The following is a 56,216-nucleotide window of genomic DNA, read 5'->3' as shown; positions in this document are numbered from 1 at the left end:
GAGAAGTCATACTTCTTCTTGCGCTCTTCGGAGATGGTCACCTGGTTGATTACTGCGTCCAGACGTTTGGATTCCAGCGCCGCGAGGATGCCGTCCCATTTGGTCGGTTGCAGTTTGACCTTCACGCCCAGCTCTTTGGCGAGGGCTTCGGAGAACTCCACTTCGAAGCCGGCCAGTTTGCCGTCGGCATCGACGAAACTGAACGGTGGATAAGTGCCTTCCAGACCGACGTTGATCACGCCGGCGTCCTTGATTTTTTGCAGCTGCTCACCGGCCACCGCTTGCCCCAACAGGCCAGCACCGAGTACCAGGCCCAGCGAGCCCACCAGCAGATTTCGACGAAATGCGGAGAAATTCATGACAAGCCCCTGTGTTTTTTATGAAGACGTTTTTTGGAGAAGCAGGCAAAACCGAGAATTGAACGGCTGCAACATCGTGCCCTAAAAGCAGCGTATGCGTCTCGCAGCAATTGCGCCTGCGGCGGGACTATATGATGCGGCTTTTAGATATTAAAAATAATATAAATTCAGTTTGTTATTCTTTTTTAGAATATAAGTCGCTCCCACGCAGAACATTGATCGTTCCCACGCTCCCGCGTGGGAATGCAGCCCGTGACGCTGTGCGTCCCTTGAGGCATTCCCACGCAGAGCGTGGGAACGATGAGTCAGAGTGAGTCTTTATAGGCAAACAACGCCGGCGCACCTCCGGTGTGCAGGAAGATAATCGGGCCGTCATTGAAGCGCTGCCGGCCGATACCATCGAGCAAACCGGCCATGGCCTTACCGGTGTAGACCGGGTCAAGCAACAGCCCTTCCTGGCTGGCCAGCAACTTGACTGCCGCCAGGGTACCGGCGTTCGGCTCGCCGTAACGCGGAGCGAAATACTCGTCCCACAATTGAACCTTGAAACTCGCCGGCAGGTTCACGCCCAGCAGTTCGGCGGTGCGCTCGGCCAGGCCCTGGACCTTCGGCCGCTGGTCTTCGTCGCTGCGCGAAACGGTGACGCCGATTACCGGCAAGTCCGGCAGTACTTCGCTCAGCGCCAACGCCAGACCGCTGTGAGTGCCGGCGCTGCCCGAAGCCAACACCACGGCAGCGAATTGCAGGCCGCTGTCCTCGATTTGCCCGGCCAGTTCCAGTCCGGCACGGACATAGCCCAGCGCGCCCAAGGCGTTGGAGCCGCCAATCGGCACCAGATAAGGTTTTTTGCCGTTGCTGCGCAGACGCTCGGCCAGTGCCTGCAACTGTTGGTCGGCGTTATCGAGGTTCTCTACCAGTTCGACCTTGGCATCGAACAGATCCAGCAATAGCCGATTGCCGTTGCCCAGGTAATTGCTGTCATCAGTGCCGATCGGATTTTCCAGCAAGGCGACGCAGCCCAGGCCCAGTTTGGCGGCAAGCGCTGCTGTCTGACGCACATGGTTGGACTGGATGGCGCCAGCGGTGATCAGCGTATCGGCACCTTGCGCGAGCGCGTCGGCGGCGAGGTACTCGAGTTTGCGCAGCTTATTGCCGCCCATGGCCAACGGTGTCAGGTCGTCACGTTTGACGTAGACATCGCGCCCGAGCCAGGCCGACAAGCGTTCGAGTTTTTCCAGCGCGGTAGCATTGGCAAGAAGGTCCAGACGATTAAAACGAGCCAGCTGTTGTTTGATCATGGGGCCGCACGGGTTGTGGGAGATGACTGGACTATAGGCAGGCCGATTTGCTCGGGCAACCGACAATGTCGCTTATGCCAAAAAGTGCTGAGAACAGCACAATTAGTTCTTAATTCCGTTTTGAGCGCATACCGTAAAGTGAACGCCGTTCAGGCGGCCTTACTGTTCGGCCGCAGCACGTGAGGAGTTTTACCGTGAGCCAGCGTTCCAGCCATTGGCAATTACAGACCATCGTCAGCCAACTGCGCACCGCCCGCGACCAGTGGCGTGCGCAGAACGGTCGTATCAGCGGCGAGCAGGGCGGGCGTGAGCTGCCATCGCGCGCGGCGATGGCGGAGATTCTCGAAGCACTGTGTGGTGCGTTGTTCCCGATGCGCCTGGGCCCGGTGGATCTGCGCGAGGAGAGTGAAGACTTCTACGTCGGGCATACGCTGGATGTGGCGCTGAACGCGCTGCTGGCCCAGGCGCGGCTGGAGCTGCGCTATGTCGCACGGCAAAGCGCTCAGGTCGATACCGAAGTCGAGGCGCGGGCGATCAGCCTGATCCAGGATTTCGCCCTGGCCTTGCCGGGGCTGCGCAGCCTGCTGGATTCCGATGTGCTGGCGGCGTATCACGGCGACCCGGCAGCACGCAGTGTCGATGAAGTGCTGCTGTGCTATCCGGGGATTCTGGCGGTGATTCACCATCGCCTGGCCCACCATTTGTACCGCGCCGGGCTGCCGCTGCTGGCGCGGATCAGTGCGGAAATTGCCCACTCGGCCACGGGGATCGACATTCACCCGGGCGCGCAGATCGGCCGCAGTTTCTTCATCGACCACGGCACAGGCGTGGTGATCGGCGAAACCGCGATCATCGGCGAGCGGGTACGCATCTACCAGGCCGTGACCCTCGGCGCCAAACGCTTCCCGGCCGATGAAGACGGCCAGTTGCAGAAGGGCCATCCGCGCCACCCGATCGTTGAAGACGATGTGGTGATCTATGCCGGCGCGACCATCCTCGGACGGATCACCATCGGCAAGGGCTCGACCATCGGCGGCAACGTCTGGCTGACCCGCAGCGTACCGGCCGGCTGCAACCTGACCCAGGCCAATCTGCAGCATGATGACGGGACGCAGAAGTAAGCCCTGAGGCTTTCACCGGCAGGTCTTGCGCTATCGCGAGCAAGCTCGCTCCCACACTGGATCTCCAGTGGACATAGTGTTGATGAACGACACGAACCCTGTGGGAGCGAGCTTGCTCGCGATTGGATTTCCAGCCGAACCGAGATACTGGCATTCAGCCAATTTCCCACTGAGCGAATCCTCCAAACCCCGCGTCATACCCTTCCTTGAGCTAGCGTACGAAACGTACCGCCGAGCCTTGCGATTAGTCCTCACAGCCTATCCATGTTTAACTTGAACGTTCATTCAAGTTAAACCGGTGGTTCGCTGCCCGCTCACAACAGGAGGCTAGCCTTTGCTGAGTCTGTTTTTTACAGCCATGTTTTACCCCCTCGAGGTGCACGCTTCATGAGTGCATCGTTCACCCCTCCAAGCGGTCAGATCCGCATGAATCCGCCGGTGTTCTACTTCGCGGCGACCTTCATTTTACTGTTCGGCCTGGTGGTCATGGCCTTCCCGCAACAGTCCGGCGCTTGGCTGCTGGCGGCGCAAAACTGGGCGGCCAACACAGTCGGCTGGTACTACATGCTGGCGATGACCCTGTATCTGGTCTTCGTGGTGGTCACCGCCTTGTCTGGCTACGGCAAGATCAAGCTCGGTGCCGACCACGACGAGCCCGAATTCAGTTACCTGTCCTGGGCCGGCATGCTGTTTGCCGCCGGGATCAGCATCACGCTGTTTTTCTTCTGCGTCTCTGAACCGCTGACGCACATGCTGCAACCGCCGCAGGGCGAGGCCGGCACGGCGGATGCGGCACGTCAGGCGATGCAGGTCCTGTTTCTGCATTGGGGCCTGCACGGCTGGGGCGTGTTCGCGTTTGTCGGCATGGCGCTGGCCTATTTCGCCTATCGGCATAACCTGCCGCTGGCCCTGCGTTCGGCGCTTTATCCGCTGATCGGCAAACGCATCAACGGCCCGATCGGATATGCGGTGGATGGCTTCGGCATCATTGCCACGGTGTTCGGTCTGGGCGCTGACATGGGCTTTGGCGTGTTGCACCTCAACTCGGGCCTCGACTACTTGTTCGGCATTGCCCACACCCAGTGGATTCAGGTCGGCCTGATCACGCTGATGATGGGTGCGGCGATCATCGTTGCCGTCGCCGGCGTCGATAAAGGCGTGCGGGTAATGTCCGACATCAACATGCTGCTGGCCTGTGCGTTGTTGCTGTTCGTGTTGTTCGCCGGCCCTACCCAGCACCTGCTCAACACCCTGATCCAGAACCTTGGCGACTATCTCGGCGCCTTGCCGATGAAAAGTTTCGACCTTTACGCTTACGACAAACCCAGCGACTGGCTGGGCGGCTGGACGGTGTTCTACTGGGCCTGGTGGATCGCATGGTCGCCGTTCGTGGGCCTGTTCATCGCACGTATTTCCCGCGGCCGGACCATCCGCGAATTCGTCTTCGGCGTGCTGTTGATTCCACTCGGTTTCACCCTGGCGTGGATGTCGATCTTCGGTAACAGCGCCATCGACCAAGTGCTCAACCACGGCATGAGCGCCCTTGGCTTGTCGGCCATCGAGAACCCGTCGATGACCCTTTACCTGCTGCTGGAAACCTACCCGTGGAGCAAAACGGTGATCGCCGTCACGGTGTTCATCAGCTTCGTGTTCTTCGTCACTTCGGCCGACTCGGGCACCGTGGTGCTCTCGACGCTGTCGGCCAAGGGCGGTAACGCCGATGAAGACGGGCCGAAATGGCTGCGGGTGTTCTGGGGCGCGATGACCGCGTTGGTCACCAGTGCATTGTTGTTTGCCGGCAGCATCGATTCGTTGAAGTCGGCGGTAGTACTGACCTCGTTGCCGTTTTCGTTGATTCTGTTGCTGATGATGTGGGGGCTGCACAAGGCGTTCTACCTCGAATCGCAGAAGCAGATTGCCCAGTTGCATTCGTTGGCGCCGGTCTCGGCGTCGTCACGGCGCGGTAAGGGTGGCTGGCGTCAGCGCTTGAGCCAGGCTGTACACTTCCCGTCGCGTGACGAGGTGTATCGTTTCCTCGACACGACGGTGCGTCCGGCGATTGAAGAAGTGACGGCGGTGTTCGCTGAAAAGGGCTTGAGCGTGGTCACCCAACCGGACCCGGCCAGTGACAACGTCAGCCTGGAAATCGGTCACGGCGATCAGCCTCCGTTCATCTACCAGGCGCAAATGCGTGGTTACTTCACGCCGTCCTTTGCCCGTGGCGGAATGGGTTCCAAAGAACTCAACAACCGTCGCTACTACCGGGCTGAAGTGCACCTGAGCGAAGGCAGTCAGGATTACGATCTGGTGGGTTACACCAAGGAGCAAATCATCAACGACATCCTCGACCAGTACGAGCGGCACATGCAGTTCCTGCATCTGGTGCGTTGACCGAGACCGGTGGTGCTCAGGCGATGTTCAAGGTCATGAACAGCACCAGAGCGGCCACCGGTACGCTGAACACCATGAAGCCCACCATCAATTCGGAGATCAGCGGTTGCCCGGCGGTGATCATACCGATGGCGCCGTTGATCACCGTCAGCGCCAGCCACAGGACGACGAAACTGTAGGTCAGGGTCTGGCGGCTGAAGCCGAGCTTCTCACCGATGAACAGCATCAGCGCCAGCAAGACCAGGCCGAAAGTGATGATGATCGTGGTGTGCATGATGGTGTGCTCCCGAGTTGAAGGATCGTTCCCATGCTCTGCGTGGGAATGCAGCCCGTGACGCTCCGCGTCACTGGACGCAGAGCGTCCCTAGAGGCATTCCTTTGCTGCGCGTGGGAACGATCGGCGTCTGTATCGAGCATAGGCGTCGTTCAGCACAATGGCGCTTAAACCAACCCCTGAGGTGTTTGCTCAGGCAGTTTGACTGTGATCGTTCCCATGCAGAGCGTGTGAACGATCAGCGGCAATTGTCGGCTTGAACACCGCAGTCCAGGATTTTGTGAAACGTTTCAGCATTTAGTCGAACACCCCGTTTTGAATGCGTTGCCTGAGCGTATGCTGGGCAACGCTGACGACCTCGTCGCTCACAACAAGAGAGGGTTCGATGACTTACACCGCTGCTGCTGATCGTTACGACTCCATTCCTTACCGCCGCGTCGGTCGCAGCGGGCTGGTGCTGCCGGCACTGTCGCTGGGCTTGTGGCACAACTTCGGCGACAGCACGCCGATCGACACCCAGCGATCCTTGCTGCGTACCGCCTTCGACCTGGGCATCAACCACTTCGACCTGGCCAACAATTACGGCCCGCCGTACGGCAGTGCCGAGATCAATTTCGGTCGTTTGCTGCGTGAAGATTTCAAGCAGTACCGCGATGAACTGATCATCTCCAGCAAGGCCGGTTGGGACATGTGGCCGGGTCCTTACGGCCAGGGCGGCGGCTCGCGTAAATACGTGCTGGCCAGCCTCGACCAGAGCCTGCAACGCCTGGGTGTCGACTATGTGGACATCTTTTATTCCCACCGCTTCGACCCGGATACTCCGCTGGAAGAAACCGCTGGCGCATTGGCGACTGCCGTGCAGCAGGGCAAGGCGCTGTACATCGGTATCTCGTCGTATTCCGGGGCGAAAACCCGCGAAATGGCTGCACTGCTGAAAGAGTGGAAAGTCCCGCTGCTGATCCACCAGCCGGCTTATAACCTGCTCAACCGCTGGGTGGAAAAAGACCTGCTGGACGCCACCGATGAACTCGGCGCGGGCGTGATTGCGTTCACGCCATTGGCTCAGGGGTTGTTGACCGACAAGTACCTCAACGGCGTACCAAAAGATGCACGGGTCAATCGTCCGGGCGGTGACTCGTTGCAAGCCTCGCACCTGTCCGATGCCAACATTGCCCTGGTGCGTGCCCTCAACGAAATCGCCAAACGCCGCGGTCAAAGCCTGGCGCAAATGGCCCTGGCCTGGACACTGCGCGACCCGCGAGTGACCTCGGCGCTGATCGGCGCCAGCCGCCCGGAGCAGATTATCGAGAATGTCGGGGCGTTGAAGAATTTGAGCTTCAGCGTTGAAGAACTGGCAGAGATTGACCGGTTTGCCCAGGAGGGCGGGATCAATTTGTGGGAGAAGCCTTCGACGGCGGAGTAAGTGTCCGGCGCTGGATCTTCTGGCGCCTGTCAGATTGCTTTCGCGAGCAAGCTCGCTCCCACATTGGATTGGGGTTGACCACAAATCTGTGGCCAACCGAAACCCTGTGGGAGCGAGCTTGCTCGCGATGGGGCCATAAAAAGCAGTAAAGCAGCCAGTGGCTCAGCGGAAAAACGGCACATCCCCCAACACCGTCGCCCGGTGCATCACCCGCCGTGCCGGTCGGTAATCATCCACGGCAAAATGCTGGGTCACGCGGTTATCCCAGAACGCTACGTCGTTCTCCTGCCAACGCCAGCGAATGGTAAATTCCGGCCGCGTAGCATGGGCGAACAGCAGCTTCAGAATCGCTTCGCTTTCGGTTTCCGAGAGTTCATTGATCTTCGTCGTGAAGCCTTCATTGACGAACAACGACCTGCGCCCGCTCACCGGATGGGTACGGATCACCGGATGCGACAGTGGAGGGTTTTTCTTGCGCGCTTCTTCCCACTGAGCCAGTGCTTCAGGCGTGTTTCCAAAGCGTTCCAGCGGGAAGGATTTGACGAAATCGTGGGTCGCGGTCAGGCCTTGCAGCAAGTTTTGCAGAGGCACTGAAAGGGCCTCGTACGCCGCGATGCCGCTGGCCCACAAGGTGTCGCCTCCAAACTCCGGCAACAGTTTGGCGCTGAGCACTGCGCCGAGGGCCGGGGTCGGCAGGAAGGTCACGTCGGTATGCCACACGGCGTTGTCACGCACGTCGGTTTCAGCAGTGTCTAGGATCAGCACTTCCGGTTGTTCCGGCACATTCGGGTAGATCGGGTGAATGTGCAGGTCGCCGAAATTCGCCGCGAAGCGTGCCTGCTGTTGCGGGTTGATCGGCTGCTCGCGGAAGAACAGCACTTGGTGCTTGAGCAGTGCCTGCTCGATCGCATCGCGCTGTTCGAGGTTCAGCGGCTGGGAGATATCGACGCCGCTGATCTGTGCGCCGAGGGCGGTGCTGAGTGGGGTGACGGTCAGGCTGCTCATGGCTTTCTCTTCAATTCGGGGTGCCGACTGTGGGAGCGAGCTTGCTCGCGAAAGCGGTTCATCAGTCAAAGCAAATTTGTCTGACACACTGCCTTCGCGAGCAGGCTGGCTCCCACATGAATAATCAGTGCGCCTGGCCATGCCACGGCACCAGTTTGCGTTGCAGCGCCCGCAGGCCCATTTCCATGGCGAAGGCGATCAGCGCGATCACCAGAATCCCCAGCACCACCACATCGGTGACCAGAAATTGCGCGGCCGACTGCACCATGAAGCCCAGGCCGCTGGTGGCGGCGATCAGCTCGGCAGCCACCAGCGTCGACCAACCCACGCCCAAGCCAATGCGCACACCGGTCAGAATGTCCGGCAAGGCACTCGGCAAAATCACATGGCGAATCAGCTGGGCCCGGGTCGCGCCCAACGACTGCGCGGCGCGCAACTTGGCGGGGTCGACGGTACGTACGCCAGTCGCGGTGGCGATGGCGATCGGGGCGAAGATCGCCAGATAGATCAGCAATACCTTGGACAACTCACCGATGCCGCACCAGATCACGATCAGCGGCAGGTAGGCCAACGGCGGGATAGGCCGGTAGAACTCGATCAGCGGATCGAGAACGCCACGTGCGATGCGGTTGTGACCGATGGCGATACCGACCGGCACGGCGGTCAAAACCGCGAAGCCCAGACCCAGGCCGATACGGCTGAGGCTCGCGCCTAAATGCTGCCAGAGGGTCGAGTCCATATAACCCGTCGTCGCCAGCAACCAGCCTTTTTGCAGGACGGCCGCCGGCGGTGGCAGGAACAACGGCTCGATCAGACCACTGGCCGTAACAGCCCACCAAACAGCGAGCAAAGCGATCAGCGTCAGTACGCTGATCCAGCGTGTGCCGAGGCTGCGTCGCAGCGGAATCAGCGTCGATGGGCTGACGGGGCTGGCCGGGATTTCATAACTGCTCATGCGCGCTCCTGCCGCTGGGCGGCGCTGCGTTGGGAGAACACACGGGCGAGTACGTGTTCGCGGGTTTCGATAAAGCGAGGGTCGGATTTGATCGCCCGAGCCGATTCGCCAGCGGCGTAACGCTGACCGAAATCCAGCTGCAAGCGTTCGACGATTTGCCCAGGGTTTGGCGCCAACAGAATCAGATCCGTGGCTAGGAACACTGCTTCTTCAATGTCGTGGGTGATCAGGAACACCGGTTTGGCGGTGCGTCGCCAGACTTGCAGCAACAGTTCCTGCATCTGTTCGCGGGTGAACGCGTCGAGGGCGCCGAAGGGTTCGTCCATCAACAACACGCGCGGGTCGGCAGCGAGGGCTCGGGCCAGGCCGACACGCTGCTTCTGACCGCCTGAAAGCTGCCAGATGCGGCGAGCGTCAAAGCCTGCGAGGTCGACCAGCGCGAGCATTTCCCGGGCGCGGATTTCGCGTTTATCACGCGGTACGCCAGCCAGTTCCAGACCGAAACCGACATTGGCCAACACGTCCTGCCAGGGCAGCAGCGCGTCATCCTGGAACACCACGCCACGTTCGGCGCTCGGACCTTTGACCGGCACGCCGTCAAGGGTGATGCGCCCGGCGCTGGGTTCGACAAACCCGGCAATCAGGTTCAACAGCGAGGTCTTGCCACTGCCGGACGGGCCGAGGGCGACCAGCAATTGCTGGGGCCCAAGGCTTAAGGAAATATCCGCCAGCACCGGTTCCGGGCTACCGGGGTACTGTGCGCTGATGCGCTCCAGCTGAAGCAAGGCCATCGCGGTCAACTCCCGATCAGTTAGTGATGTACTTGGCGCTGACGTAAGGGGCGTAGTCCGGCAGCACAGCCTCGACCTTGCCTTGTTCCTTGAGGAACGCCGCGGTGTCGGTGATGGCTTTGGTGGTCGGCGCGCCGAGGGTGATCACCTGATCAGCCGCCAGCGGGTAGACGTTGCCTTGCAGCAGCAACGGAATGTCGCTGGTCTTGGCGCCGGAGAGTTTTACCAGCTTGTCGACGTTGCCCTTATCGGCCAGCCAGGCTTGCGGGTCCTTGCGGTAGTGGGCGTAGGCGTCGAGGGTGACTTTGGCGAAGGCACTGACGATTTCCGGGTGCTTCTCGGCGAAATCCTTGCGCACGATCCAGGCATCGAAGGTCGGCGCGCCGAACTTGGCCAGTTCGCCGGAAGTGATCAGCACCTTGCCGTTTTCCTTGGCAACGCCCAGCGCCGGGTCCCACACGTAGGTCGCGTCGATGTCGCCGCGCTTCCATGCGGCAATGATTGCCGGCGGCGCGAGGTTGAGGATCTGCACCTTCGACGGGTTGATGTTCCAGTGCTTGAGCGCGGCCAGCAGGCTGTAGTGGCCGGTGGAAACGAATGGCACGGCGATTTTCTTGCCGATCAGGTCCTGCGGGGTCTTGATCCCGGAACCGTCGCGGGCTACCAGTGCTTCGGCGGCGCCGATCTGGGTGGCGATGAGGAAGGTTTCGACCGGAACCTTGCGGGTGATCGCAGCGGTCAGTGGGCTGGAACCGAGGTAGCCGATCTGTACGTCACCCGAGGCGATGGCGGCGATGATGTCGGCACCGTTGTCGAACTTGCGCCAGTCGATTTTGGCGTGGGTGGCGGTTTCGTAAGTGCCGTCAGCCTGGGCGACTTTGGCCGGGTCGACGGTGGTCTGATAGGCGACAGTGACGTCTGCCGCCTGGGCGAAAAAGCTCGCTGCAGCCAGGGACGCGGCCGCCAGGAGGCGAAGGGGGAAGTGCAGTTTCATCATGAAAGTCCTCATCAGGCGGCCGGGGCTTCGGCGTGTGATGAGACTAAATGATCTAAGAATTCGAAAATAAATAACTTTTTAGAATGAGCTTATGAGCGGAAACCGTTAACAGCGACCGCTGTGCGGTCATCGCGAGCAAGCTCGCTCCCACATTGGATTCTTGGTGTGACGACTATTGTGTGAACACCATTGAACCCTGTGGGAGCGAGCTTGCTCGCGATAAGGTCCGAAGGACCTTCCGGAATCAGTTACTGATCGCCAGAATACTCGCCTGATACGACCCGACAAACACGTCGAAATCGCCGACTTCGTTCTGCTCCAGCTCGGTTTGCTGGGCCAGCGACGAGCGTGCCAGTTCTTCAAAGCGCGCCTGCTCTTCGGCCGCCAGCGGCTCGCTGCGGAAGAGCTCGGCATGAGCCTGGCTCTGGCGCAGGGAGAACTGGGCGAAGCTTTCCTTGTGCTCGGTCATCGCTGCCAGCACCTGCGCAGAAGGGGTCAGAGACGGGTCGCGGACTTTTGCTCGTTGCGCGTCGAGGGCTTTGCTGTGGGCGTCGCCACCGTGGCTCTGGTCGAGCAGTGCAGCCAGTGGGGCGATTTTTTCCAGCAGCTCCAAGGCCCACGCTTTCATGTCTACTGGATGACCGTCCCGTTGCAGTTGCAGGCCCGGACGGCGACCTTCCTTGACCACGCTGAGGAAGTTCGAGGTGGCGTTGCCGCAGGTGGTGGTGGTCAGCAGCGGGCTGTCGTTCAGCGCGCAATACAGCAGGAACGCGTCGAGGAAACGTGCCTCCGGCAGGTCGATGCCCATCGGCATGAACGGGTTGATGTCCAACAGGCGCACTTCAACGTACTGAATGCCACGGGCCATCAGCGCCTGGATCGGTCGCTCGCCGGTGTAGGTCACGCGTTTCGGGCGGATGTTGGAGTAGTACTCGTTTTCGATCTGCAGGATGTTGGTGTTGAGCTGAACCCACTCACCGTCCTGGTGCGTGCCGATTTCGACGTACGGCGGGTACGGCGTGGCCACCGCTTTGCGCAGGCTGTCGGTGTAGCTGTTCAGGTCGTTGTAGCACGGCGTCAGTCCGGCTTGCGCGTTGCTCTGGTAACCCAGATCGCTCATGCGCAGGCTGGTGGCGTACGGCAGGTACAGGGTTTCGGCGTCGAATTGCTCCAGCTGATGGGAGCGACCGCGCAGGAAGCCGGCGTCCAGTGCTGGCGAAGAACCGAACAGGTACATCAACAGCCAGCTGTAGCGGCGGAAGTTGCGGATCAGCGCGATGTAGGCCGACGACTGATAGTCGCGGTCGGTGCCGACAAAGCCTTCAGCCTCCTTGAGCAGTGGCCAGAGTTTTTCCGGCAGGGAAAAGTTGTAGTGAATCCCGGCGATGCACTGCATGGTCTTGCCGTAGCGCAGGGCCAGGCCCTTGCGGTAGACGTACTTGAGCTGACCGATGTTGGAGGTGCCGTAGTAGGCGATCGGGATATCTTCCTCGGCCGGCAACGGGCACGGCATCGACGGACTCCACAGATACTCGTTGCCGAGCTTGCTGTAGGCGAAGCGGTGAATCTTGTCCAGGCTCGCCAGCGTGTCCGCCGGGTCCGCCAGGGCTGGCGTGATGAACTCCAGCAGCGACTCGGAATAGTCGGTGGTGATCTGTTCGTTGGTCAGCGCGGAACCCAGGCTTTCAGGGTGCGGCGTTTGCGCCAGGCGACCTTCGCCCGTCACGCGCAGGCATTCACGTTCGATACCGTGAAGACACTGTTCGAGCAGAGAGAGGTTAGCGCGCTCGCCGAGCAGAGCCAGGCGGCGGTTGAGAAGTTCGCTCAAGTTGGATTCCTTCACGCGTCAGTCGCCCCAATATGGGGGTGGGCAGGACGGTCTACAAGGGTGAAGTTAAAACTGGCGTTTTCGCCTGGTTTTTGAGCCGCACAGGCCTAATGCCGGTCATTCAGAAACTGCGCAACCCCTGTGGGAGCGAGCTTGCTCGCGATGAGGGGGTATCAGTCAACAATAAGTCTCTGACATACCGCCATCGCGAGCAAGCTCGCTCCCACAGGATTCGCAGCGCCGAAATTAACTCAATTTGATGATGCGCATCTACAGGACAGCGAACGTGCCTTGTGCTTTTGCGACCAGTTTGTCGCCTTGCATCACATCGGCTTCGACCACCAGCGTGCGCCGGCCCGGGTGAATCACCCGCGCCGTGCACATCACCTCGCCTTCAGCCACGGCGCGGATATAGTTGATCTTGCACTCGATGGTCGCGCTCTGCTGGTCAAAACCATGGGAACTGGAACAGGCCAGCCCCATGGCAATGTCCACCAGACTGAACAGCGCCCCGCCGTGCAGCTTGCCGCCGCGATTGCGCAGCTGCGGCTCAAGGGCCAGGGCGACTTGCGCCACCCCGACCTCAAGGTTGTGCAAACGGCAACCCAGCAGCTTGAAAAAAGCGCTTTCGGTCAACCCCGCAGGGATTTCCATCAGCGTTTCTTCAACTGCTTGGCATTGGCGAACAGCGACGCCATGGCGTTGTTGCTTGGAGCGGCTGCCGTGGTTTCTTTACGCGGTGCAGTGTTTTGCGACTGACGCGGCGCCGAACCTGGACGCGCGCCACGGGCACCGTCGATTTTCTCGCCCGGGGTGTCGCTCATGCGCATCGACAGGCCAACGCGTTTGCGCGGGATGTCGACTTCCATGACCTTGACCTTGACCACGTCACCGGCTTTCACCGCTTCACGCGGGTCCTTGATGAACTTCTCGGAAAGCGCGGAGATATGCACCAAACCGTCCTGATGCACGCCGATATCGACGAAAGCACCGAAGTTGGTCACGTTGGTCACCACGCCTTCGAGGATCATCCCCAACTGCAAGTCCTTCAGGTCTTCGACGCCTTCCTGGAACTCGGCAGTCTTGAACTCTGGACGCGGGTCGCGGCCCGGCTTTTCCAGTTCTTGCAGGATGTCGGTGACCGTTGGCAGACCGAAGGTTTCGTCAGTGTACTTCTTCGGGTCCAGACGCTTGAGGAACGCGGCGTCGCCGATCAGCGAACGGATGTCGCGGTCGGTTTCAGCGGCGATGCGCTGCACCAGCGGATAGGCTTCCGGGTGAACCGCGGAGGAGTCCAGCGGGTTGTCGCCGTTCATCACACGCAGGAAGCCGGCGGCCTGTTCGAAGGTCTTTTCGCCGAGACGGGCGACTTTCTTCAATGCAGCGCGGGTCTTGAACGCACCGTTTTCATCGCGGTGGGTCACGATGTTTTGTGCCAGGGTCGCGTTGAGGCCGGAGATACGGGCCAGCAGCGCAACGGAGGCGGTGTTCACGTCGACGCCAACGGCGTTCACGCAGTCCTCGACCACCGCGTCCAGGCCACGCGCCAGTTTCAACTGCGACACGTCGTGCTGGTACTGGCCGACACCGATGGATTTCGGATCGATTTTCACCAGCTCGGCCAGCGGGTCTTGCAAGCGACGGGCAATCGACACCGCGCCACGGATCGACACGTCGAGGTCCGGGAATTCCTTGGAGGCCAGTTCCGAGGCCGAGTACACCGAAGCGCCGGCTTCGGAGACCATGACCTTGGTCATTTTCATCGCTGGGTATTTTTTGATCAGGTCCGCGGCTAGCTTGTCGGTTTCACGGCTGGCAGTGCCGTTGCCGATGGCGATCAGGTCCACCGAGTGCTTGGCGCACAGGGCCGCGAGCACGGCGATGGTCTGGTCCCACTTGTTGTGCGGCACGTGCGGGTAAACCGTGGCGTGGTCCAGCAACTTGCCGGTGGCGTCGACCACCGCCACCTTGCAACCGGTGCGCAGGCCCGGGTCCAGGCCCAGCGTGGCGCGTGGGCCGGCAGGCGCGGCCAGCAGCAAGTCGTGCAGGTTGTGTGCGAAAACGTTGATCGCCTCGGTCTCGGCGCCGTCACGCAGCTCACCGAGCAGGTCTGTTTCCAGGTGGGTGTAGAGCTTGACCTTCCAGGTCCAGCGCACCACTTCACCGAGCCATTTGTCGGCCGGGCGGTTCTGGTTGGCGATGCCGAATTGCTGACCGATCATGCCTTCGCACGGGTGCATGGTGCCCGGCAGCTCGTCACCGACTTTCAGTGCGGAGCTGAGGATGCCTTCGTTGCGGCCACGGAAAATCGCCAGGGCGCGGTGCGACGGCATGCTTTTCAGCGGTTCGTCGTGTTCGAAGTAATCGCGGAACTTGGCGCCTTCCTCTTCCTTGCCGGCGATCACGCGGGCACTGAGGGTGGCTTCCTGCTTCAGGTAACTGCGCAACTTGTCGAGCAGGTTGGCGTCCTCGGCGAAGCGTTCCATGAGGATGTACTTGGCGCCTTCGAGGGCCGCTTTCACGTCTGCCACGCCTTTTTCGGCGTTGACGAAGCGTGCGGCTTCGGTGTCTGGCGTCAGGTTCGGGTCGTTGAACAGGCCGTCGGCCAGTTCGCCAAGGCCGGCTTCCAGGGCGATCTGGCCCTTGGTGCGGCGTTTTTGCTTGTACGGCAGGTACAAGTCTTCGAGGCGGGTCTTGGTGTCGGCGAGTTTGATATCGCGCTCGAGTTGCGGGGTCAGCTTGCCTTGCTCTTCGATGCTGGCAAGGATGCTGATGCGCCGTTCGTCGAGTTCTCGCAGGTAGCGCAGACGCTCTTCCAGATGACGCAATTGCGTGTCATCGAGGCTGCCGGTCACTTCTTTCCGGTAGCGGGCGATGAAGGGCACCGTGGAGCCTTCATCGAGTAGCGCGACGGCCGCTTCGACCTGTTGTGGGCGTACACCGAGTTCCTCGGCGATGCGGCTGTTGATGCTGTCCATAAAACCACCTGACAAATTGTGAAAGCAGGCTCGCGGGCGCAGGGAATAAGGCCCGGCGAGTCTGGTTGAGCGGCCTGGCCAGCGCCGCTACCTGGATCAAAAGGCATCCCCATTGACCCGTGAAATCGAAAAATTACTGCCAGGCGTAAAAATAAAAAGCCGCCACCGGCAGTAACGATCAGACGTTGCCCGACACAAAAGGCCGCGCATTATAACCGCCGTTCTGCCCGATGGGGGCATCGCGGGCTGTAGGCATAAAGGCCATGTCGCTGGCGACATAGGAAAAATCTGCTAACAATGCACACGGTGCGTATAACGGCAGCTACGCCATAATGCGCACCGAGATCAAAGGAGCATCCAATGAGCAGCACTGCACAAACTGCTGAAGGCGAAAAAATTCTTATCGTTGACGACGATCCAGGGCTCAGCAGCCTGCTGGAACGTTTTTTCGTCAGCAAGGGCTATCGTGCTCGCGCCGTACCGAACACCGAACAGATGGATCGCCTGCTGGCACGTGAAGTGTTCAACCTGGTCGTCCTCGACTTGATGTTGCCCGGCGAAGACGGCCTGACTGCCTGCCGCCGCCTGCGCGGCGCGAACAATCAGATCCCGATCATCATGCTCACCGCCAAGGGCGATGAGTTGAGCCGTATCAAAGGCCTGGAACTGGGTGCCGACGATTACCTGGCCAAGCCGTTCAACCCGGACGAACTGATGGCGCGTGTCAAAGCGGTCCTGCGTCGCCAGTCGGCTCCCGTGCCGGGTGCACCGGGCAGCGAAGACGAAAGTGTGACCTTCGGTGATTACGAATTGTCGTTGGCGACTCGCGAACTCAAGCGCGGCGACGAAGTACACATGCTCACCACCGGTGAATTCGCGGTGCTCAAGGCGTTGGTGATGAACGCGCGTCAACCGCTGACCCGCGACAAGCTGATGAACCTGGCCCGTGGCCGCGAATGGGATGCCCTGGAGCGTTCCATCGACGTACAGATCTCCCGCCTGCGCCGGATGATCGAGCCTGATCCGTCGAAACCACGCTACATTCAAACGGTCTGGGGCGTGGGTTACGTGTTCGTTCCGGACGGCACCGCGACCAAGTGATCGGTGATTTGTAGGAGCGGGTCAGCCGGGTAACGTGTCACCCGGTTGATTCGCGATCCGCAATTCTGCGAGCTTCGCTCGCTCCTGCAAAGTATGTAGCGGTTGTCTATGAAAACCCCCGTGTGGTTCCCCCAAAGTTTCTTCTCCCGCACCCTCTGGCTGGTGCTGATCGTCGTGCTGTTTTCCAAGGCGCTGACCCTGGTTTATCTGTTGATGAACGAGGACGTGCTGGTGGACCGCCAATACAGCCACGGTGTCGCGCTGACCTTGCGTGCCTACTGGGCAGCGGATGAAGAAAACCGGGCGAAGATTGCCGAGGCCGCGACACTGATTCGTGTGGTGGGCACCGGTGTTCCCGAGGGTGAGCAGCATTGGCCGTACAGCGAAATCTACCAACGCCAGATGCAGGCTGAACTGGGTGCCGACACCGAAGTGCGATTGCGCATGCACGCACCGCCGGCGCTCTGGGTCCGGGCCCCGAGCCTGGGTGACGGCTGGCTGAAAGTACCGCTGTACCCGCATCCGTTGCGTGGCCAGAAAATCTGGAACGTACTCGGCTGGTTTCTCGCCATTGGCTTGTTATCCACCGCGTCGGCGTGGATTTTCGTCAGCCAGCTCAACCAGCCGCTCAAACGGCTGGTCGATGCCGCCCGGCAACTGGGCCAGGGGCGCAGCGTGCGCCTGCCGATCAGCGACACGCCGAGTGAAATGACCGAGGTCTATCGGGCGTTCAACCAGATGGCGGAAGATGTCGAACAGGCCGGTCGCGAGCGTGAATTGATGCTCGCCGGGGTTTCACACGACCTGCGCACGCCGTTGACCCGCTTGCGTCTGTCGCTGGAACTGATGGGCAACCACAGCGACCTGAGCGACGACATGGTGCGTGACATCGAAGACATGGACGCGATTCTCGACCAGTTCCTGGCGTTCATTCGCGATGGTCGGGACGAGTCGGTCGAAGAGGTCGACCTGAGTGATCTGGTGCGCGAAGTGGCGGCGCCTTACAACCAGAACGAGGAGCGGGTGCGCTTGCGTCTGGAGCCGATTCAGCCGTTTCCGTTGCGTCGGGTGTCGATGAAACGCCTTTTGAACAACCTGATCGGCAACGCCTTGCATCATGCTGGAAGCGGCGTTGAGGTGGCGGCGCATGTCTCGGGAGATGTCAGCGCGCCGTACGTGGTGCTGAGCGTCATGGACCGTGGCGCCGGGATAGATCCGTCAGAGCTGGAAGCGATCTTCAACCCCTTCACCCGTGGCGACCGCGCGCGGGGTGGCAAGGGCACAGGGTTGGGGTTGGCCATCGTCAAGCGGATTGCTTCGATGCATGGCGGCAATGTCGAACTGCGCAACCGCTCCGGTGGTGGCCTGGAAGCTCGGGTGCGGTTGCCGCTTGGGTTGATGTTGCCGAGGGATGCTGTTTAAGAAGCCAGCATTGTTGTTGGGACTTAGGGCCCCTTCGCGAGCAAGCTCGCTCCCACAGGGATCTCGGTCGTACACAATTGTGTGTTCGCTGAAGATCAAAATGTGGGAGCGAGCTTGCTCGCGATGGCGGCGTCCCTGCCACCGAAAAGGTTTGGGTTAACCCTTACCCTTGGTCCGCGTCATATTCGGCCCGCCGTTCTTCTCGATGTGCTCAATGATGATCCCCGCCACGTCCTTGCTGGTGGTGGTTTCGATCCCTTCCAGACCCGGCGACGAGTTCACTTCCATCACCAGCGGCCCGTGATTGGAGCGCAGGATATCCACGCCCGCCACGCTCAGGCCCATGACCTTGGCTGCACGCAACGCGGTCATGCGCTCTTCCGGGGTGATCTTGATCAGGCTGGCGCTGCCGCCACGGTGCAGGTTGGAGCGGAACTCGCCGGGCTTGGCCTGACGCTTCATCGCGGCGATCACCTTGTCGCCGACCACGAAGCAGCGAATATCCGCGCCGCCGGCTTCCTTGATGTATTCCTGAACCATGATGTTCTGTTTGAGGCCCATGAACGCCTCGATCACCGACTCCGCCGCCGTCGCCGTTTCACACATCACCACGCCGATGCCCTGAGTGCCTTCCAGCACCTTGATCACCAGCGGTGCGCCGTTGACCATTTCGATCAGGTCGGGAATGTCGTCCGGCGAGTGAGCAAAACCGGTGACCGGCAAGCCGATACCACGGCGTGAAAGCAATTGCAGTGAGCGCAATTTGTCCCGCGAGCGGGCGATGGCCACCGACTCGTTGAGCGGGAACACGCCCATCATTTCGAACTGGCGCAACACCGCGCAGCCATAAAAAGTCACCGAGGCGCCGATCCGCGGGATCACAGCGTCAAAACCTTCCAGCGGCTTGCCGCGATAGTGGATCTGCGGCTTATGACTGGCAATGTTCATATAGGCGCGCAGGGTATCGACTACCACCATCTCATGGCCGCGTTCGGTGCCGGCCTCAACCAAACGACGAGTGGAATACAGACGCGGGTTCCGCGACAGCACAGCGATCTTCATGCAACACCTGTGGAAGAGGTAGTGGACACCGGGAACACCGGCTTGTCTTGAACGTATTTAATGCCTGGATTGACCACCAACTGGCCGTCGATCAGGGCTTTGGAACCGAGTAACAGGCGATAACGCATGGACTTGCGGCAGGCGAGGGTGAACTCCACTCGCCAAACCCGATCGCCGAGCGCCAGGGTGGTGCTGATCACGTAACGCACCTGCGCTTGGCCGTTGGAGCTTTTAATGGTTTTCATCGTCACCAGCGGCGCTTCGCAGCGGCGGTGACGCAATTGCACCACCGTGCCCAGGTGCGCGTTGAAACGCACCCACGTTTGCCCGTCGCGCTCGAACGGCTCGATTTCGGTGGCATGCAGGCTGGAGGTGCTGGCACCGGTGTCGATCTTCGCCCGCAGGCCCGCGACTCCCAAATCAGGGAGCGCCACCCACTCGCGCAGACCCACAACGGTCAAATGGTCAAATGTCTTCAAATGTGCTCAACCGGTGAGGAACCGTTCGCACCGCAAAGCGGCCGAATTTGCGGTATTCACGCAGAATAAAGGTTAAAAGGCGACAGATATCTACGGCCCGGATTCTCGGCTGCCGAGCGAGGCCCGAAAGCGTCGCGCATTGTATGCTGAACCGGTGAAATTCATGGCACGACAGAAACGGTAGTACAGTTCAGAAATATTTCAGAATGAGGAAAACCCATGGCACAAAAAAACGAAGAGGACGACAAAGTCCGTCTCGATAAGTGGTTGTGGGCGGCGCGCTTCTACAAAACCCGTGCGCTGGCCAAGGCAGCCATTGAGAGTGGCAAGGTGCATTGCCGGGGCGAGCGCTGCAAGCCGGGCAAGGAACCGAGAATTGGTGACGAGTTTCAGATCCGCGCCGGTTTCGATGAGCGCACCGTGGTGGTCCAGGCACTCTCGATCGTCCGTCGTGGTGCCCCTGAGGCCCAGACGTTGTACGTTGAGACCGAAGCCAGCATCGCCAAACGCGAAAACGCCGCAGCCCAGCGCAAGGCCGGCGCCCTGGGCGTCAGCACCGACGGCAAACCGAGCAAGAAACAGCGCCGGGACCTGTTCAAGTTTCATGGCGGGAACGCTGGCGAGTAAGTTGTCGTTCTATGATCGTTCCCACGCTCCGCGTGGGAATGCATCCCGTGACGCTCTGCGTCACATCCCGAAGCGGACGCAGAGCGTCCATGGCGGCATTCCCACGCAGAGCGTGGGAACGATCAACGCAGGAGCGTAGGAACGATCAAGAGTAAGCTGTCGTTCTGATCGGACTAAACTACCGAGCGTCACTATGCCGCGGTTCGACCTTGCTTGGAACAAACCCGGATTGTTCATAAAATGCCTGTCATGACCAACATTAATGCACCGAAACGGTGCGCAAGGCGCGACTCTACAGCCCTTGTCATCCTTTAGTTTTCACTTCAGATACCCAGACCTATGACTGATCTACCGGATACCGACTTCACCCAACGCTTTATCTTCGATGACAGCGACACCCGCGGCGAGCTGGTTGCGTTGGAGCGTAGCTATGCCGAAGTCCTCGCCAAACATCCCTATCCGGAACCGGTCGCGCAACTGCTCGGCGAGCTGATGGCGGCTGCGGCGCTGCTGGTCGGCACCTTGAAGTTCGATGGCTTGCTGATCCTGCAGGCGCGTTCCGAAGGCCCGGTGTCGCTGTTGATGATCGAGTGCTCCAGCGAGCGTGAAATCCGTGGTCTGGCCCGTTACGACGCAGACCTGATCGCCGCTGACGCGACCTTGGCCGACATGATGCCCGACGGCGTGCTGGCGCTCACCGTCGACCCGATCCAGGGCCAGCGTTACCAGGGCATCGTCGACCTCGACGGCACGACCCTGGCAGACTGCTTCACCAACTATTTCGTCATGTCGCAGCAAGTCGGCACCCGCTTCTGGCTGCACGCCGACGGCCGTCGCGCCCGTGGTCTGCTGCTGCAACAACTGCCGGCCGACCGCCTGAAAGACGAAGAAGAACGCGCCGACAGCTGGCGGCACATCACCGCGCTGGGTAGCACCCTGACCGCCGATGAATTGCTGAGCCTGGACAACGAAACCATCTTGCATCGTCTCTACCACGAAGAGCAGGTGCGCCTGTTTGATGTGCAGAAACTACGCTTCCATTGCAGTTGCTCGCGTGAGCGTTCGGCTAATGCGCTGTCCAGCCTGGGTCAGGAAGATGCTCAGGCACTGGTCGTCGAACACGGTGGCAACATCGAGATCGACTGCCAGTTCTGCAACCAGCGCTACCTGTTCGATGCGGCCGATATCACCCAATTGTTCGCCGGAGCAGGTGTCGATACGCCGTCAGATACCCGTCACTAAAACGCTTCAGCGCAGGTAAATTCACTGGTAAACGCCGGAATAACGCCGTCCTGACGGGAGGGCCCTACTATTTTTGGGCTTTTCTGGCATAATCCGGCCCACTTTTTTCGCGGTAGTAGTGCACAACTTTCTACTACAAAACGTTTGGAGCACTCGGCCACTGGCCGACGGGGAACCTCATGACGCAAGCCAATAACGCCGTGTACACCGATCTGAGTGTTGATGATCTGGTTAAAGAAGCCCTGAAGCGCGGTGAAGGCGAGCTTGCCGACACTGGCGCACTGGTGGTTCGCACCGGTCACCGTACTGGTCGTTCGCCAGTCGACCGTTTCATCGTTGAAGAGCCAACCACTCAGGCCGCTATCGCCTGGGGCCCGATCAACCGCAAGTTCCCGGCCGACAAGTTCGATGCCCTGTGGGACCGCGTTGAGGCGTTCAACAACGCGCAAGAGCATTTCGTTTCCCACGTGCACGTAGGTTCTGCTGAAGAGCATTACCTGGCCGTGAAAATGACCACCCAGACTGCCTGGCAGAACCTGTTCGGTCGTTGCCTGTTCATCAACCCGGCCCAGTACAACCCGGCTGGTCGTGAAGAGTGGCAAGTTCTGAACGTCGCCAACTTCGAGTGCGTGCCAGAGCGTGACGGCACCAACTCCGACGGCTGCGTGATCATCAACTTCGCGCAGAAGAAAGTGCTGCTGGCCGGCATGCGTTACGCCGGTGAAATGAAGAAAGCCATGTTCTCGGTGCAGAACTTCCTGCTGCCGGCCGCCGACGTGCTGCCAATGCACTGCGCCGCCAACATCGGCGAAGAGGGCGACGTGACCCTGTTCTTCGGTCTGTCCGGCACCGGCAAGACCACCCTGTCCGCCGACGAAAGCCGTTACCTGATCGGTGACGACGAACACGGCTGGGGCGAGGGCGTGGTGTTCAACATCGAAGGCGGTTGCTATGCCAAGTGCATCGACCTGTCCGAGAAGAACGAGCCGGTCATCTGGAAAGCCATCAAGCACGGCGCCGTCCTGGAAAACGTTGTTATCGACGACGCCAAGCACGCCGACTACACCGATGTCAGCCTGACCCAGAACAGCCGCGCCGCCTACCCGCTGGAGCACGTTGCCAAGCGTTCCGAGAGGAACCTGGGCGGCGAGCCAAACGCAGTAATCTTCCTGACCTGCGACCTGACCGGCGTGCTGCCGCCAGTGTCGATCCTCAATGAAGAACAAGCGGCTTACCACTTCCTGTCCGGCTACACCGCACTGGTGGGCTCGACCGAAATGGGTTCGGGCAGCGGCATCAAGTCGACCTTCTCCACCTGCTTCGGCGCACCATTCTTCCCGCGTCCGGCTGGCGAATACGCAGAGCTGCTGATCAAGCGCATCCGCGGCTTCGGCTCCAAGGTCTACCTGGTCAACACCGGCTGGACCGGCGGCGGCTACGGCGTCGGCAAACGCTTCAACATCCCGACCACCCGCGCAGTGATCGCAGCGATCCAGAGTGGCGCGTTGATCGGTGCAGCCACCGAACACCTCGACACCATCAACCTCGACGTGCCGTTGGCTGTGCCAGGCGTTGAGACCGGCCTGTTGAACCCACGTAACACCTGGGCTGACAAGGCTGCTTACGATGAGGCTGCTAAAGCGCTGGCCGGTCTGTTTGTTGAGAACTTCAAGAAGTTTGAAGTGAGCGACGCGATCAAGGCTGCTGGGCCGAAGTTGTAATTATTCGGTAGTGGTTTGAGGTAAGAGAAAGCCGCCCTTAGGGGCGGCTTTTTTGTGGGCGCGACATTTACAACGCAAGACTGCTTAAAGCTCTTGGAGCGCTTGTGTATTCCACTTTTGAGCCTTGATGGCCTGGTAGAGCATGCCGATGGTCAGCGGGACTTTATCGCCACGCCCCTTGGCCCTGCGTTTGAGAAACACGTCGAAGCCTTCGGGCTGAAAGTAGCGATAGGCGTCGTAGTCGACGAAGTCGATGGCGAACTGTTCTTCCAGGGCTTCCATCAGGTGCCGGGCGTCTGAGCCGTCGCAACCGAGGTCAAAATTGATCGAGGTGCTGAGGCTGATAGTTTTGCGTTCGGGTAGGCCGAGTTCTTCGTGCAGCAGCTGCATGAGTAACTGCATGGCATGGTCGTCGGGGAAGTTGGGGGCGAGGTTCATGGTTAACAGTCCGGTTGAGGCATGCGGGAATGTTATTGGGCACGGGGCTTGGGTGGAAGGCTCTGGATACGCGGTTGATCGTTCCCACGCTTACGAGTTTCTTTGGCTTGCAACGCGTCAACATGGAATTCGCGGGAAGGCAGGTGTTCACCCCGTACGATCTCGTCCATCTGTTGCACGCTCCCCATCAGCTCATCAAAAAACTTGCTCATGGTTATCTCCAGTATTCGATGACTGCTTTCAACGCTTTGCGTTCGATCGTTCTCACGCAGAACGTGAGAACGATCTGTTCACTCGGACTTCAGGATGGCGCTTTCCAGTTCAGCATGCGTTGCTGGGCGACTTGGAGCAGGTCGCGGCCGTCTTGAGTCAGCAGGTAGAGGGCGTGGGTGATGTGCGGAATGTCTTTGACGTCGCCGTGTTTGAAGCATTGGCAGTGCAAGGTTTCGAGCAGGTCGCTGGAGGCGCGGATGCGTTGTAGCGCGGCTTCGAGGATGTCTTGCGGGTCGGCCTCTGTGTCGATGATCAGGGGCGAGGTGTCAGTGAGGTTGGTTTGAAGTGGGCGGTAGCGATCTGCAAACGGATTTAATGTGGTCATTGAGGAGCGCCTCTATTTAAGGGGAATGTGTGCCTCTCGTCCGGGTGACCAAGCCCGGTCGCTGATTTTGCAGCGACGCTAACGACTATAGGTGTGGTGTGCAGGCTAGCGATAGCCGACAAGGAGCACGAGGTTGTAGGACGGGGACGAAGATTGGTAAGGCCGTGTCTATCGGTCTGTCTGCCGACGTAGGACGTCTCGTTTTTCAGCCATAAAGCGCTTGGCTTCACCATCTTCAATGCTGGGCCGAAGATCGTTGATGCTGGCTTGTACTTGCTCCCTGAACCATACATCGTAGGCAGCATGGTCGATGGTGTTTTGTGTCTCTATGGGCTTGCTGGGGTTGGCCATGTTTTTCACCTCGTCATCCGCTGCCGAGCCACCTCAAGCAATTCACTCCCATCCTGAGTCAGCAGATACAGCGCATTGACGATATTCGGAATGTCTTTCACATCCGCTTGCTTGAAGCACACGCAATACAGTGTTTCGAGCAGGTCGCTGGAGGCGCGGATGCGTTGTCGGGCGGCGTCCAGGATGGCGTGGGAATTGGCCACGGTGTCGATGACCAGCACCGGGGTTTCGCTGTAGCTGGTTTTGAGTGGGCGATAGCGGTTGTTAGACGGATCGAGTGGGTTCATTGAACGTGTCCTGTAGGAAGTCGCGGCGTCGCTCCTGCAGGCCGACACACGGGGTTTAGCCGCGCCGCAAACTATAGAACCCGATCCCGAAGTCTCGCAAGACAGCCCGAGTGGACAGGTTTTGTAGGGGGTTTACTTGCCCGCAAGGCTTGGGACTACGCACTACCCGAGGTTTTTTTCAGCGATTCCCCTAGAGGTCAAATTTCCTACGCGATTGTCAGGCGAAACGCGGCAAATTTCGGTATGGTGCGCGCCAGAATCCGTAGGACGTTTCTAGGCGTCTGTTTAAACACTTAAAGGGAATTAGGTATGCGATTGCTTCGTATGGCTTCGATTTTGTCGCTGTGGGCCGCTTTTGGCTCGGCGCAGGCTGAACAACTGCCCATCGAGGTGTTGAGTGCGGTGGTCAAGGATCAGAAGATCGCCGACGCTGAAGTGCTGTTGCAGCGCAACGGCGCACAGAACGTGGTGGGGCGCACCAATGCGCAGGGTCAGGTCAGCCTGACCGCCGATTTTGCCGATGACGCCAGCAACCTGCTGATCATCAAGAAACCGGGTTACTCCAACCTGGTGGTCAAGTGCCCGTGCAAGGGCATGACCTATGCCGTCAGCCCGGTGATGACCAACCTCGACGGCCTGCGTGTGGTGCTGACCTGGGGCGCAACCCCGTCCGACCTCGACTCGCACATGATCTTCCCCGGCAACAACATCTACTTCGGCAGCCAGCATGGCGACGATGCCAACCTGGATGTGGACGACACCACCAGCTACGGCCCGGAAACCATCACCCTGGAGAAGAAGCACTACGGCGAAAGCTACGTCTACGCCGTGCATGACTTCAGTAACAGCAGCAACCCGAACTCGCGTGCACTCTCCAACAGCCAGGCCAAAGTGTTCGTGTACATGGGCCAGTCGCTGGTGCGCACTTACTACGTGCCGCAAAACCGCAGCGGCAACCTGTGGACCGTGTTCCGCATGACCGGCAGTGGCGACTTCCAGGACATCAACAACTTCACGGGCTCGCAGGTCGATGCCAAGAACGTATTGAACGAAGTCTCGCCGTTGCTCGATGACAGCGTGGCCGTCACTGCCGTGGCAGTCAGTTCGTCGGCGCTGTCGGATGCGAAAAACCTGAACCAGAAAGGCGAAGCGGCCTACCACGCGGGCGACCTGCCGCAGGCGATCGACTTCTATCGTCAGGCTATCGAACTGAACAACGGTTTCGGTCAGGCCTACAGCAACCTGGGTCTGGCGTATCAGAAGGCCGGCAACACTGCCGAGTCGATCTGGGCCAACCGCAAGGCTATCGCACTGGCCAGCGGCAATTCGGCTGCCACTGTTCGCGCCAGTTCCTACTACAACATCGCCCGTATCTATGAAGCGGCGAATCAGTTCCCTGACGCATTGCGTCATTACCAGTTGGCCAAGCAGCAAAAAGCCAACCCGGTGTATGACAAGGCGATCGAGCGCGTGCAAAACCGCTGATCGGTTTGCGTTGAGTTGACCCCACAACGCGCCGCTATCGGCGCGTTGTGCATTTAAGGAGCTGAATATGCGGTTGCGGGCTTTTACTTTTTTACTGCTCGGTTGCCTGTGGGCAAACACTGCGCACGCGGTGGGTGCGGCGGTGTTCGCGACGATTGATCGTGGCGGCTGGCCAGGTTCGCTGGCCACTGAGGCGGGTTTTGATACGGCCTCGCGCGCCGAGATGCTGATGTTCGGCAAGGCGTTGCTGGCCAGTGAAGCACTGGACGAAAACGCCCTCAAGCAGCGTTTGGGTGTGAAGCAAGTCGAGTTCAAATCCGTGGAGCAGGTGCGCCAGCGTTTCTGGGACCGGTTGCTGAGCAACTACCGCAGCGCCAGCCAGAACTGCGAGGCCGAGCTGTTTTGTCCACAGGTGCGTGGCCTCGACGATTTGCGTCAGCAGGCGGCAGGATTCACCGGTCAAGTCGGCCCGGCCTATGCCGCATGGGCTGCGGGCAGTCGGGTGTTTCACGAGCAGTATTTGAACGAGCAACTGCGCCTGGCCGCATTGTTCCCGACGATCAGCAGCGAGATCGAGCGCTTCGACAGTGCCGAACTGACGGGTGATGAGTTGCCTGACCGGCAGTTTCTGCTGACGTTCGACGATGGCCCGAGTGGCATCGACAAGCACACCGATGCGGTGGCCAATGTGTTGCGGGCCAACAATCTGCACGGCGTATTCTTTGTGCTTGGCGAGCCCTTTCAGGCACGCTTGCGTAAATCTTCGCCAGACAAAATGCGCGAGTTGTACCAAGGCCAGTGCGTCGCCCTGCATGGCTGGGAGCACAAATCCCACAGCGCCTGGAGCGAGTGGCAGTCGTCGATCAACCGTTCGGTGACGCTGGTGCGCGGTACGGTTCCGGATGACTATCAGTCGTTGTTTCGCCCGCCTTATGGCCAGCGTCGCAGTGATAGCGCGGGGTTCTTCAAGGCTCAGGGGCTGAAAGTAATGCTCTGGGGCATCGACTCCCAGGACTGGAGCAAACAGATCAACGCAGACGCCGCGACCCAGCGCGTGCAGACCCTGATGCTGCTGTGGCGCCGCGGAATCATCCTGTTCCATGACATCCATGACAAAGCACCGAAAGCGGTTCCTGCGCTGATTGCGGCGAACCAGCGCAACGGCGTGAAGTGGGTCGACTGTCGGGCCCAGATGTAGGCTCGACTCATTCGTTTACGATCGTTCCACGCCCGGCGCGGAACGATCAGTGCGCCTGTAACATTCCCTCCCTGTATCATTCCGTATCTCTTTTGCGCCCGACCTTTTCTCGACTCGCTGCTTTGGCCGGCTAGGCTTTCGGCATGGCAGCAGTCAACGGAGTGACAGCTTATGCACAACACCCTCGAACAGGTCTTTGGTTATCCACAGTTTCGGCCCGGCCAGGAGGCGGCGGTCAGTGCGGTGTTGGCCGGGCGCTCGGCGGCAGCGATTTTCCCGACCGGCTCCGGCAAATCCTTGTGCTATCAGTTGCCGGCCTTGTTGCTGCCGCACCTGACACTGGTGGTGTCGCCGTTGCTGGCGCTGATGCAGGACCAATTGGCGTTCTTGCAGCGCCACGGCATTGTGGCGGCGAGTATCGATTCGGTGCAGAGCCGTGACGATGCCAATGAGGTGATGGCGCGGGCACGTTCCGGCGAATTGAAGATCCTGATGATTTCCGTGGAGCGCTTGAAGAACGAGCGCTTTCGCAACTTTTTGCAGCAAGTGCCGATCTCGTTGCTGGTGGTGGACGAGGCGCACTGTATCTCCGAGTGGGGACACAACTTCCGCCCGGACTACCTGAAGCTGCCGGACTACCAGCACCAGTTCAACATCCCGCAAACCTTGCTGCTGACCGCCACTGCCACACCCAAGGTGATCGCCGACATGCAGGCGAAATTCGCCATCGCGGCGGACGATGTGGTGACCACCGGTTTCTATCGGCCCAACCTGAATTTGCTGGTTGAGCCGGTGCGTGGCCAGGACAAGCGTCGGCGTCTGGTGGAGTGGATGGGCCAGCGTGCCGGGCAGCCGAGCATCGTCTACGTGACTTTGCAGAAAACCGCCGAGCAGATTGCCCAGCACCTGAGCCAAAACGGTCTTCAGGCCGAGGCCTATCATGCCGGTTTGCCCCATGAACAGCGGGAAGCGATCCAGCGTCGGTTCATGGGTGGGCAGTCCAATTGCATCGTCGCCACCATCGCGTTCGGCATGGGCATCGACAAGAGCGACATCCGCAACGTGGTGCATTTCGACTTGCCGAAATCCATCGAAAACTACAGTCAGGAAATCGGCCGTGCCGGGCGAGACGGGCAGCCTTCCGACTGCCTGGTGCTGGCCAACCGCGACAGCCTCAACGTGTTGGAAAACTTCGTGTACGGCGACACGCCGGAGCTGGATGGCATCCGCTGTGTGCTTGACGAACTGCAAGCGGCCGCACCGGATGGGCAGTGGGAGTTTTTGCTGGGACCGTTGGCCGACCAGAGCAATATTCGCCAACTGCCGCTCAAGACCTTGCTGGTTCAGCTTGAACTCAAAGGCTTGATCGCACCGCGTTACGCCTACTTTGCCGAATACCGTTTCAAGTTCCTGCTGGAGCCTGAGGCCTTGTTGGCACGTTTCGAAGGCGAGCGGCGGGACTTCGTCGAGGCGATCATCCAAACCTCCAGCCGTGCGCGAACCTGGGCCACGGTGAATTTCGATGCGCTGTACCAGCAGCATCAGGCCGAGCGCAGCCGGGTGGTCAAGGCGCTGGATTACTTTCAGGAGAAGGGCTGGGTCGAGCTGGAAAGCAAGCAGATGACCGAGGTCTACAGCCTGCTGATGGCGGACTTTGATGCTCTGGCATTGAGTGCCGAGTTGCATGGCTACTTCACGCAACATGAACGTACCGAAATCGCCCGGATTCACGCGATGCTCGATCTGTTCGCCACCGAGCACTGCCTCGGCTATCGATTGGCGCAGTATTTCGGCGACGAAAACGCGCCGCAGCAGTGCGGACATTGCTCGGTGTGCCATGGGCAGGTTGCCCGTCTGCCGGAGCCGCCTGAGCTGCCGACGCTTGTGGATAAAAACTTCGAGGCGCTGTGTGGCGACTTTATCCACAGGCACGAAGCGTACAACGGCCATGTGCCGAGTGCGGAACGGCTGACCCGGTTCTTGTGCGGTATCAGCGTGCCGCTGTTTACCAAGCTCAAGGCGCGAACGATTCCGGGGTTTGCGGCGCTGGAGGATTATCCGTATGCCGAGGTGCGCGACTGGGCGCAAACCCACCTGCCAAGCTGACGTACAGTCGTGATGCCAATACGGTCTGTGGGAGCGAGCTTGCTCGCGAAGAACGATAACGCGGTTTTCACCTTTCAATTCCAGGAACCGACACTGATGTCCAATCCGATGCCTCAACGCTCCGACTACCGTCACTTCCAGCCGATCATCACTCGTTGGCACGACAACGATGTCTACGGCCATGTGAACAACGTGACCTATTACAGCTTCTTCGACACAGCGGTGAATACCTACCTGATCGAAGTCGGTGGTCTGGATATTCATGACGGTGAAGTGGTGGGGTTTGTGGTGAGTTCGGCGTGCGATTACTTCGCCTCGATCGCTTTTCCCGAGCGTATTGAAATTGGTTTGCGGGTGGGCAAGTTGGGCAGCAGTTCGGTGCAATACGAATTGGCGGTGTTCAAGGCCGGGGAAGCGGACGCCTGCGCGGCAGGACGCTTTGTGCATGTGTTTGTGGATCGGGCCTCGAATCAGCCAGTGGCGATTCCTGCCGGGTTACGCAGGGCATTGGAGCAGTTGCTGGTGTGAAACGAAAAATCGCAGCCCGAGGGCTGCGACTTCTTGGAATCCGTTGCGTGACACTACTCGAGTATCAGTCGCGATAGTACCGGTGGTGATGCTTGCGATGGCCGTAAGCATGGCCACGACCGCGGTGGTCGTCGTCATAATCGCGGTAGTAACGGCGGCCACCACGGTCACGGCCACGGTCTTCGTCATAGCTGGTGTTGCCCATATGGTTACCCAGCGCACCACCCACGCCACCGCCGGCGGCTGCGCCGATCAGGCTGCCTGTGGTGCCGCCCATGCTGCGGCCGACCACGTTACCGCCGGCTGCGCCGAGCGCACCACCGATAGCGGCTTCGCCACGGCTGTGTCTGTTGGCACCTACCGCACTACCACCGGCGCCGCCCAAGGCTGCACCAATGGTCGAGCCGGTGCTGCCCCCCAGCGATTGACCAACCACTGAGCCAAGTACCCCGCCCAATGCGCCGCCAACACCTGCCTCGGCGGTGCCACCAGCAGACGCGGCGCCACTGATCAGGCCAAGGGACAACAAGAGAATCGAGGAGAACTTCATGAGAGGAGCCTCAAAGGGATGACGGCGCGATCCTGAGGCTGTGTCGTGATAGTTACAATCGAAATCCGACGAGTAACACGACTTGTGCACAATTTGCTAAGTTATTGTTTTATAGACGGAACTTTATGGATTTTCGCGGGTCTTTTGCTACTTGCGAGAGGCCGCTTTAATACAAAAGCGGCCTTTTTTGTGGGCGTTTGAAAAGCACGGAACAGTGTTTGCCTGCGGACGCCATCGCGAGCAAGCTCGCTCCCACCATTGAAACTCAATGAACGCAGATGTTGCGTCCGACGAAGGTTCATTGTGGGAGCGAGCTTGCTCGCGATGGCGGTGTGTCAGGCAGACTTCGCCATGATCAACCCGGTCTCGCTTGCCGCTTCCAAACGGATTGCAACGAACTTCGAGGTCGGTGTGTGGCTGCCATCACCTATGCTTTCCAGCGGCACCAGCGGGTTCACTTCCGGGTAATACGCGGCAGCTTGTCCGGCGGGAATATCGAACGCCAGCAAGGTGAAGCCTTTGACGCGACGCTCACGACCGTCATCCCAGATCGACACGATATCGGCTTTCTGTCCCGGTTTGAAACCCAGGCGAATGATGTCGGCTTCGTTGACGAACAGCACGTCACGCTGACCCTTGACCCCACGATAGCGGTCGTCGAGACCGTAAATGGTGGTGTTGTACTGATCGTGAGAGCGCATCGATTGCATGATCAGGTCCGGTAATTGCCCGGTGGCGCGGGTGCGCTCGTGTACCAGATCGGCCGGCAGGATATTCGGCCGGAAATTGGCGCGACCCGACGAAGTGTTCCAGCGCCGGGCACGTGCGCTGTTGCCCAGATAGAAGCCGCCCGGGTTCTCGATCTTCTGGTTGAAGTCCTTGAAACCCGGAATAGTGTCGGCAATCAGTTCGCGGATACGGCGGTAATCGGCTACCAGCCAATGCCAGTCGACAGGCGTGGCACCCAAGGTCGCGGCGGCGATACCGGCGATGATCGACGGCTCCGAACGCATCTGTTTCGACAGCGGCTGCAGCTGGCCGTTGGAGGCGTGAACCATGCTGAACGAATCTTCGACCGTTACTGCTTGCGCCCCTTCGGTCTGCAAGTCGATGTCGGTGCGGCCCAGGCACGGCAGGATCAGCGCTTCTTTACCGTGCGCCAGATGGCTGCGGTTGAGCTTGGTGCTGATCTGCACGGTGAGGTCGCAATTGCTCAGGGCCTGGAAGGTCCGTGGGCTGTCCGGCGTGGCTTGGGCAAAGTTGCCGCCCAGACCGATGAAGACTTTCGAGCGACCGTCGAGCATCGCGTGGATGGCCTCGACCACGTTGTGACCATTCGCTCGTGGCACCTTGAACTGGAAGCGCCGCTCCAATGCATCGAGGAAGAACGCCGGTGGACGTTCGTTGATGCCCATGGTCCGGTCGCCTTGCACGTTGCTGTGCCCGCGCACCGGGCACAGGCCTGCGCCCGGCCGGCCAATGTTGCCGCGCAGCAGCATCAGGTTGGCGATTTCCTGGATGGTTGCCACCGAGTGCCGGTGCTGGGTAATGCCCATGGCCCAGCACATGATCACATTCTTGCCTTTGGCGTACATGCGCGCCGCTTGCTCGATCTCTTCCAGAGTCAGCCCGGACTGCTCGACGATCTGCTCCCACGAGGTGTCGTCGATCTCGCCCAGGTAGTCGAGCACGCTGGCGGTGTGTTCGTTGAGGAAGTCGTGGTCGAACACCGATGGCGCGTCGGTTTGTTGCGCCTCGCGTTCCCATTGCAGCAGGAACTTGGCCATGCCGCGCAGCAGCGCCATGTCGCCGCCCAACGCTGGACGGAAGTACGCGGTGTTGGTCGGCTTGTCACCGTTGGTGAGCATTTCGATCGGGTGCTGCGGGTGCTGGAAGCGTTCCAGGCCACGCTCTTTGAGCGGGTTGATGCACACCACCTGGGCACCGCGTTTCACCGCTTCGCGCAGCGGTTCGAGCATCCGTGGATGGTTGGTGCCGGGGTTCTGGCCCCAGACGAAAATCGCGTCCGCGTGTTCGAAGTCGTCGAAGGTCACGGTGCCTTTGCCGACACCGACACTCTGCGCCAGGGCCACACCGCTGGCCTCGTGGCACATGTTCGAGCAGTCAGGGAAGTTGTTGGTGCCGAACGCACGGACGAACAGCTGATAGAGATACGCCGCTTCGTTGCTGGCGCGGCCCGAAGTATAGAACTCGGCCTGATTCGGACTCGACAGGTTCTGCAGGTGTTTACCGATCAGTGCGAAGGCGGCTTCCCAACTGATGGGGGTGTAACGGTCGGTTTCGGCGTCGTAGCTCATCGGCTCGGTCAGCCGGCCTTGATACTCGAGCCAGTAGTCGCTCTGCTCCAGCAACGAGCTGACGCTGTGCTTGGCGAAGAATGCGGCATCGACCCGGCGCTTGGTGGCTTCCCAGTTGACCGCTTTGGCGCCGTTCTCACAGAACATCACCATGCCCTTTTCCGGAGAGTCGCCCCAGGCGCAACCGGGGCAGTCGAAGCCGCCGTTCTGGTTGGTCTTGAGCATTATGCGGAGGTTTTTCAGCGCGTTATCGCTGGTCAACCAGGCCTGGGCGACGCTGATCAGAGCGCCCCAGCCACCGGCTGGGCCTTTGTAGGGCTTGTATCGAGGGACGGGTTTCTGGTCGGCTTGACGATGTTGACTCACGCTTGGTTCTCCGTCGCAGGGCTATAGACCCGCGGCGCACTTTTTTGCGGCAGGTGGATAAGATTGAGGTTGTGCCGGCGTGCCCATTGTACGGCCAGGCCGGTGGGCGACGACAGGCTGACCAGGGTCTGAATGCCGGCGCGCAGCACTTTCTGGATCAGTTCGAGGCTGCAACGGCTGGTGACAATCACCAGTCCGCCCGCCATCGGGATGTTCTGGCGGATCAGCGCGCCAATCAGCTTGTCGAGCGCGTTGTGCCGGCCGATGTCTTCACGGCCCAGCAGCAACTCTCCCTGGTTGTTCATGAACACAGCGGCGTGCACTGCGCCGCTGTATTGGCCCAATGGCTGGAATGCACCGATGCGCTGGCGCAGGCCTTCAAGCCATTGTGCGGGGGGCAAAGGTGCGCCGGGCAATACGTCGAGTTGTGGCAAGGCTTGCTCCACCGCTTCGACGCCACAGAGTCCACAACCGCTGGTACCGGCCAGTTGTCGGCGCTGCTGCTTGAGGTTCCAGAACGCGCGGCTGGAAATGCTGACCTGCGCGTACTGTGCCGAACCGGACCCGCTGAGTTGCAGGTCATAGAGGTCGGACACGTCACTGATGATCCCGCTGCCCAGGCTGAAGCCGACGATGAAGTCTTCCAGATCGGTCGGGGTGACCAGCATTACCGCCTGGCTGATGCCGTTGTAGGCGATCGCCAACGCCACTTCCTCAGCGAGTGCGGTGCTGGCTGATTCGCTGTGGTCGAGGTTGCAATACTGATAGTTCTGACTGGCGGCGGGCGTAGGCATTTCGAGGGCGGGCGCCCCGCAGACCGGACGCTTGGCTTTCATGGGGCAATACCGGCGGTTTATCCAGCCTTAAGCCTAGGCGCGTCAATGTGTCACGTCTAATCGCTATTACTGATCTACCGATAGATGGCGTCGATCAAGAGCTCGTCAGTGATTTCTGATAGTGCGTGAAACACGCTTCAGCCAATGCCGAGCGCGGTGCACCGCGGCGCATGATCAGCCCCAGTCGGCCAAGGGTTTGCGCATTTTCAATCGGTTGCAGGCGCAAATGCTCGGTCAATGTTTCGAGTCCACCTTCCAGTGGCATCACTGCGCAGCACAGGCCGCCGTGCACAGCTTGCAACAATTGATGGACCGCATCGGTCTGCAACAACGGCTGCGGGTTGAGGCCACGGCTGTGGAAGTTGTGGTCGATGGACTGGCGAAAGTGCATGCCGCTTGTGAGCATGCCCAAGGGCAGTTCGATCAGTGCCTCCCAGCTCAAGGGCTTTTCACCGAAGCTGAAAAAGCGCTGGTCGTAGAGCAGGCCCATGCGGGTTTCGCTGAAGGCCAGTGAGTCGAAACGCTCGCTGTCGAGGCGTTCGAGATACGACACGCCGAGGTCCAGGCGATTGTTCCCCAAGTGTTCGAGGATCTGCTCGGAACTCAAGGCCGAGAGTTCGAAGCGCAGGTTCGGGTGTTCGGCGTGCAGTTGTTGCATCAGTGGCAGCGGATCAAAACTCGATAGCGGCACCACGCCCAGGCGCAAGGTGCCGACCAGGTTGCCGCGACAGGCTGCGGCCTCGGCCTGCAAACCGTCGCAGGCGGCCAGTACGGTACGCGCCCAGGCCAGCACCCGCTCGCCCGGCGCGGTGAAACCTTCGAAGCGCTGGCCACGATTGACCAACGGCAGATCGAGTTCTTCTTCAAGGCTGCGCAAGCGCATCGACAGGGTGGGCTGAGTGATGTGGCAGCGCGCAGCGGCTTGGCCGAAGTGTCGGGTTTCGTCGAGGGCGATGAGGAATTTCAGCTGTTTGATGTCCATCGTCGCTCCGTGGCGCAGGCAAAGGGCGCGATTCTAGCGCTTGTGTCGAACTTGAGTCATTGGTCGGTTGAGGCCGCTATCGCGAGCAAGCTCGCTCCCACACTGGGTCTCACTGATTCACACATTTGTGCAAACAACGGATATCTAATGTGGGAGCGAGCTTGCTCGCGATGCAGGCGACTCGATCTCAGAGCCCTGCCATGAGCTCGCGATAGTCTCTAACCGCTGCAAATTCCGCGGTGTCTTTCGGCTCTTTGCGGCTGTCCGGCTGGCTCACGGCCAACAGATGTGCCACGCCAAAGTCCCGTGCACTGCGCAGGATCGGCAAGGTGTCGTCGATAAACAGGCTGCGGCCTGGGTCGAAGTCGATGTCTGCGCGCAAGGCGTCCCAGAATTGCGGGTTTTCCTTGGCGAAACCGTAATCGTGGGAGCTGATCAGCCGCTCGAAATAAGGCGCCAGTTCGACTCTTTCCAGCTTCAGCGACAACGAGTCTCGGTGGGCGTTGGTGATCAATATCACGCGCTTTCCAGCCCGCTTGATCGCTGCCAGAAAGGTATCGGCATCCGGGCGCAACGCGATCAGATGGGCTGTCTCGAGTTTCAACTCGCGTACCGGCAGCTTCAGCTCGGCGCTCCAGAAGTCCAGGCAATACCACTGCAACTGACCGGCGTTACGCTCGAACAACGGCTGCAATTCAAGCTCGGCCATGGCCCGACTGACACCATGCAGCTCGGCATAACGCTTGGGCAGGTGTTCCATCCAGAAGTGATTGTCGTAGTGCAGGTCCAGCAGCGTGCCGTCCATATCCAGCAGAACGGTATCAATGTCGCGCCAGGGCAGTGATGGCATTGAAAACTTCTCCAGCGGTAAAAAGATATCCGACATAAACAATCAAGAAAGCCGCGTTATAGTACCGCGTTCACGCCAAGGAGCCGTCATGCGCCAGAAACCCGAAGTATTAGCCCGCGAGATCGTCGCCACCAGCCGCTTGTTCTGCGTTGAAGAGGTGCAGCTGCGCTTTTCCAACGGCGTCGAGCGCACCTATGAGCGATTGGTCGGCAAGGGCGCCGGGTATGGCGCAGTGATGATCGTGGCGATGCTCGATTCCGACCATGCGGTGCTGGTTGAAGAATACTGCGGCGGAACCGATGCCTATGAACTGTCGCTGCCCAAGGGCTTGATCGAACCTGGCGAGGATGTATTGGCAGCGGCCGAGCGTGAGCTCAAGGAAGAGGCCGGTTTTGGCGCACGGCAACTGGAGCATCTGACCGAGCTGTCGCTGTCGCCCGGTTACATGAGCCAGAAGATTCAGGTGGTGTTGGCGACTGACTTGTACGAAGAAAGCCTTGAAGGCGACGAGCCGGAGCCGATGCGCGTGGATCGGGTCAATCTGCGAGAACTCGCGGCGCTGGCGCAGAACCCGCAGTTCACCGAAGGCCGTGCCTTGGCGGCGTTGTACCTGGCCCGTGATCTATTGACCCAGCGTGGAGTGTTTCAACCGTGAGTGATTTCCCCCAGGTTCATCCTTTGCTGGCCCCCGTGGTCGAGTTGGCGTTGAAGGCCGGCGAGGTCATCCTGCCGTTCTGGCGCACGGGCACGGACGTAACCACCAAGGCTGACGATTCGCCGGTCACCGCCGCCGATCTCGCCGCTCATCATCTGATTCTGGCAGGGCTGACAGCGCTTGACCCGAGCATCCCGGTGCTCTCGGAAGAAGACGCTGACATCCCGCAAGCCGTGCGCGCCGAGTGGCGACGCTGGTGGTTGGTCGATCCGCTGGATGGCACCAAGGAGTTCATCTCCGGCAGTGAAGAATTCACCGTCAACATCGCGCTGATCGAACAGGGACGTGTGGTGTTTGGCGTAGTGTCGATGCCCACCAACAGCCGCTGCTACTTCGGCGGCGCCGGGCTCGGGGCCTGGCGCGCTGACAAGGATGCCGCGCCGCTGCCGATTCAGGTCCGTGACGTGCCGCCTGCCGGCGAAGCGTTCACCGTGGTTGCCAGTCGTCGACATTCAAGCCCTGAGCAGGAGCGTTTGCTGGCCGGGTTGAGTGGCAGTCTGGGCGAACTGCAACTGGCCAATATCGGCAGTTCGCTGAAGTTTTGCCTGCTGGCGGAAGGCGCGGCGGATTGTTATCCACGGCTGGCACCGACCTCTCAGTGGGACACGGCTGCCGCGCAAGGCGTGCTGGAAGGCGCGGGTGGCGAGGTGCTTGAATTGAGCGGTGAGCCGTTCAGTTATCCGGCGCGAGAGTCGTTGCGGAATTCGTTTTTCCTGGCGCTGCCGGCCAAAGCTGCGTGGCGCGAGAAGCTGCTGGAACTGGCCCGTTCCTGAGAGCTGATCGTTCCCACGCTCTGCGTGGTAACGCCTCTAGGGACGCTCCGCGTCCAGTGACGCGGAGCGTCACGGGCTGCATTCCCACGCAGAGCGTGGGAACGATCTACCGATGCAACACGTACTGCCCGGTAAACGTCACCGCATCCTCATCGCTATCGACGTTGACGACCCGCGTATGCAACGTCAACCGTGCCCGGCCATAACGTTGATACATCGCCAAAAACTTCTTCCACACCGCCGCACTTGGCGCAGCGCAGATTGCAATGCCGTCACGGGTGACCGGCAGCGGATAGCTGATCCGGCCTTCCTGAATCACGATGTGCCCGCCCTCGACGCCTTCTTCGCGCAGGCGCAAATGCAGCCAGCCCCAACCTGCCAGCACCGCGCCGCAATACAGGCTGCCGCCGAACATGGTGCTTTTGTGATTGAAATTGGCCGCCAGCGGTAACTGCAAGCGCAGTTGTTGTGATTGCCAGTCGAGTACCTTGAGGCCCATATCCCGCGTGAGGGGAATGTCGCGATGGAGGACGGATTCCAGGTGACGACTGTCGCGGTTCATGCGCGGGCCTCGCAGTGTGGGACGTTTGGGTGAAGGTTAGTCGGCGTGGCTCAATCAAGCTCGTCGGCATTGCTGTTGGCGCCAGCGCCATCGGCGAAGTTCAAGCCGTGTTTGCGCAGTTTGTCATGCAGGGTTTTGCGTGGAATACCCAGCGCTTCGGCGACACTGCGCAGTGAGCTGTGAGAGCGCGCCAGTTCGGCGGCGATCAGGTTCTTTTCGAAGCTTTCCACCTGCTCGCTCAGATTACCGCTGAGCACAGCGCTGTGCGGCGCAGCACTGCCATCCGGAACGCTGTTGTCCAGCGCCAGTTCCAGACCCAGGGCGAATCGCTCGGCGGCGTTTTGCAGTTCACGGACGTTGCCGGGCCAGGAATGGCGCAACAGCAGGGCCCGTTGCCCGGGTTGCAGTTCGTGGGGTGGCAAGCCATGGCGCTCACTGGCTTCGTTGGCGAAATGCTGGAACAGCATCAGCGCGTCTTCGCCGCGTTCGCGCAGCGGTGGAATGCGCAGTGGTGCAACGTTCAGACGGTAGTACAAGTCCGCACGAAAACGCCCTTGATCCGCCGATTGGCGCAGGTCTTCCTTGGTCGCGGCGATGATCCGGATGTCCAGCGGGATCAGCTGATTGCCCCCCAAACGCTCGACCACCCGCTCTTGCAGCAAACGCAGCAGTTTCACCTGCACATCCAGGCTCATACTTTCGATTTCATCGAGGAACAGCGTGCCGCCGTTGGCGAATTCGAATTTGCCGATCCGGCGCTTTTGCGCGCCGGTGAAGGCACCGGGTTCGTGGCCGAACAACTCGCTTTCGACCACCGATTCGGCTAGCGCCCCGGCGTTGATTGCTACGAACGGGCCATTGCGTCGGCTCGACAGGTCATGCAGGGCACGGGCCACCACCTCCTTGCCGGCACCGGTTTCACCGAGGATCAGCACGTCGGCCTTGGTCGGTGCCAATGCGCCGATTTGTTCGCGCAGGCGCTGCATCGGCGCCGATTGCCCGACCAGTCGGGTGCTCAGTTCATTGCGATCGCTCAAGGCCAGCCGCAGGCTGCGGTTATCCAGCACCAGTTGGCGCAGGGCCAGGGCACGGCGCACGCTGTCGAGCAATGCGTCACTGGCGAACGGCTTTTCGAGAAAGTCATAGGCGCCGGTACGCATCGCCTGTACCGCCAGCGGCACATCGCCGTGGCCGGTGATCAGTAATACCGGCAGCTCCGGGTCCTGGACGTGCAATTCATTCAACAGTTCAAGACCGTCCATGCCCGGCATGCGAATGTCACTGACCACCACGCCCGGCCAGTCGCGCTCAAGGCGCGAAGCGAGGCCCTTGGCTTCGGCCAACGGGAGGATTTTCAGGCCGGCGAGATCCAGCGTCTGGCTCAGGGCCTGGCGCAGATGCGGATCATCGTCGATCAGCACGACCTGGATACGGTTGTCTATGAGGTTGCTCATTCACTGCGGTCCTCGGACGGTTGCAGACTTACACCGGGTGCGCCCGCGCGCAGCCGCAGGGTGATCAGGGCGCCGCCCTCCTTGTGGTTGGCGAACGACAGTTCACCGCCGAAGGCGCGCATCAACGTGTCGCAAATGGCCAACCCCAGCCCAAGGCCCTGAGTGCGGGTCTTGGTGGTGTAGAACGGTTCACCGGCGCGACCGAGGGCCTCCATGCAGAACCCCGGGCCGTTATCGCGAATGTACAGGTTGACGCCATCGGCGGTGGATTCGGCACTCAACCAGAGTTTACGGGGTGGGCCTTTTTCGGTCAGGGCGTCGAGGGCGTTGGCCAGTAGATTACCAAGCACCTGGCGCAGACGGGTTTCGCCGGCCTCGACCCACAGCGTGGCCGCCGGAAGGTCACGGATCAGTTCGACTTCCATGCTTCGCCGCCGTTTGGCCAGCAACGCCAGGGCATCGTCCAGCGCCGGTTGCAGCGCAACGCTTTCCGGGGCGTGACGGTCGCGACGGGCGAAGGCGCGCAGGTGGGCGATGATCGAAGCCATGCGCCCGGTCAGCTCGCTGATCAGTTTCAGGTTGCCGCGGGCGTCGACGGTGCGCTGGTGGTCGAGCAGCACTTCGGCGTTTTCCGCGTAGCTGCGAATGGCTGCCAGCGGTTGATTGAGCTCATGGCTGATGCTTGCCGACATGGTGCCGAGCGCCGAAAGTTTGCCGGCCTGGACCAGATCGTCCTGGGCGCGCACCAGCTCCTGTTGCGCCTGTTCGCGCTCCAGCACTTCCTGTTTGAGACGGCGGTTGAGCCCTTCGAGGTCGCTGGTTCTTTCGGCGACGCGCGCTTCCAGTTCGCGGCGGGTCTTGGCCTCGAACGCGATGCGCTGCAAGTAGTGGCGACGGCGTTGCATCATCAGCCCCAGCAGCAACATCAAGACCAGCAGTGTCGCCCCGCCGATGGCCACCACCGTGCGCACCGGGCGGTCGATCAGGGTTCTGGGCGCGAGGATACTGACGCTCCAGCCGGTCTCTTCGATTTGCTGGGTCTGGATCAGCCAAGCGTCCGGGTTGAGGTTCAGAGGTTGCGGATCACGGGTCGGATAGGGCTGGATGGCGGTGATCGCCGTGCGTTCCTCGTCAGTCAGCGGACGGGTCGCCCTGAAGCGCCATTCCGGGCGTGAGGTGATGATGACCACCCCGTTGTGATCGGTCAGCAGCAGTTGCTCCGGGGTTTTGCCCCAAAGGCTTTCGGTGTGGTCGAGGTCGACCTTGACCACCAGCACGCCGATGATCTGCTCGCCATCGCGCACGGCGCCGGCAAAGAAATAACCGCGTTTGGCCGACGTCGTGCCCAGGCCGAAAAAGCGCCCGAGACGACCTTGCATGGCTTCGCTGAAGTACGGCCGGAAGGCAAAGTTACGCCCGACAAAACTGTCGTGTTTGTCCCAGTTGGAGGCTGCCAGGGTCTTGCCGTGAGTGTCCATCAGGTACATGACTTCGGCGCCAGTCTGGGCGCGGATGTCCTTGAGCAGGCGATTGGCGTTGTCGGTGGCCAGCGGCTCATGTGGCGCGGCAAGAACGGCACGCAAGGCCGGCAGATCACCGAGGATCTGCGGCAAGACTTCATAACGGTGCAGCGTCCCCAGCAGGTTGGCGACGTAGAGGTCCAGCGTCTGGCGGTTTTGCCCGACCAGCTCGCTGCGGTAATAACGTTCGGCCAGGTGCTGCAGTGGCCACAACAACGGCGCCAGGCACAGAGCGAGCAGCGCCAGGCTACGCCAGCGGGGTCTGCGGGGGAGTGGTGGAGTCATAAGCATCGGGCGCCTGAAGGTACAGGCGCATTATGCCTAGGCTTGTTCGGCAAGACACTCGCGCAACGCGTCGCGCCAGTCGGGCTGACTGACCTGCCATTGTTGTTGCAGAAGGCAGCAATCCAGACGCGAGTTCAGTGGGCGAGCGGCAGGCGTCGGGTAGTCGCGGCTGGGGATCGCTTCCAGGCTGGCGCAGGTCTTGTGTTGCGCCTGCAAATGTTCGGCAATGGCCTGGGTGAACCCGAACCAGGACGTTTCGCCTTGGGCGGTCAGGTGGTAAGTGCCCCAGTCACCGGCTTGCCCCGACTGCCAGCGCTCTATCAAGGCGCGCGTGCTGGTGGCGATGGTGCCGGCCCAGGTCGGTGCGCCGATCTGGTCGGCAACGATGCGCAAATGCGGTTTCTCTTGCAGCAGCCGTTGCATGGTCAGCAGGAAATTGCGCCCGTGGGTCGAGTAGACCCAACTGGTGCGCAGAATCAGGTGCTGACCGTTGACGGCGCGGATGGCCTGCTCACCAGCCAGTTTGCTGGCGCCGTAGACGCCCAGTGGGTGGGGTTCGTCGGTCTCGGTATAAGGCGAGGCTTTGCGGCCGTCGAACACGTAGTCGGTTGAGTAGTGAATCAGCGGGATACCCAGTTCCAGAGCCAGCTCGGCGAGCACGCCTGGCGCTGTGGCATTTATGGCAAACGCCAGCTCGGGTTCACTTTCCGCTTGATCGACTGCTGTATGTGCGGCGGCATTGATGATCAGATTCGGACACACGTGGCGAACCTGCTGACGGATCTGCTCTGGATGTGCCAGGTCGAGCTGATCGCGCCCCAGCACGATCAATTCGCCGAGCCCTTTGAGGCGACGTTGCAGCTCGATGGAAACCTGACCGTGCTGGCCGTTGATGAGGATTTTCAGGGGCGCGCTCATGGGAATAGATCGGCTTCTTGCAGGGATTTTCCGACTTGATCCTTCGCCGATAGTTGCGGTACTTCGCCGTCGAGCTGCCAGTCTATGGCCAGTGTCGGGTCATTCCAGGCGATGCAGCGTTCGGCGCTGGGAACGTAGTAATCGGTCGTTTTATAAAGGAACTCGGCGTAATCACTCAGCACCCGAAAACCGTGGGCAAACCCTTCGGGGATCCACAGTTGACGGTTGTTCTGATCCGACAGGCGGACGCTGGCCCAGCGCCCGAAATTTGGCGAGCTGCGGCGGATATCCACCGCCACATCGAGTACCTCGCCAGCAGTCACTCGCACGAGTTTTCCCTGGGTGTGCTCCAGTTGATAGTGCATACCACGCAGAACACCTTTTTGTGAGCGTGAATGGTTGTCTTGAACGAACTCGCGCTTGAGCCCGGTCGCTTCCTCGAAAGCACGCGCATTGAAGCTTTCGTAAAAAAAACCGCGCTCGTCGCCAAAGACCTTCGGTTCAATAATCAGAACACCGGTCAGGTCGGTAGGTACCACTTTCATTGCTTTTCTCCAGCAACGGTAAACAGGTATTGGCCATAGCCGGTTTTGCCAAAATATCGGGCCCGCTCAAGCAAGTGCTCGCGACTTATCCAGCCGTTCTGATAGGCGATCTCTTCGAGACAGGCGACTTTCAGACCTTGGCGATGCTCAATGGTCTGTACATATTGCGAAGCTTCCAACAGGCTGTCATGGGTGCCGGTATCGAGCCAGGCAAAGCCTCGACCGAAACGTTCCACCTGCAGATCGCCGCGTTGAAGATAAGCGTTGTTGACGTCGGTGATTTCCAGCTCGCCGCGGGCGGAGGGTTTCACAGCCTTGGCGATCTTGATGACGTCGTTGTCGTAGAAGTAGAGTCCGGTAACGGCGTAACTGGACTTGGGTTCTTGCGGTTTTTCTTCGATCGACAGCGCACGCCCTTCGCTATCGAAGTCAATCACCCCGAACCGTTGAGGATCCTTGACCCAGTAGCCGAAAACCGTGGCACCTTTTGTCTTGCGAGCGGTGCTGAGCAGTTGTCCGCCGAAGTGCTGACCATGGAAAATATTGTCGCCAAGGATCAGGCACACCGAATCGTCACCGATAAACTCCTCGCCAATCAGGAATGCCTGGGCAAGGCCGTCCGGAGACGGTTGTTCGGCGTAACTGAAATGCACCCCGAACTGGCTGCCGTCACCCAGCAGATTGCGGTATTGCGGCAGGTCCTGAGGGGTGGAGATCAGCAGGATGTCTTTGATGCCTGCGAGCATCAGCACCGAGATCGGGTAATAGATCATCGGTTTGTCGTAGACCGGCAACAGTTGTTTGGATACTCCGAGTGTGATCGGGTGCAGACGGGTACCAGAGCCACCTGCCAGAACAATTCCCTTCATCATGCGATCAAGTCCTTGAAGTCAGTGAAACCCAGGCGTTGGCCTTGATAGCTCCCATCCTGGACCCGTTGGCACCAGTCTAGGTTATCTAGGTACCACTGCACGGTTTTACGCAGACCACTGGCGAAAGTTTCTTCGGGTACCCAACCCAGCTCGCGTTCGATTTTGCTGGCGTCGATGGCGTAACGCTGGTCGTGGCCGGGGCGATCCTGGACAAAAGTGATCAGGTCGGCGAAGTGCTCGACGCCTTCAGGTTTTTGCGGCGCCAATTCTTCCAGCAGGTTGCAGATGCTGCGTACCACGTCGATGTTTTTCTGTTCGTTGTGGCCGCCGATGTTGTAGGTCTCACCGACTACACCGTTGGTCACCACGGTGAGCAGTGCGCGAGCATGATCCTCGACGAACAGCCAGTCACGCACTTGCAGGCCGTTGCCGTATACCGGCAGTGGCTTACCGGCGAGGGCATTGAGGATCACCAGTGGAATGAGTTTCTCGGGGAAGTGGAACGGCCCGTAATTGTTCGAGCAGTTGGTCAGCAGCACCGGCAAACCGTAGGTACGCTGCCAGGCGCGGACCAGATGGTCGGACGCTGCCTTGCTGGCGGAGTACGGCGAGCTCGGCGCATAGGGCGTGGTTTCGGTGAACAGGTCGTCGACACCATGCAGGTCGCCATACACCTCGTCGGTTGAAATGTGGTGAAAGCGAAAGCTGCTTTTCTCGGGCTCCGCCAAGCTGTTCCAGTAGGCACGAGTGGCCTCCAGCAGACTGTAGGTACCGACGATGTTGGTCTGGATGAAGTCCGATGGGCCGTCGATGGAGCGGTCGACATGGGACTCGGCCGCCAGGTGCATGATCGCGTGCGGCTGGAACCGAGCCAGTACCGCGCTGACGGTGGCCTGATCGACGATATCGGCCTGCACGAATTCATAGCGGGTGTTGGTGGCGATACTGCTCAGTGACTCTAGATTGCCGGCGTAGGTCAGCTTGTCCAGGTTGAGCACTTCATGTTCAGTGTGGCGGATCAGGTGGCGAACCAGCGCCGAGCCGATGAAGCCGGCACCGCCGGTGATGAGAATGCGCATGAGGAGTTGCCTTTTCCGTCGAACGATTAAGCGTATGGATCATAGCTTGTCGGCAGGAGGGGGCGCGTACAAGAGGGGTGTTAGTCGGATTTTGGTTTTTATGAGGTTTTGTTGAGCTGCGGGAGGTGGGATTGCGGGCAAACCATGTTCCTGCGATCGCTGTAGGAGCAAGGCTTGCCCGCGATGGCGGCCTGGCATTCGCCTAAAAATGAAATGTCCTAGCCGAAAAGTTCAGGGTTTTCAGCGCGGAAGGATTTAAAGGTTTTGTATCTCCAGCTCTCTTTCTCGGAGCCATCATCCGCTTCATCGACTTCGCCGAAGTACCAGTGCTCGGATTCAAACTTTTGTCCGTCTTCGTTCTCGTGAACAAAGTGGAAACCCACTTCATTCATTCCCGCAGGGACGGTTAAACCCCATTCGGTGGCGAGGCTTTTGTCAGTGATGCGGGTTTGGCAGAAATGTTCGTAGTCGAATGGAAGTACATGACCGCGATAACGGCTCATGTCGGTGAAAATGCAAATTTCGCTGGAAAACATGTCAGGTGTGATGATTGACGCGACTATCCGGCAGTTGATGGTGTCTTCGGGTCTGGCTTGAAGCAGGTGATGGGCGGCATAGATGAGTTGTTGAGCGCATTCCTTTTGAATGGCGAAGGTGGTTTGTTTCCCTTCAACCAAGGTTTCCAGGACCGGAATTTTTCGGTTTGCATAGCCATGTTCCACGGGGAGTTCGTCCGGGAAGTAACCTTCGTAGCTGGCTGCCCAGGCAGCAAGAGCGCGGAGGCGGCGTGGGATGTTGCGGACTTTTTTGTCTGAAAATGCAATTCGGCGCATGAGTAGTAATTACCAAGCGTAGCGTTTATTAGGTGCAAAGCGTTTCAACCAAAGCCCGGTAAGCGGGCTTTACGCGTCACAAGAAAGATAGAGCTCAACATTCCTTGGCAGAGATTGTGAGATAAGCCTCTCAATGCCGCTTATTTGTTGAGCAGTGAGTTTGTAGTCATACAGGTAGTCGTTCTCATTTTCCCAACCCATAACGGGCTGGAGCTCAGCTACGGTCACGTTGAGTTCGATCTCTGCCGAAATTGAGTCGCTACCGTGCGGTACCACTAGAATTAAATGTTTCATGGTTCTATCCATCTTTTTGGATCGGCGTCTTTGGTGCGTTCCCCGGTAATCGGGTCGAACTCGCCAAGATGTTTTCCACGTTTGGTGTATTTCTCTACTTTGCCCCGTTCGAAGTCCCACTCGTAGATATAGCTATGAGGCTCCTTCCAGCGTGGTCGAAGTCCGCCGCCCCCTCGAATGGGGGTTTTCGGTGGGGCACGAACAGCGTCAGGAAAGGCAGGCAGAAATGTAGGTTTCTGATGGTACTGATGATCTCCAGGCCGAACACTCACCACCACATAAAGCGGTCTAACCCCGGAATCCTCAGGAAACACCAGGATGAAATCCTGATACTCCGGCGGGTAGATCGGGTTGACCAATATGTCGTTGCTGGCCTTGGTTGGAGGATAGACCCAGATGTTCGGCGCTTGCGGTGCGGCCTCCAGTGCGGGGATGCCGAGGGTGTCGGCGGGGTCGATTGCCGGGGTCCAGATCAGTTCCAGACCTTCGCCGAATACGGCGACCTGTCGGGCTTCTCGTGTCTGGAACTGAATGACCGGAATCCGTTGCCATTCGGCGTTGTTGCCGGTGTAGAAGCCGTAGCCCTTGAGGGTGCCGTCTGCCTGTTGCTCGATGCGTAGGCGCACCCGTGAGTTGGCTTGTTCAAGCGAGCGCAGTTGCTCTTCGCTGTAGAGGGCGCTGTCGCCCAGCTCGGAGGGCCAGAGCAGGGCGACCAGGCCGGTTAGCAAGCCGGCGGCAACAGTGCCGCCGACTGCTGTGACACCGCTGACCGATGACCCTGCCAGAGCAAGGCCACCAAGGCCGATTGGCAATGCACTGCCGCTGATTTTCTTCAGCGGCACGGCGCCAGAGCTGTCGGTCTCTCGTCCGCCCAGCAGGGCGAAGTTTCCGTAATCCTTCAACGCATCCAGCGGCACGAAACCGGAGGGATTGGCGTAATTGATGATGCCGTCCGGCAACTTGCAGGATTTGGCGAAAACGCAGCCCAGCGGTTTGTTGGGGGCGGGATCAGCGGGTTGATTCGCCGGTAAATCGGCAATCGGCGGATACAGGTTGGGTGATGGCGGCGGCTGCAAAATACGGCGGCGCAGCTGTTCTTTGTACGTCAGCGGGTATGAGCGTTCTGGCATGTGCGGCGGGCTTCCCTGTGCATGGAAGGCAGCCTAGGGGCGCACGAAAGCGCCGAACATTCCTCGGGTTCGACACACTCCGTGGGAAAGTTCACCGCTGTGTGGCATGGCGTGAAAGCCCCCGCCGTTATCGATCACGGACCGGTATAAGGGGGTTGCGTATCGCGGTCAGCAGTGGCGATATAGACGCCTTATAAAAATTCCAGGGGTCGTTGTATGTTGCTCGCCACGTTGATTCATCGTGCCAGTCTGCCCAGCCCGCAAGTCACCGCGCAGCAAGCGCTGGAGCTGCTGCGCGAGCACTACGGCCTGAGCGGGACGTTGCAGTCGCTGGGCAGCCAGCAGGATCTCAACTATCGGCTCGACAACGACCAGGGCCGTTTCGTCCTGAAAATCTGCCGGGGTGACTACGCGGCGCTGGAACTCCACGCCCAGCACGCGGCCCTCAAACACCTGGGCTCGCAGCCGGGGTTGCATGTGCCGCGGGTGATTCCGGCGAAAAACGGCGAGGACCTGCTGACCCTGGAACTTGCCGGGCAAGCACTGCATGTGCGTTTGCTCGATTACATCGAAGGTCAATCGCTGACCCACCTCAAGCACCTTGGCCATGATCTGGTTGCCGGCCTCGGCCAACTCTGTGGCGAAATGGATCTGGCGTTGGCCAGGTTCGAGCATCCGGGACTTGAGCGCACCTTGCAGTGGGACGCCCGACACGCCAATGCGTTGATCAACCACCTGCTGCCGGTGATCCGCGATGAGCGACAGAGAGCATTGATCGCCGAGGCTGCGCAACAGGCCGAGCGGCATTTGCAGCCGCTGATGGCGAAGTTGCCGGTGCAGGCGATTCACATGGACATCACCGATGACAACGTAGTCTGGAAACGGGACCGGCAACGTCACTGGCAGTTGCAGGGCGTCATCGATTTTGGCGATCTGATTCGTACCTGGCGCATTACTGATCTGTCGGTGACCTGCGCTGCGCTGTTGCATCATGCCGACGGCGATCCGCTGTGCATTTTGCCGGCGGTGCAGGCTTACCACGCGGTCAATCCACTGACGTATGAAGAGTTGCAGGCGCTGTGGCCGCTGATCGTCGCGCGGGCGGCGGTGCTGGTGCTCAGCGGTGAGCAACAGGTCAGCATTGATCCGCAGAATCATTACAGCCGCGACAATCTGAACCACGAGTGGGAGATTTTCCGTGTCGCGACCTCGGTGCCGTTTGAACTGATGGAAGCGGCGATTCTGGTTGCGGTCGGCCAGTCGTTGCCGGCGATTGCCAGCCAGGGGTTTGCGCCGTTGCTGCCGAGCCTGGTGGGTCGCGAGTTTGCCTTGATCGACCTCGGTGTCTTGAGCCCGCATTTCGAAGCGGGCAATTGGGAGCAGGACGGCATCGATCAACATCTGCTGGTCGAAGCGGCGGCAGCCCATGGCCTGGCGGCCAGTCGTTACGGGCAATACCGTTTATCGCAGACGCGTCCGGACAGCGCCGTCGAGCCGGATACGTGCCCGCTGCACGTTGACTTGCAGGTACCGCAGGGCACAACGGTTGAAGCGCCCTTTGCCGGCGTCGTGCACCTGAGCACCGACGGCCGCGTGCAACTGGACAGCGCACAATTGAGCGTGCGCCTGTGGGGCGTCAAACCCTCACTGCACACCGGTGCGGCAGTGCTCAAAGGGCAGGTGCTGGGCGAGGTCGGCGGCGCGTTGCGGGTTCAGCTCTGCCGTGGCGCCGAACTGAATCCACCGCTGTTTTGCTCACCGTCCCGCGCACCTGCCTGGCAGGCGTTGTGCCCATCGCCCGCGGCATTGTTGGGACTGGCTTGCGACGCTGAGGTCGAACTCGATCCGCACACTTTGCTGGCGCGTCGCGATGCAAGTTTTGCCCGTTCGCAAAAACACTATTACGTCGATCCACCGCGCATCGAGCGTGGCTGGCGCAATCACCTGATCGACATGCAGGGCCGCTCCTACCTGGACATGCTCAACAACGTTGCGGTGCTCGGTCACGGTCATCCACGCATGGCGGCCGAAGCCAGCCGTCAGTGGTCATTACTCAACACCAACTCGCGTTTTCACTATGCGGCCATCGCCGAGTTCTCCGAGCGATTGCTGGCGCTTGCACCCGACTCGATGGATCGGGTGTTTCTGGTCAACAGCGGCACCGAGGCCAATGACCTGGCGATTCGTTTGGCGTGGGCCTACAGCGGCGGTCGCGACATGCTCAGCGTGCTTGAGGCGTATCACGGCTGGTCGGTAGCCGCCGATGCGGTGTCGACGTCGATCGCCGATAACCCCAAAGCTCTCAGCAGTCGTCCGGACTGGGTGCATCCAGTGACGGCACCGAATACCTATCGTGGCGAGTTCCGTGGCCTCGACAGCGCACCGGACTACGTGCGCAGCGTCGAACACAACCTGGCGAAGATTGCCGAGCAGAAGCGGCAATTGGCAGGCTTCATCTGTGAGCCGGTATACGGCAACGCCGGTGGAATCTCTCTGCCACCGGGTTACCTGAAACAGGTGTATGCGCTGGTTCGCGCGCAGGGTGGCGTGTGCATCGCCGACGAAGTGCAGGTCGGTTACGGCCGCATGGGCAAGTTCTTCTGGGGTTTTGAAGAGCAGGGCGTGGTGCCGGACATCATCACCATGGCCAAAGGCATGGGCAACGGCCAGCCATTGGGCGCGGTCATTACCCGTCGCGAAATCGCCGAGGCGCTGGAGGCCGAAGGTTATTTCTTCTCGTCGGCTGGCGGCAGCCCGGTCAGCTGCCGTATCGGCATGGCGGTGCTGGATGTGATGAAGGAAGAGAAACTCTGGGAAAACGCCCAGATCGTTGGCGGGTATTTCAAGGAGCGGCTTGAGGCGTTGATCGACCGCCATCCTTTGGTGGGCGCGGTGCATGGCTCCGGTTTCTATCTGGGCGTGGAGCTGATTCGCAACCGCGAAACCCTGGAACCGGCCACGGAAGAAACCACGGCGTTGTGCGACCGCCTGCGCGAGTTGGGCATTTTCATGCAGCCGACTGGCGATTACCTGAACATCCTCAAGATCAAACCACCGATGGTGACCACGCGACACAGTGTGGATTTCTTTGTCGATACCTTGTCGAAAGTCTTGGACGAAGGCCTCTAAACACACTCCCCTTGTGGGAGCGAGCTTGCTCGCGATGAGGCCGGCACATTCAATATCAATATTGACTGTCAGGCCGCCATCGCGAGCAAGCTCGCTCCCACAGGGATTGTGCTAAGTTCGATTGTTATCGGGTTTTTGTAAGGTATTTTTGATAAAGTGAATGCGTTCAGCTTTTAAAGTCGATTTTTATCGGTTATAAAGTCGCCTAACGTCACGGCGTGAATCACCGCGCCTGGCCGTTCCCATTTCTGTCATCGGTCGATGCCACAATCGACCCCCTGCGCCCGCCCAGGAGATGCTTCATGAGTCGTATCGTTACCGTCGCCGCTACCCAGATGGCTTGTTCCTGGGACCTTGAAGCCAACATCGAGACCGCCGAGAAGCTGGTCCGTGAGGCCGCAGCCAAAGGCGCACAGATCATCCTGATCCAGGAATTGTTCGAGACCCCGTACTTCTGCCAGAAGCCGAACCCGGACTACCTGCAACTGGCCACATCAGTTGAAGACAACGTGGCGATCAAGCACTTCCAGAAAGTCGCCAAAGAACTGCAAGTCGTGCTGCCGATCAGCTTCTTCGAACTGGCGGGTCGCGCACGCTTCAACAGCATCGCGATCATCGATGCCGATGGCAGCAACCTCGGGATTTATCGTAAAAGCCACATCCCGGACGGTCCTGGCTACCACGAAAAGTACTACTTCAACCCGGGCGATACCGGCTTCAAAGTCTGGAATACCCGTTACGCGAAAATCGGCGTGGGCATCTGCTGGGATCAGTGGTTCCCGGAATGCGCCCGCAGCATGGCGTTGCAGGGCGCGGAAATCCTGTTCTACCCAACCGCCATCGGCAGCGAACCGCACGACAAGACCATCTCGTCCCGCGACCACTGGCAGCGCGTTCAGCAAGGCCATGCCGGCGCCAACCTGATGCCGCTGATTGCCAGCAACCGCATCGGCAATGAAGAGCAGGATGGCTACGACATCACCTTCTACGGCTCCTCGTTCATCGCCAACCAATTCGGCGAGAAAGTTCAGGAGCTCAACCAAACCGAAGAAGGCGTATTGGTTCAGAGCTTCGACCTCGACGAGCTGGAGCACATCCGCAGCGCCTGGGGTTCGTTCCGTGACCGTCGTCCAAACCTGTACGGCGTAATCAAAACCCTCGACGGTTCCCTGGAGTCCTGATCGCTATGACTACTTTGCACAGCACACCCCGCGCTGACGGTTTTTACATGCCTGCCGAGTGGGCGACCCAGACCCAGACCTGGATGGTCTGGCCGGAGCGTCCGGACAACTGGCGCCTGGGTGGCAAGCCGGCGCAGGCCGCTCACGTTGCGGTGGCCAAGGCCATCGCGCGTTTTGAACCGGTGACTGTTGCCGTCTCGGCGGCCCAGTACGAAAACGCCCGGGCGCGCCTGGACGTGCCGAATATTCGCCTCGTCGAGATGTCCAGCGACGACGCCTGGGTCCGTGATACCGGCCCGACCTTCGTCATCAACAACAGCGGCGAAGTCCGTGGCGTCGATTGGGACTTCAACGCCTGGGGCGGTTTTGATGGCGGTCTGTATTCGCCGTGGAATCGTGACTCGCAAGTGGCCGGAAAGATCCTCGAGATCGAGCGCAGCCCGCGTTACCGCACCGAAGGTTTCGTGCTCGAGGGCGGTTCGATCCACGTCGATGGCGAAGGCACGCTGATCACTACCGAAGAGTGCCTGTTGAACCGCAATCGCAATCCGCACATGAACCGTGCCGACATCGAAGCGGTGCTCAGCGCACAGCTGGCTGTGGATAAAATCATCTGGCTGCCGGATGGTTTGTTCAACGATGAAACTGACGGTCATGTGGATAACTTCTGCTGCTATGTGCGTCCCGGTGAAGTGCTGCTGGCCTGGACCGACGATCCGCAGGATCCGAACTACCCGCGTTGCCAGGCCGCAATGAAGGTGCTGCAAAGCACCAAGGACGCCAAGGGCCGCCCATTTAAGGTGCACAAAATGCCGATTCCGGGGCCGCTTTACGCGACCGAGGAAGAGTGCGCCGGTGTCGACCCGGTGGACGGTACCCAGGAACGTAACCCTTCAGTGCGCCTGGCCGGTTCCTACGTGAACTTCCTGATCGTCAACGGCGGCATCATTGCGCCGAGCTTTGACGATTCGCTGGACGCGCAAGCCAAGGAAATCCTCCAGAACCTGTTCCCGCAGCACGAAGTGGTGATGGTGCCAGGGCGTGAACTGTTACTGGGTGGCGGCAATATCCATTGCCTTACCCAACAACAGCCAGCACCGCACAAAGGTTGAGTGAAGTTGTAACAATTGGTGGCACTGGATTAATGGGGACTATGCCCGGTTTATTCGAGTGACCCCTTATCTAACCCGCAGCTCCTATGGACTGCGGGTTTTTTTACGTCTACATGCCGGCCAGGCAGGTACTTTGGCATAGCTCTTGTATCTATCTGAGAGCAATTCTCGGGAATGTAGAACCGCGTTGTTCTGTCATAAACCTTGGATAAGTTAGCCGCTCACGAACCAGGAGAGAGCGCCGGAAATGAATATGGTCAGCGAGCGGACATCGCATCCCTTGGCAATGAATGGCGAATCGCTTCAGGTGCTGGCGCAATGGTTGAAATCCAACGGAACGCGACAGGTCAGAGAACCTGACCCGCGCAGGATGATGATCGAGCGTTATCCCGCTGGTTTATTCAGTGAGGCAGAACTTGAAGCCTTGTGGGATGTGATTGAAGGATAGAAAGCAAAGGATTGGTAAAGCGCTGCCCGGATGGCAGCGCTTTTTTTTTGTCCTTAAAAAACGCGGGTTCCGGATTGTTCCAACCTTCAGTGGCCAAGCAGGCCATTCGACCGATCTGCGAAACAGACTAAAAGCCATTACGGCGTTTTTCTCTCTCCGTCGTAGGAATAGTCTGCCGGCATCGAATGACTACGACTTTGCTGGAGCTTTCCATGTCTACCGCCACTCTTCATTACATCTACGATCCACTCTGCGGCTGGTGCTACGGTGCCAAACCTTTGGTGCAAGCGGCGCAGTCTGTTTTGCCGGTGATCGCCCATGGCGGCGGCATGATGACCGGCGCTAACCGGCAGACGGTTTCGCCTCAATTGCGCGATTACGTGATGCCTCACGACCGACGCATCGCCGAGTACACCGGGCAGCCGTTTGGTGAGGCGTATTTCGAAGGTCTGTTGCGCGATCACACTGCAGTGTTCGATTCGGCACCACCGATTGCTGCCGTGCTGGCTGCCGAGCAACTCGCCGGACGTGGGCTGGAACTGCTGGGGCGTTTGCAGAGCGCACATTACGTGGAAGGTCGGCGGATTGCCGATGAAGCGGTGTTGCTGGAACTTGCCGTGTCGATTGGCCTGGAAGCTGAGTCCTTCAAGCGCGAGTTCAAGGACGCACTGGCGAACGAAACCCAGGACCACATCAAGAAAAGCCGTGCACTGTTGGCGCAGGTTGGCGGCCAGGGCTTCCCGACATTGGTGCTGGAGCAGAACGGTCAATTCACCGTGGTCGACATCAGTCCATGGCTTGGTAAGCCTGAAGCATTTGCGGCCTGGTTGAGCCAATCGGTCGTCGTCCAGCCGAACGAATCCACTTCCCCGGTTCAGGCCTGTGGGCTGGACGGTTGTGCTCACTAATCTCATCGACTACGCGGAGCGACCCATGGATAACTTGAGCTTGATCAAAAGCACCTATGAAGGTGCCAACTCCCAGGAAAACGCACGTAACACCGCCGCCGCGTTGGCCGCTGATGTGCAATGGACTGAAGCGGCTGGGTTTCCGTATGCGGGGACGTACGTTGGTTTCGACGCCATCGTCGAGAATGTCTTCAAACGTCTGGGCAATGAATGGGACGATTTTCAGTTCAAGGTCGAGAGCTATGTCGCGCAGGGCGACAAGGTATTTGCCTACGGAAACTACAGTGGAATCTACAAGGCCACGGGCCGTCCGTTGAACGCCCGAGTCGCGCATTTGTGGACTCTGGCGAATGGCAAAGTCACCCATTTCGAGCAGTTTGTGGACAGCCACACGGTGCAATTGGCGATCGCTGAGCAGTAAGTTCTTAGACGATTTTCGCCTAATTACAGAAGATTCACGAAATTGACACATGCTTGGGGGCGCGGCTAGGATTCGCCCCAACGCCTGTGGCCAACCGCCACGACTCCAAAAAATAATAAGGGCCTGCCTCGCTTTTGCGTGGGCGGGCCTTTTGTTTTGGAATGAAAAAAGAGCGCCATAGCAGCCATTTCAGCCAGCGGTCACAGCGCGTATCAACCCGTAATAAGGAAAATAACATGTTGAACAAGCGGATCGGTCTGATCGCTCTGGGGATTTTTAGCGCCACTCAAGCCATGGCTAACGACCAGGCGCAGTCCAAGGGTTTTGTTGAAGACAGCAGCCTGAAAGTGCTGTTGCGCAATGCCTACATCAATCGCGATTACAAGGACGGTAACCCGGACAAGGCCGAGTGGGGCCAGGCTGCCATCGGTACCTTCTCGTCGGGCTTCACCCAAGGCACCGTCGGTGTCGGCGTTGATGCTTTCGGTCTGTACGCCCTGCGCCTCGATGGTGGCAAGGGTCGTAGCGGCGCCGGCGGTATCGACTTCTTCAAGAAAGGCGACAGCGGCGAAGCCGCCGATGACCTGGCCAAGGCTGGCGCGGCGGTAAAATTCCGTCTGTCCAACACCGTGCTGACCTACGGCGACCAGATGCCCGCGCTGCCGGTGCTGAACTACGACAACGCCCGCCTGCTGCCTGAAAGCTACACCGGCACCTTGATCACCTCCAAGGAGATCAAAGGCCTGGAGCTGAACGCTGGCCGTTTCACCGCCGAATCGCGCAAGAGCGCCGAAGGTCGCGACAGCGGTGGCCTGAAATCGATCAACGTCTTGGGCGGTAGCTACCAGTTCACCGAACAGTTCAAAGGTGCGTTCTACGCGTCCAACGTAGAAGACGTTCTGAAGAAACAGTACGTGAACCTGAACTACGTGTTCCCGCTGGCCGCCGATCAGTCCCTGACCCTGGACTTCAACGGTTACCAGACCAAGCTGGACAAGTCGTACGCCCTCGAACATGACACCGAAGGCCAGGACAACAAAATCTGGAGCCTGGCAGCGACCTTCGTCACCGGCCCGCACTCGTTCACCCTCGCGCACCAGCGCAGCACCGGTGACAGCAACCTCGGCTACCCGTACGGCGGCTATCAGAAAGAACAGGGTCGTGTCGGTGACGGTGGCAACACCATCTACCTCGCCAACTCCTACTGGTCCGACTTCAATGCTGAAGACGAACGCAGCTGGCAGCTGGGCTACGGCCTCGACTTCGGCGCTTTCGGCGTTCCAGGCCTGACCTACAACGTGGCATACGTGCGTGGCGACAACATCACCACCGCTACCAGCACCGGCGGCACTGAGCGCGAAATCTTCAACCAGTTCAAGTACGTGGTCCAAAGCGGCCCGGCCAAAGACCTGAGCGTGAAAGTGCGCAGTTCGGTCCTGCGCGTGTCGCAGAAATCCAGCGACTACAACGTCAGCGGCAACGAAGTGCGAGTGTTTGTGGATTACCCGATCAACATCTTCTGATGATCGGTTGCGTGGTTGAGGCCTGATGCAAGGCCGAAATGAGAAAGCCCCGACTGGTTCGGGGCTTTTTCTTGTATGCGGATCAGGTTCAGACAGCGACGTTACTGGCTGCGGTTATTACCCGGCGCGCCCAGCACCTTCACCACGTCATCGATCACCGCCTTACTCATCTCCTGCAAATAGTGCGATGCCCAGGCATAGCGGTCCGTATTGCGCTCCATCGCCGCGTCTTCGGCCAGCAGTTTGGAGAGGTGGAGCAAGTCGGACACGTGGGACAAGGCTTCGCGGATCGGGACGCCACTGTTGACGCGGAAGAGGGGCTGGTCGGAGTGGATGGAGAAGGGCGTGAGGCCGATGGTTTTGAGGTCTTGGGGGTTAGTCATTGGGCACCTCCGAGATGTGAAGAGGCAAAGTATGACTTTGAAGGTCGCCTGGCGCAGAATTTGGACGGACTGATCTTGTACATGGTCTAGCTCCTATTGTTGAGGAGCTGCCACGAACCGTCGCCAAACGATTATGGGTGGCAGCTGTACGCAGGTTGGCGAAC

At 59.7% G+C, this 56,216-nt stretch carries 53 protein-coding genes and 1 pseudogene (1 of these 54 running past the window's edge); 21 read left to right on the top strand and 33 right to left on the bottom strand.

Features of this window, described 5'->3' with window-relative positions; genetic code table 11:
- Both tcyJ and AC1DIG_RS14885 read right to left on the bottom strand, forming a co-directional pair.
- Nucleotides 1–359, bottom strand: partial view of a cystine ABC transporter substrate-binding protein gene (gene tcyJ, locus AC1DIG_RS14890; protein ID WP_477767897.1) — the start only. The gene continues 442 nt to the left of window position 1, outside the view; the window shows 359 of its 801 coding nt (coding positions 1–359); its start codon is at nt 357–359; the stop codon falls past the left edge of the window.
- A 305-nt stretch (nt 360–664) separates the two neighbouring features.
- On the bottom strand, nt 665–1,657 hold the full coding sequence (locus tag AC1DIG_RS14885) for a D-cysteine desulfhydrase (protein ID WP_477767896.1): 993 nt from the start codon (nt 1,655–1,657) through the stop codon (nt 665–667).
- 194 nt (nt 1,658–1,851) lie between these two features.
- On the opposite strand from AC1DIG_RS14885, the gene epsC reads away from it, so the two are divergent.
- Nucleotides 1,852–2,778: a serine O-acetyltransferase EpsC gene (gene epsC / locus AC1DIG_RS14880; RefSeq protein ID WP_054595085.1), complete on the top strand. Its 927-nt coding sequence runs from the start codon at nt 1,852–1,854 to the stop codon at nt 2,776–2,778.
- A 426-nt stretch (nt 2,779–3,204) separates the two neighbouring features.
- Nucleotides 3,205–5,169 (top strand): choline transporter BetT, encoded by a 1,965-nt coding sequence (gene betT / locus AC1DIG_RS14875; RefSeq protein WP_477767976.1) that lies wholly within the window; start codon nt 3,205–3,207, stop codon nt 5,167–5,169.
- Between the two features lie 16 nt (nt 5,170–5,185).
- Here betT and AC1DIG_RS14870 read toward each other — a convergent pair whose 3' ends face one another.
- Nucleotides 5,186–5,443 carry a hypothetical protein gene (locus AC1DIG_RS14870; protein WP_054595087.1) on the bottom strand — a complete coding sequence of 86 codons (258 nt, stop codon included), beginning with the start codon at nt 5,441–5,443 and terminating at the stop codon, nt 5,186–5,188.
- A gap of 385 nt (nt 5,444–5,828) precedes the next feature.
- On the opposite strand from AC1DIG_RS14870, the gene mgrA reads away from it, so the two are divergent.
- Nucleotides 5,829–6,866, top strand: coding sequence for an L-glyceraldehyde 3-phosphate reductase (gene mgrA, locus AC1DIG_RS14865; RefSeq protein ID WP_427543398.1), 1,038 nt, complete (start codon nt 5,829–5,831; stop codon nt 6,864–6,866).
- 162 nt (nt 6,867–7,028) lie between these two features.
- On the opposite strand, the gene tauD is transcribed toward mgrA, so the two are convergent.
- From tauD to AC1DIG_RS14830, 7 genes are all read right to left on the bottom strand, one after another.
- The gene (gene tauD, locus AC1DIG_RS14860) at nt 7,029–7,871 is read right to left on the bottom strand and encodes a taurine dioxygenase (RefSeq protein WP_477767895.1); all 843 of its coding nucleotides are present in this window, start codon (nt 7,869–7,871) and stop codon (nt 7,029–7,031) included.
- 124 nt (nt 7,872–7,995) lie between these two features.
- Entirely contained in the window at nt 7,996–8,826 is an 831-nt protein-coding gene (gene tauC, locus AC1DIG_RS14855; protein ID WP_477767894.1) for a taurine ABC transporter permease TauC, read from the bottom strand.
- On the bottom strand, nt 8,823–9,617 hold the full coding sequence (gene tauB, locus AC1DIG_RS14850; protein ID WP_477767893.1) for a taurine ABC transporter ATP-binding subunit: 795 nt from the start codon (nt 9,615–9,617) through the stop codon (nt 8,823–8,825). The genes tauC and tauB overlap by 4 nt, the downstream gene beginning before the upstream one ends.
- Nucleotides 9,618–9,633: 16 nt before the next feature.
- Entirely contained in the window at nt 9,634–10,611 is a 978-nt protein-coding gene (gene tauA / locus AC1DIG_RS14845; RefSeq protein WP_477767975.1) for a taurine ABC transporter substrate-binding protein, read from the bottom strand.
- Between the two features lie 247 nt (nt 10,612–10,858).
- Entirely contained in the window at nt 10,859–12,442 is a 1,584-nt protein-coding gene (gene gshA, locus AC1DIG_RS14840; protein WP_477767892.1) for a glutamate--cysteine ligase, read from the bottom strand.
- A 270-nt stretch (nt 12,443–12,712) separates the two neighbouring features.
- The gene (locus AC1DIG_RS14835) at nt 12,713–13,096 is read right to left on the bottom strand and encodes a PaaI family thioesterase (protein ID WP_477767891.1); all 384 of its coding nucleotides are present in this window, start codon (nt 13,094–13,096) and stop codon (nt 12,713–12,715) included.
- Entirely contained in the window at nt 13,096–15,420 is a 2,325-nt protein-coding gene (locus tag AC1DIG_RS14830; protein WP_427531205.1) for a Tex family protein, read from the bottom strand. The genes AC1DIG_RS14835 and AC1DIG_RS14830 overlap by 1 nt, the downstream gene beginning before the upstream one ends.
- Before the next feature lie 360 nt (nt 15,421–15,780).
- Between AC1DIG_RS14830 and ompR the strand changes: the two genes are divergently transcribed.
- Both ompR and AC1DIG_RS14820 read left to right on the top strand, forming a co-directional pair.
- Entirely contained in the window at nt 15,781–16,521 is a 741-nt protein-coding gene (gene ompR / locus AC1DIG_RS14825) for an osmolarity response regulator transcription factor OmpR (RefSeq protein WP_054595095.1), read from the top strand.
- 108 nt (nt 16,522–16,629) lie between these two features.
- Nucleotides 16,630–17,943, top strand: a complete 1,314-nt coding sequence (locus AC1DIG_RS14820; protein ID WP_477767890.1) for an ATP-binding protein — start codon at nt 16,630–16,632, stop codon at nt 17,941–17,943.
- Nucleotides 17,944–18,099: 156 nt separating this feature from the next.
- Here the strand turns inward: AC1DIG_RS14820 and rimK are convergent, their stop codons facing one another.
- Both rimK and rimB read right to left on the bottom strand, forming a co-directional pair.
- Nucleotides 18,100–19,005 carry a 30S ribosomal protein S6--L-glutamate ligase gene (rimK, locus tag AC1DIG_RS14815; RefSeq protein WP_477767889.1) on the bottom strand — a complete coding sequence of 302 codons (906 nt, stop codon included), beginning with the start codon at nt 19,003–19,005 and terminating at the stop codon, nt 18,100–18,102.
- A complete protein-coding gene (gene rimB / locus AC1DIG_RS14810; RefSeq protein ID WP_427543377.1) occupies nt 19,002–19,484 on the bottom strand; it encodes a retropepsin-like aspartic endopeptidase RimB in 483 nt (160 codons plus the stop codon). Before rimB ends, rimK begins: the two co-directional genes overlap by 4 nt.
- Before the next feature lie 219 nt (nt 19,485–19,703).
- Between rimB and AC1DIG_RS14805 the strand changes: the two genes are divergently transcribed.
- The 3 genes from AC1DIG_RS14805 (at nt 19,704) to AC1DIG_RS14795 (ending at nt 23,074) form a co-directional block, all read left to right on the top strand.
- Entirely contained in the window at nt 19,704–20,111 is a 408-nt protein-coding gene (locus AC1DIG_RS14805) for an RNA-binding S4 domain-containing protein (RefSeq protein ID WP_054595099.1), read from the top strand.
- Nucleotides 20,112–20,450: 339 nt separating this feature from the next.
- Nucleotides 20,451–21,353 carry an Hsp33 family molecular chaperone HslO gene (hslO, locus tag AC1DIG_RS14800; RefSeq protein WP_477767888.1) on the top strand — a complete coding sequence of 301 codons (903 nt, stop codon included), beginning with the start codon at nt 20,451–20,453 and terminating at the stop codon, nt 21,351–21,353.
- A gap of 179 nt (nt 21,354–21,532) precedes the next feature.
- Complete coding sequence (locus tag AC1DIG_RS14795; protein ID WP_477767887.1) at nt 21,533–23,074, top strand: phosphoenolpyruvate carboxykinase; 1,542 nt, start codon at nt 21,533–21,535, stop codon at nt 23,072–23,074.
- A gap of 84 nt (nt 23,075–23,158) precedes the next feature.
- Here AC1DIG_RS14795 and AC1DIG_RS14790 read toward each other — a convergent pair whose 3' ends face one another.
- The 5 genes and pseudogenes from AC1DIG_RS14790 to AC1DIG_RS14770 all read right to left on the bottom strand — a co-directional run bounded on the left by AC1DIG_RS14790 (nt 23,159) and on the right by AC1DIG_RS14770 (nt 24,748).
- Nucleotides 23,159–23,512 (bottom strand): DUF1493 family protein, encoded by a 354-nt coding sequence (locus AC1DIG_RS14790; RefSeq protein WP_477767886.1) that lies wholly within the window; start codon nt 23,510–23,512, stop codon nt 23,159–23,161.
- A gap of 89 nt (nt 23,513–23,601) precedes the next feature.
- Nucleotides 23,602–23,724 (bottom strand): annotated as a pseudogene (locus tag AC1DIG_RS14785) (transcriptional regulator); the annotation flags it as partial.
- Nucleotides 23,725–23,813: 89 nt separating this feature from the next.
- Complete coding sequence (locus tag AC1DIG_RS14780) at nt 23,814–24,110, bottom strand: hypothetical protein (RefSeq protein ID WP_477767885.1); 297 nt, start codon at nt 24,108–24,110, stop codon at nt 23,814–23,816.
- A gap of 168 nt (nt 24,111–24,278) precedes the next feature.
- On the bottom strand, nt 24,279–24,461 hold the full coding sequence (locus AC1DIG_RS14775) for an antitoxin PaaA2 family protein (protein ID WP_427530745.1): 183 nt from the start codon (nt 24,459–24,461) through the stop codon (nt 24,279–24,281).
- 5 nt (nt 24,462–24,466) lie between these two features.
- Nucleotides 24,467–24,748: a hypothetical protein gene (locus AC1DIG_RS14770; protein ID WP_477767884.1), complete on the bottom strand. Its 282-nt coding sequence runs from the start codon at nt 24,746–24,748 to the stop codon at nt 24,467–24,469.
- 309 nt (nt 24,749–25,057) lie between these two features.
- Between AC1DIG_RS14770 and AC1DIG_RS14765 the strand changes: the two genes are divergently transcribed.
- The 4 genes from AC1DIG_RS14765 to AC1DIG_RS14750 all read left to right on the top strand — a co-directional run bounded on the left by AC1DIG_RS14765 (nt 25,058) and on the right by AC1DIG_RS14750 (nt 30,065).
- Nucleotides 25,058–26,233 carry a tetratricopeptide repeat protein gene (locus AC1DIG_RS14765; RefSeq protein ID WP_477767883.1) on the top strand — a complete coding sequence of 392 codons (1,176 nt, stop codon included), beginning with the start codon at nt 25,058–25,060 and terminating at the stop codon, nt 26,231–26,233.
- 67 nt (nt 26,234–26,300) lie between these two features.
- On the top strand, nt 26,301–27,431 hold the full coding sequence (locus AC1DIG_RS14760) for a polysaccharide deacetylase family protein (RefSeq protein ID WP_477767882.1): 1,131 nt from the start codon (nt 26,301–26,303) through the stop codon (nt 27,429–27,431).
- A gap of 171 nt (nt 27,432–27,602) precedes the next feature.
- Complete coding sequence (locus tag AC1DIG_RS14755; protein WP_477767881.1) at nt 27,603–29,537, top strand: RecQ family ATP-dependent DNA helicase; 1,935 nt, start codon at nt 27,603–27,605, stop codon at nt 29,535–29,537.
- A 96-nt stretch (nt 29,538–29,633) separates the two neighbouring features.
- On the top strand, nt 29,634–30,065 hold the full coding sequence (locus AC1DIG_RS14750; protein WP_477767880.1) for an acyl-CoA thioesterase: 432 nt from the start codon (nt 29,634–29,636) through the stop codon (nt 30,063–30,065).
- A gap of 64 nt (nt 30,066–30,129) precedes the next feature.
- On the opposite strand, the gene AC1DIG_RS14745 is transcribed toward AC1DIG_RS14750, so the two are convergent.
- The 5 genes from AC1DIG_RS14745 to yrfG all read right to left on the bottom strand — a co-directional run bounded on the left by AC1DIG_RS14745 (nt 30,130) and on the right by yrfG (nt 35,967).
- Nucleotides 30,130–30,615, bottom strand: a complete 486-nt coding sequence (locus AC1DIG_RS14745; protein WP_477767879.1) for a glycine zipper domain-containing protein — start codon at nt 30,613–30,615, stop codon at nt 30,130–30,132.
- A 335-nt stretch (nt 30,616–30,950) separates the two neighbouring features.
- Nucleotides 30,951–33,299, bottom strand: coding sequence for an FdhF/YdeP family oxidoreductase (locus AC1DIG_RS14740; RefSeq protein WP_477767878.1), 2,349 nt, complete (start codon nt 33,297–33,299; stop codon nt 30,951–30,953).
- Nucleotides 33,296–34,135, bottom strand: a complete 840-nt coding sequence (gene fdhD / locus AC1DIG_RS14735) for a formate dehydrogenase accessory sulfurtransferase FdhD (protein WP_477767877.1) — start codon at nt 34,133–34,135, stop codon at nt 33,296–33,298. The genes AC1DIG_RS14740 and fdhD overlap by 4 nt, the downstream gene beginning before the upstream one ends.
- A gap of 94 nt (nt 34,136–34,229) precedes the next feature.
- Nucleotides 34,230–35,117 carry a LysR family transcriptional regulator gene (locus tag AC1DIG_RS14730; RefSeq protein ID WP_477767876.1) on the bottom strand — a complete coding sequence of 296 codons (888 nt, stop codon included), beginning with the start codon at nt 35,115–35,117 and terminating at the stop codon, nt 34,230–34,232.
- 187 nt (nt 35,118–35,304) lie between these two features.
- Complete coding sequence (yrfG, locus tag AC1DIG_RS14725) at nt 35,305–35,967, bottom strand: GMP/IMP nucleotidase (RefSeq protein WP_477767875.1); 663 nt, start codon at nt 35,965–35,967, stop codon at nt 35,305–35,307.
- Nucleotides 35,968–36,055: 88 nt separating this feature from the next.
- Between yrfG and nudE the strand changes: the two genes are divergently transcribed.
- Nucleotides 36,056–36,622: an ADP compounds hydrolase NudE gene (gene nudE, locus AC1DIG_RS14720; RefSeq protein WP_477767874.1), complete on the top strand. Its 567-nt coding sequence runs from the start codon at nt 36,056–36,058 to the stop codon at nt 36,620–36,622.
- Nucleotides 36,619–37,455 carry a 3'(2'),5'-bisphosphate nucleotidase CysQ gene (cysQ, locus tag AC1DIG_RS14715; RefSeq protein WP_477767873.1) on the top strand — a complete coding sequence of 279 codons (837 nt, stop codon included), beginning with the start codon at nt 36,619–36,621 and terminating at the stop codon, nt 37,453–37,455. Before nudE ends, cysQ begins: the two co-directional genes overlap by 4 nt.
- A 106-nt stretch (nt 37,456–37,561) precedes the next feature.
- Here cysQ and AC1DIG_RS14710 read toward each other — a convergent pair whose 3' ends face one another.
- The 10 genes from AC1DIG_RS14710 to AC1DIG_RS14665 form a co-directional block, all read right to left on the bottom strand.
- Nucleotides 37,562–38,017 (bottom strand): YiiD C-terminal domain-containing protein, encoded by a 456-nt coding sequence (locus AC1DIG_RS14710; protein WP_477767872.1) that lies wholly within the window; start codon nt 38,015–38,017, stop codon nt 37,562–37,564.
- Nucleotides 38,018–38,067: 50 nt separating this feature from the next.
- Nucleotides 38,068–39,471, bottom strand: a complete 1,404-nt coding sequence (locus AC1DIG_RS14705; protein WP_477767871.1) for a sigma-54-dependent transcriptional regulator — start codon at nt 39,469–39,471, stop codon at nt 38,068–38,070.
- Nucleotides 39,468–41,276, bottom strand: coding sequence for a sensor histidine kinase (locus AC1DIG_RS14700; protein WP_477767870.1), 1,809 nt, complete (start codon nt 41,274–41,276; stop codon nt 39,468–39,470). The genes AC1DIG_RS14705 and AC1DIG_RS14700 overlap by 4 nt, the downstream gene beginning before the upstream one ends.
- 36 nt (nt 41,277–41,312) lie before the next feature.
- Nucleotides 41,313–42,194: a dTDP-4-dehydrorhamnose reductase gene (rfbD, locus tag AC1DIG_RS14695; RefSeq protein WP_477767869.1), complete on the bottom strand. Its 882-nt coding sequence runs from the start codon at nt 42,192–42,194 to the stop codon at nt 41,313–41,315.
- Entirely contained in the window at nt 42,191–42,739 is a 549-nt protein-coding gene (gene rfbC / locus AC1DIG_RS14690; protein ID WP_477767868.1) for a dTDP-4-dehydrorhamnose 3,5-epimerase, read from the bottom strand. Before rfbC ends, rfbD begins: the two co-directional genes overlap by 4 nt.
- Nucleotides 42,736–43,611 (bottom strand): glucose-1-phosphate thymidylyltransferase RfbA, encoded by an 876-nt coding sequence (gene rfbA, locus AC1DIG_RS14685; protein ID WP_477767867.1) that lies wholly within the window; start codon nt 43,609–43,611, stop codon nt 42,736–42,738. Before rfbA ends, rfbC begins: the two co-directional genes overlap by 4 nt.
- A complete protein-coding gene (gene rfbB, locus AC1DIG_RS14680; protein ID WP_477767866.1) occupies nt 43,608–44,690 on the bottom strand; it encodes a dTDP-glucose 4,6-dehydratase in 1,083 nt (360 codons plus the stop codon). Before rfbB ends, rfbA begins: the two co-directional genes overlap by 4 nt.
- Before the next feature lie 218 nt (nt 44,691–44,908).
- Complete coding sequence (locus AC1DIG_RS14675) at nt 44,909–45,523, bottom strand: DUF3916 domain-containing protein (protein ID WP_477767865.1); 615 nt, start codon at nt 45,521–45,523, stop codon at nt 44,909–44,911.
- A 69-nt stretch (nt 45,524–45,592) separates the two neighbouring features.
- Nucleotides 45,593–45,817, bottom strand: a complete 225-nt coding sequence (locus AC1DIG_RS14670) for a DUF7683 domain-containing protein (protein ID WP_054595125.1) — start codon at nt 45,815–45,817, stop codon at nt 45,593–45,595.
- On the bottom strand, nt 45,814–46,947 hold the full coding sequence (locus AC1DIG_RS14665; RefSeq protein ID WP_477767864.1) for a colicin E3/pyocin S6 family cytotoxin: 1,134 nt from the start codon (nt 46,945–46,947) through the stop codon (nt 45,814–45,816). The genes AC1DIG_RS14670 and AC1DIG_RS14665 overlap by 4 nt, the downstream gene beginning before the upstream one ends.
- Before the next feature lie 216 nt (nt 46,948–47,163).
- Between AC1DIG_RS14665 and AC1DIG_RS14660 the strand changes: the two genes are divergently transcribed.
- The 7 genes from AC1DIG_RS14660 to AC1DIG_RS14630 all read left to right on the top strand — a co-directional run bounded on the left by AC1DIG_RS14660 (nt 47,164) and on the right by AC1DIG_RS14630 (nt 55,669).
- Nucleotides 47,164–50,076 carry an aminotransferase gene (locus AC1DIG_RS14660; RefSeq protein ID WP_477767863.1) on the top strand — a complete coding sequence of 971 codons (2,913 nt, stop codon included), beginning with the start codon at nt 47,164–47,166 and terminating at the stop codon, nt 50,074–50,076.
- A gap of 302 nt (nt 50,077–50,378) precedes the next feature.
- Nucleotides 50,379–51,257, top strand: coding sequence for an N-carbamoylputrescine amidase (aguB, locus tag AC1DIG_RS14655; RefSeq protein ID WP_477767862.1), 879 nt, complete (start codon nt 50,379–50,381; stop codon nt 51,255–51,257).
- A 5-nt stretch (nt 51,258–51,262) separates the two neighbouring features.
- Nucleotides 51,263–52,369, top strand: coding sequence for an agmatine deiminase (gene aguA / locus AC1DIG_RS14650; RefSeq protein ID WP_477767861.1), 1,107 nt, complete (start codon nt 51,263–51,265; stop codon nt 52,367–52,369).
- Between the two features lie 247 nt (nt 52,370–52,616).
- Nucleotides 52,617–52,817, top strand: a complete 201-nt coding sequence (locus AC1DIG_RS14645) for a hypothetical protein (protein WP_054595130.1) — start codon at nt 52,617–52,619, stop codon at nt 52,815–52,817.
- 212 nt (nt 52,818–53,029) lie between these two features.
- Nucleotides 53,030–53,725: a DsbA family protein gene (locus AC1DIG_RS14640; RefSeq protein WP_477767860.1), complete on the top strand. Its 696-nt coding sequence runs from the start codon at nt 53,030–53,032 to the stop codon at nt 53,723–53,725.
- Between the two features lie 25 nt (nt 53,726–53,750).
- Nucleotides 53,751–54,146 (top strand): nuclear transport factor 2 family protein, encoded by a 396-nt coding sequence (locus tag AC1DIG_RS14635; RefSeq protein ID WP_477767859.1) that lies wholly within the window; start codon nt 53,751–53,753, stop codon nt 54,144–54,146.
- Between the two features lie 236 nt (nt 54,147–54,382).
- Nucleotides 54,383–55,669, top strand: coding sequence for an OprD family porin (locus AC1DIG_RS14630; RefSeq protein WP_477767858.1), 1,287 nt, complete (start codon nt 54,383–54,385; stop codon nt 55,667–55,669).
- 101 nt (nt 55,670–55,770) lie between these two features.
- Here AC1DIG_RS14630 and AC1DIG_RS14625 read toward each other — a convergent pair whose 3' ends face one another.
- Nucleotides 55,771–56,052: a DUF3077 domain-containing protein gene (locus tag AC1DIG_RS14625; RefSeq protein ID WP_145016713.1), complete on the bottom strand. Its 282-nt coding sequence runs from the start codon at nt 56,050–56,052 to the stop codon at nt 55,771–55,773.
- Nucleotides 56,053–56,216 lie beyond the last annotated feature (164 nt).

The organism is Pseudomonas sp. 05N431, from assembly GCF_056397005.1.
Note: the sequence above shows the minus strand (reverse complement) of the source record. Positions and strands in the feature narration are given on the sequence as shown.

Excerpts from the sequence above, each read along its gene's own strand:
- AC1DIG_RS14885 (WP_477767896.1), bottom strand. The coding sequence starts at position 1,657 with ATGATCAAACAACAGCTGGCTCGTTTTAATCGTCTGGACCTTCTTGCC.
- betT (WP_477767976.1), top strand. The coding sequence starts at position 3,205 with ATGAATCCGCCGGTGTTCTACTTCGCGGCGACCTTCATTTTACTGTTC.
- AC1DIG_RS14870 (WP_054595087.1), bottom strand. The coding sequence starts at position 5,443 with ATGCACACCACGATCATCATCACTTTCGGCCTGGTCTTGCTGGCGCTG.
- mgrA (WP_427543398.1), top strand. The coding sequence starts at position 5,829 with ATGACTTACACCGCTGCTGCTGATCGTTACGACTCCATTCCTTACCGC.
- tauD (WP_477767895.1), bottom strand. The coding sequence starts at position 7,871 with ATGAGCAGCCTGACCGTCACCCCACTCAGCACCGCCCTCGGCGCACAG.
- tauC (WP_477767894.1), bottom strand. The coding sequence starts at position 8,826 with ATGAGCAGTTATGAAATCCCGGCCAGCCCCGTCAGCCCATCGACGCTG.
- tauB (WP_477767893.1), bottom strand. The coding sequence starts at position 9,617 with ATGGCCTTGCTTCAGCTGGAGCGCATCAGCGCACAGTACCCCGGTAGC.
- tauA (WP_477767975.1), bottom strand. The coding sequence starts at position 10,611 with ATGAAACTGCACTTCCCCCTTCGCCTCCTGGCGGCCGCGTCCCTGGCT.
- AC1DIG_RS14835 (WP_477767891.1), bottom strand. The coding sequence starts at position 13,096 with ATGGAAATCCCTGCGGGGTTGACCGAAAGCGCTTTTTTCAAGCTGCTG.
- AC1DIG_RS14830 (WP_427531205.1), bottom strand. The coding sequence starts at position 15,420 with ATGGACAGCATCAACAGCCGCATCGCCGAGGAACTCGGTGTACGCCCA.
- ompR (WP_054595095.1), top strand. The coding sequence starts at position 15,781 with ATGAGCAGCACTGCACAAACTGCTGAAGGCGAAAAAATTCTTATCGTT.
- AC1DIG_RS14820 (WP_477767890.1), top strand. The coding sequence starts at position 16,630 with ATGAAAACCCCCGTGTGGTTCCCCCAAAGTTTCTTCTCCCGCACCCTC.
- rimK (WP_477767889.1), bottom strand. The coding sequence starts at position 19,005 with ATGAAGATCGCTGTGCTGTCGCGGAACCCGCGTCTGTATTCCACTCGT.
- AC1DIG_RS14805 (WP_054595099.1), top strand. The coding sequence starts at position 19,704 with ATGGCACAAAAAAACGAAGAGGACGACAAAGTCCGTCTCGATAAGTGG.
- hslO (WP_477767888.1), top strand. The coding sequence starts at position 20,451 with ATGACTGATCTACCGGATACCGACTTCACCCAACGCTTTATCTTCGAT.
- AC1DIG_RS14795 (WP_477767887.1), top strand. The coding sequence starts at position 21,533 with ATGACGCAAGCCAATAACGCCGTGTACACCGATCTGAGTGTTGATGAT.
- AC1DIG_RS14790 (WP_477767886.1), bottom strand. The coding sequence starts at position 23,512 with ATGAACCTCGCCCCCAACTTCCCCGACGACCATGCCATGCAGTTACTC.
- AC1DIG_RS14780 (WP_477767885.1), bottom strand. The coding sequence starts at position 24,110 with ATGACCACATTAAATCCGTTTGCAGATCGCTACCGCCCACTTCAAACC.
- AC1DIG_RS14775 (WP_427530745.1), bottom strand. The coding sequence starts at position 24,461 with ATGGCCAACCCCAGCAAGCCCATAGAGACACAAAACACCATCGACCAT.
- AC1DIG_RS14770 (WP_477767884.1), bottom strand. The coding sequence starts at position 24,748 with ATGAACCCACTCGATCCGTCTAACAACCGCTATCGCCCACTCAAAACC.
- AC1DIG_RS14765 (WP_477767883.1), top strand. The coding sequence starts at position 25,058 with ATGCGATTGCTTCGTATGGCTTCGATTTTGTCGCTGTGGGCCGCTTTT.
- AC1DIG_RS14760 (WP_477767882.1), top strand. The coding sequence starts at position 26,301 with ATGCGGTTGCGGGCTTTTACTTTTTTACTGCTCGGTTGCCTGTGGGCA.
- AC1DIG_RS14755 (WP_477767881.1), top strand. The coding sequence starts at position 27,603 with ATGCACAACACCCTCGAACAGGTCTTTGGTTATCCACAGTTTCGGCCC.
- AC1DIG_RS14750 (WP_477767880.1), top strand. The coding sequence starts at position 29,634 with ATGTCCAATCCGATGCCTCAACGCTCCGACTACCGTCACTTCCAGCCG.
- AC1DIG_RS14745 (WP_477767879.1), bottom strand. The coding sequence starts at position 30,615 with ATGAAGTTCTCCTCGATTCTCTTGTTGTCCCTTGGCCTGATCAGTGGC.
- fdhD (WP_477767877.1), bottom strand. The coding sequence starts at position 34,135 with ATGAAAGCCAAGCGTCCGGTCTGCGGGGCGCCCGCCCTCGAAATGCCT.
- AC1DIG_RS14730 (WP_477767876.1), bottom strand. The coding sequence starts at position 35,117 with ATGGACATCAAACAGCTGAAATTCCTCATCGCCCTCGACGAAACCCGA.
- yrfG (WP_477767875.1), bottom strand. The coding sequence starts at position 35,967 with ATGCCATCACTGCCCTGGCGCGACATTGATACCGTTCTGCTGGATATG.
- nudE (WP_477767874.1), top strand. The coding sequence starts at position 36,056 with ATGCGCCAGAAACCCGAAGTATTAGCCCGCGAGATCGTCGCCACCAGC.
- AC1DIG_RS14710 (WP_477767872.1), bottom strand. The coding sequence starts at position 38,017 with ATGAACCGCGACAGTCGTCACCTGGAATCCGTCCTCCATCGCGACATT.
- AC1DIG_RS14705 (WP_477767871.1), bottom strand. The coding sequence starts at position 39,471 with ATGAGCAACCTCATAGACAACCGTATCCAGGTCGTGCTGATCGACGAT.
- AC1DIG_RS14700 (WP_477767870.1), bottom strand. The coding sequence starts at position 41,276 with ATGACTCCACCACTCCCCCGCAGACCCCGCTGGCGTAGCCTGGCGCTG.
- rfbD (WP_477767869.1), bottom strand. The coding sequence starts at position 42,194 with ATGAGCGCGCCCCTGAAAATCCTCATCAACGGCCAGCACGGTCAGGTT.
- rfbC (WP_477767868.1), bottom strand. The coding sequence starts at position 42,739 with ATGAAAGTGGTACCTACCGACCTGACCGGTGTTCTGATTATTGAACCG.
- rfbA (WP_477767867.1), bottom strand. The coding sequence starts at position 43,611 with ATGATGAAGGGAATTGTTCTGGCAGGTGGCTCTGGTACCCGTCTGCAC.
- rfbB (WP_477767866.1), bottom strand. The coding sequence starts at position 44,690 with ATGCGCATTCTCATCACCGGCGGTGCCGGCTTCATCGGCTCGGCGCTG.
- AC1DIG_RS14675 (WP_477767865.1), bottom strand. The coding sequence starts at position 45,523 with ATGCGCCGAATTGCATTTTCAGACAAAAAAGTCCGCAACATCCCACGC.
- AC1DIG_RS14670 (WP_054595125.1), bottom strand. The coding sequence starts at position 45,817 with ATGAAACATTTAATTCTAGTGGTACCGCACGGTAGCGACTCAATTTCG.
- AC1DIG_RS14665 (WP_477767864.1), bottom strand. The coding sequence starts at position 46,947 with ATGCCAGAACGCTCATACCCGCTGACGTACAAAGAACAGCTGCGCCGC.
- AC1DIG_RS14660 (WP_477767863.1), top strand. The coding sequence starts at position 47,164 with ATGTTGCTCGCCACGTTGATTCATCGTGCCAGTCTGCCCAGCCCGCAA.
- aguB (WP_477767862.1), top strand. The coding sequence starts at position 50,379 with ATGAGTCGTATCGTTACCGTCGCCGCTACCCAGATGGCTTGTTCCTGG.
- aguA (WP_477767861.1), top strand. The coding sequence starts at position 51,263 with ATGACTACTTTGCACAGCACACCCCGCGCTGACGGTTTTTACATGCCT.
- AC1DIG_RS14645 (WP_054595130.1), top strand. The coding sequence starts at position 52,617 with ATGAATATGGTCAGCGAGCGGACATCGCATCCCTTGGCAATGAATGGC.
- AC1DIG_RS14640 (WP_477767860.1), top strand. The coding sequence starts at position 53,030 with ATGTCTACCGCCACTCTTCATTACATCTACGATCCACTCTGCGGCTGG.
- AC1DIG_RS14635 (WP_477767859.1), top strand. The coding sequence starts at position 53,751 with ATGGATAACTTGAGCTTGATCAAAAGCACCTATGAAGGTGCCAACTCC.
- AC1DIG_RS14630 (WP_477767858.1), top strand. The coding sequence starts at position 54,383 with ATGTTGAACAAGCGGATCGGTCTGATCGCTCTGGGGATTTTTAGCGCC.
- AC1DIG_RS14625 (WP_145016713.1), bottom strand. The coding sequence starts at position 56,052 with ATGACTAACCCCCAAGACCTCAAAACCATCGGCCTCACGCCCTTCTCC.